The organism is Chitinophaga sp. W2I13, from assembly GCF_050434005.1.
Classification (GTDB): domain Bacteria; phylum Bacteroidota; class Bacteroidia; order Chitinophagales; family Chitinophagaceae; genus Chitinophaga.
In genome coordinates, this window is the sequence record NZ_JBNPWD010000001.1 from 1,959,606 (window position 1) to 2,017,276 (window position 57,671).

General features: G+C 46.5%; 46 protein-coding genes (1 of these 46 only partly in view). 23 read left to right on the forward strand and 23 right to left on the reverse strand.

Annotation, left to right across the window (positions count from 1 at the left end; genetic code table 11):
* Nucleotides 1-160 precede the first annotated feature (160 nt).
* The 6 genes from QFZ48_RS07840 to QFZ48_RS07865 all read left to right on the forward strand — a co-directional run bounded on the left by QFZ48_RS07840 (nt 161) and on the right by QFZ48_RS07865 (nt 7,606).
* Nucleotides 161-1,126 carry a phosphatidylinositol-specific phospholipase C gene (locus tag QFZ48_RS07840; protein ID WP_429061845.1) on the forward strand — a complete coding sequence of 322 codons (966 nt, stop codon included), beginning with the start codon at nt 161-163 and terminating at the stop codon, nt 1,124-1,126.
* A gap of 196 nt (nt 1,127-1,322) precedes the next feature.
* Nucleotides 1,323-2,075: a CHAP domain-containing protein gene (locus QFZ48_RS07845; RefSeq protein ID WP_429061847.1), complete on the forward strand. Its 753-nt coding sequence runs from the start codon at nt 1,323-1,325 to the stop codon at nt 2,073-2,075.
* 176 nt (nt 2,076-2,251) lie between these two features.
* A complete protein-coding gene (locus QFZ48_RS07850; protein WP_429061849.1) occupies nt 2,252-2,914 on the forward strand; it encodes a trypsin-like serine peptidase in 663 nt (220 codons plus the stop codon).
* Entirely contained in the window at nt 2,889-5,081 is a 2,193-nt protein-coding gene (locus tag QFZ48_RS07855; protein ID WP_429061851.1) for a S8 family serine peptidase, read from the forward strand. The genes QFZ48_RS07850 and QFZ48_RS07855 overlap by 26 nt, the downstream gene beginning before the upstream one ends.
* A gap of 8 nt (nt 5,082-5,089) precedes the next feature.
* Nucleotides 5,090-6,760: a hypothetical protein gene (locus tag QFZ48_RS07860; RefSeq protein WP_429044296.1), complete on the forward strand. Its 1,671-nt coding sequence runs from the start codon at nt 5,090-5,092 to the stop codon at nt 6,758-6,760.
* Nucleotides 6,761-6,949: 189 nt separating this feature from the next.
* Nucleotides 6,950-7,606, forward strand: a complete 657-nt coding sequence (locus tag QFZ48_RS07865; RefSeq protein WP_429061852.1) for a GIY-YIG nuclease family protein — start codon at nt 6,950-6,952, stop codon at nt 7,604-7,606.
* A 10-nt stretch (nt 7,607-7,616) separates the two neighbouring features.
* On the opposite strand, the gene QFZ48_RS07870 is transcribed toward QFZ48_RS07865, so the two are convergent.
* Nucleotides 7,617-9,254 (reverse strand): serine hydrolase, encoded by a 1,638-nt coding sequence (locus QFZ48_RS07870; protein WP_429061854.1) that lies wholly within the window; start codon nt 9,252-9,254, stop codon nt 7,617-7,619.
* A gap of 92 nt (nt 9,255-9,346) precedes the next feature.
* Nucleotides 9,347-9,688, reverse strand: a complete 342-nt coding sequence (locus tag QFZ48_RS07875) for a DUF6249 domain-containing protein (protein ID WP_370911065.1) — start codon at nt 9,686-9,688, stop codon at nt 9,347-9,349.
* 104 nt (nt 9,689-9,792) lie between these two features.
* Here QFZ48_RS07875 and QFZ48_RS07880 point away from each other — a divergent pair, with 104 nt between their 5' ends.
* The 4 genes from QFZ48_RS07880 (at nt 9,793) to QFZ48_RS07895 (ending at nt 12,152) form a co-directional block, all read left to right on the forward strand.
* Nucleotides 9,793-10,380, forward strand: coding sequence for an RNA polymerase sigma factor (locus QFZ48_RS07880; protein ID WP_429044289.1), 588 nt, complete (start codon nt 9,793-9,795; stop codon nt 10,378-10,380).
* A complete protein-coding gene (locus tag QFZ48_RS07885; RefSeq protein ID WP_429061855.1) occupies nt 10,377-10,697 on the forward strand; it encodes a hypothetical protein in 321 nt (106 codons plus the stop codon). Before QFZ48_RS07880 ends, QFZ48_RS07885 begins: the two co-directional genes overlap by 4 nt.
* 349 nt (nt 10,698-11,046) lie before the next feature.
* Nucleotides 11,047-11,919, forward strand: coding sequence for an alpha/beta fold hydrolase (locus QFZ48_RS07890; RefSeq protein WP_429061857.1), 873 nt, complete (start codon nt 11,047-11,049; stop codon nt 11,917-11,919).
* 17 nt (nt 11,920-11,936) lie between these two features.
* Complete coding sequence (locus QFZ48_RS07895) at nt 11,937-12,152, forward strand: hypothetical protein (RefSeq protein ID WP_429061859.1); 216 nt, start codon at nt 11,937-11,939, stop codon at nt 12,150-12,152.
* 187 nt (nt 12,153-12,339) lie between these two features.
* Here the strand turns inward: QFZ48_RS07895 and QFZ48_RS07900 are convergent, their stop codons facing one another.
* Nucleotides 12,340-17,802: an alpha-2-macroglobulin family protein gene (locus QFZ48_RS07900; RefSeq protein WP_429061861.1), complete on the reverse strand. Its 5,463-nt coding sequence runs from the start codon at nt 17,800-17,802 to the stop codon at nt 12,340-12,342.
* 271 nt (nt 17,803-18,073) lie between these two features.
* A complete protein-coding gene (locus QFZ48_RS07905; protein ID WP_429061863.1) occupies nt 18,074-19,564 on the reverse strand; it encodes an ATP-binding cassette domain-containing protein in 1,491 nt (496 codons plus the stop codon).
* Nucleotides 19,565-19,640: 76 nt separating this feature from the next.
* Here QFZ48_RS07905 and QFZ48_RS07910 point away from each other — a divergent pair, with 76 nt between their 5' ends.
* Entirely contained in the window at nt 19,641-20,102 is a 462-nt protein-coding gene (locus tag QFZ48_RS07910) for a GNAT family N-acetyltransferase (protein WP_429044275.1), read from the forward strand.
* Between the two features lie 214 nt (nt 20,103-20,316).
* On the opposite strand, the gene QFZ48_RS07915 is transcribed toward QFZ48_RS07910, so the two are convergent.
* The 5 genes from QFZ48_RS07915 to QFZ48_RS07935 form a co-directional block, all read right to left on the reverse strand.
* A complete protein-coding gene (locus QFZ48_RS07915) occupies nt 20,317-21,144 on the reverse strand; it encodes a DUF6048 family protein (RefSeq protein WP_429061865.1) in 828 nt (275 codons plus the stop codon).
* On the reverse strand, nt 21,107-21,583 hold the full coding sequence (locus QFZ48_RS07920) for a DUF6452 family protein (protein ID WP_429044269.1): 477 nt from the start codon (nt 21,581-21,583) through the stop codon (nt 21,107-21,109). Before QFZ48_RS07920 ends, QFZ48_RS07915 begins: the two co-directional genes overlap by 38 nt.
* A 24-nt stretch (nt 21,584-21,607) precedes the next feature.
* Nucleotides 21,608-24,487, reverse strand: a complete 2,880-nt coding sequence (gene uvrA / locus QFZ48_RS07925; RefSeq protein WP_429061867.1) for an excinuclease ABC subunit UvrA — start codon at nt 24,485-24,487, stop codon at nt 21,608-21,610.
* 382 nt (nt 24,488-24,869) lie between these two features.
* Nucleotides 24,870-26,132, reverse strand: coding sequence for a beta-ketoacyl-ACP synthase II (gene fabF, locus QFZ48_RS07930; RefSeq protein WP_429044265.1), 1,263 nt, complete (start codon nt 26,130-26,132; stop codon nt 24,870-24,872).
* A gap of 260 nt (nt 26,133-26,392) precedes the next feature.
* Nucleotides 26,393-27,466 carry a fatty acid desaturase gene (locus QFZ48_RS07935; RefSeq protein ID WP_429044262.1) on the reverse strand — a complete coding sequence of 358 codons (1,074 nt, stop codon included), beginning with the start codon at nt 27,464-27,466 and terminating at the stop codon, nt 26,393-26,395.
* A gap of 271 nt (nt 27,467-27,737) precedes the next feature.
* Here QFZ48_RS07935 and QFZ48_RS07940 point away from each other — a divergent pair, with 271 nt between their 5' ends.
* The 5 genes from QFZ48_RS07940 to QFZ48_RS07960 all read left to right on the forward strand — a co-directional run bounded on the left by QFZ48_RS07940 (nt 27,738) and on the right by QFZ48_RS07960 (nt 34,365).
* Nucleotides 27,738-28,754 carry a LacI family DNA-binding transcriptional regulator gene (locus QFZ48_RS07940; RefSeq protein ID WP_370911078.1) on the forward strand — a complete coding sequence of 339 codons (1,017 nt, stop codon included), beginning with the start codon at nt 27,738-27,740 and terminating at the stop codon, nt 28,752-28,754.
* 221 nt (nt 28,755-28,975) lie between these two features.
* The gene (locus QFZ48_RS07945; RefSeq protein WP_429061869.1) at nt 28,976-31,270 is read left to right on the forward strand and encodes a GH92 family glycosyl hydrolase; all 2,295 of its coding nucleotides are present in this window, start codon (nt 28,976-28,978) and stop codon (nt 31,268-31,270) included.
* 243 nt (nt 31,271-31,513) lie between these two features.
* Nucleotides 31,514-33,796 carry a GH92 family glycosyl hydrolase gene (locus QFZ48_RS07950; protein WP_429061871.1) on the forward strand — a complete coding sequence of 761 codons (2,283 nt, stop codon included), beginning with the start codon at nt 31,514-31,516 and terminating at the stop codon, nt 33,794-33,796.
* 96 nt (nt 33,797-33,892) lie between these two features.
* Complete coding sequence (locus QFZ48_RS07955) at nt 33,893-34,186, forward strand: hypothetical protein (protein WP_429061873.1); 294 nt, start codon at nt 33,893-33,895, stop codon at nt 34,184-34,186.
* Entirely contained in the window at nt 34,177-34,365 is a 189-nt protein-coding gene (locus QFZ48_RS07960; RefSeq protein WP_429061874.1) for a hypothetical protein, read from the forward strand. The genes QFZ48_RS07955 and QFZ48_RS07960 overlap by 10 nt, the downstream gene beginning before the upstream one ends.
* 68 nt (nt 34,366-34,433) lie before the next feature.
* Here the strand turns inward: QFZ48_RS07960 and QFZ48_RS07965 are convergent, their stop codons facing one another.
* The 8 genes from QFZ48_RS07965 to QFZ48_RS08000 all read right to left on the reverse strand — a co-directional run bounded on the left by QFZ48_RS07965 (nt 34,434) and on the right by QFZ48_RS08000 (nt 44,025).
* On the reverse strand, nt 34,434-37,847 hold the full coding sequence (locus QFZ48_RS07965; protein ID WP_429061876.1) for a ThuA domain-containing protein: 3,414 nt from the start codon (nt 37,845-37,847) through the stop codon (nt 34,434-34,436).
* A 9-nt stretch (nt 37,848-37,856) separates the two neighbouring features.
* Nucleotides 37,857-38,600, reverse strand: coding sequence for a ThuA domain-containing protein (locus QFZ48_RS07970; protein ID WP_429061878.1), 744 nt, complete (start codon nt 38,598-38,600; stop codon nt 37,857-37,859).
* A gap of 133 nt (nt 38,601-38,733) precedes the next feature.
* Nucleotides 38,734-39,456, reverse strand: coding sequence for a 3-keto-disaccharide hydrolase (locus tag QFZ48_RS07975; protein WP_429044246.1), 723 nt, complete (start codon nt 39,454-39,456; stop codon nt 38,734-38,736).
* 29 nt (nt 39,457-39,485) lie between these two features.
* Complete coding sequence (locus QFZ48_RS07980; protein ID WP_429061880.1) at nt 39,486-39,899, reverse strand: c-type cytochrome; 414 nt, start codon at nt 39,897-39,899, stop codon at nt 39,486-39,488.
* A gap of 54 nt (nt 39,900-39,953) precedes the next feature.
* Nucleotides 39,954-41,009 (reverse strand): sugar phosphate isomerase/epimerase family protein, encoded by a 1,056-nt coding sequence (locus tag QFZ48_RS07985; RefSeq protein WP_370911086.1) that lies wholly within the window; start codon nt 41,007-41,009, stop codon nt 39,954-39,956.
* 3 nt (nt 41,010-41,012) lie between these two features.
* Nucleotides 41,013-42,176, reverse strand: coding sequence for a Gfo/Idh/MocA family protein (locus QFZ48_RS07990; protein WP_429044241.1), 1,164 nt, complete (start codon nt 42,174-42,176; stop codon nt 41,013-41,015).
* A 23-nt stretch (nt 42,177-42,199) separates the two neighbouring features.
* On the reverse strand, nt 42,200-43,483 hold the full coding sequence (locus QFZ48_RS07995) for an MFS transporter (RefSeq protein WP_429044240.1): 1,284 nt from the start codon (nt 43,481-43,483) through the stop codon (nt 42,200-42,202).
* Between the two features lie 359 nt (nt 43,484-43,842).
* Nucleotides 43,843-44,025 (reverse strand): hypothetical protein, encoded by a 183-nt coding sequence (locus tag QFZ48_RS08000; RefSeq protein WP_429044238.1) that lies wholly within the window; start codon nt 44,023-44,025, stop codon nt 43,843-43,845.
* A gap of 66 nt (nt 44,026-44,091) precedes the next feature.
* On the opposite strand from QFZ48_RS08000, the gene QFZ48_RS08005 reads away from it, so the two are divergent.
* The 5 genes from QFZ48_RS08005 to QFZ48_RS08025 all read left to right on the forward strand — a co-directional run bounded on the left by QFZ48_RS08005 (nt 44,092) and on the right by QFZ48_RS08025 (nt 50,174).
* Nucleotides 44,092-44,289 carry a hypothetical protein gene (locus QFZ48_RS08005; RefSeq protein ID WP_429044235.1) on the forward strand — a complete coding sequence of 66 codons (198 nt, stop codon included), beginning with the start codon at nt 44,092-44,094 and terminating at the stop codon, nt 44,287-44,289.
* 179 nt (nt 44,290-44,468) lie between these two features.
* The gene (gene secA / locus QFZ48_RS08010) at nt 44,469-47,792 is read left to right on the forward strand and encodes a preprotein translocase subunit SecA (protein WP_429044233.1); all 3,324 of its coding nucleotides are present in this window, start codon (nt 44,469-44,471) and stop codon (nt 47,790-47,792) included.
* A gap of 86 nt (nt 47,793-47,878) precedes the next feature.
* Entirely contained in the window at nt 47,879-48,544 is a 666-nt protein-coding gene (gene deoC, locus QFZ48_RS08015) for a deoxyribose-phosphate aldolase (protein WP_370911090.1), read from the forward strand.
* A gap of 30 nt (nt 48,545-48,574) precedes the next feature.
* Nucleotides 48,575-49,015: an SPOR domain-containing protein gene (locus tag QFZ48_RS08020; RefSeq protein ID WP_370911091.1), complete on the forward strand. Its 441-nt coding sequence runs from the start codon at nt 48,575-48,577 to the stop codon at nt 49,013-49,015.
* On the forward strand, nt 48,999-50,174 hold the full coding sequence (locus QFZ48_RS08025) for a M20 metallopeptidase family protein (RefSeq protein WP_429044228.1): 1,176 nt from the start codon (nt 48,999-49,001) through the stop codon (nt 50,172-50,174). Before QFZ48_RS08020 ends, QFZ48_RS08025 begins: the two co-directional genes overlap by 17 nt.
* A 143-nt stretch (nt 50,175-50,317) precedes the next feature.
* On the opposite strand, the gene QFZ48_RS08030 is transcribed toward QFZ48_RS08025, so the two are convergent.
* The 5 genes from QFZ48_RS08030 to glyA all read right to left on the reverse strand — a co-directional run bounded on the left by QFZ48_RS08030 (nt 50,318) and on the right by glyA (nt 54,702).
* On the reverse strand, nt 50,318-50,977 hold the full coding sequence (locus QFZ48_RS08030; RefSeq protein WP_429061881.1) for a hypothetical protein: 660 nt from the start codon (nt 50,975-50,977) through the stop codon (nt 50,318-50,320).
* 1 nt (nt 50,978) lies between these two features.
* Entirely contained in the window at nt 50,979-51,350 is a 372-nt protein-coding gene (locus QFZ48_RS08035) for a GntR family transcriptional regulator (RefSeq protein ID WP_429044223.1), read from the reverse strand.
* Between the two features lie 12 nt (nt 51,351-51,362).
* The gene (locus QFZ48_RS08040) at nt 51,363-52,178 is read right to left on the reverse strand and encodes a hypothetical protein (RefSeq protein WP_429044220.1); all 816 of its coding nucleotides are present in this window, start codon (nt 52,176-52,178) and stop codon (nt 51,363-51,365) included.
* Nucleotides 52,179-52,185: 7 nt separating this feature from the next.
* On the reverse strand, nt 52,186-53,019 hold the full coding sequence (locus QFZ48_RS08045; RefSeq protein WP_429044218.1) for an ATP-binding cassette domain-containing protein: 834 nt from the start codon (nt 53,017-53,019) through the stop codon (nt 52,186-52,188).
* Nucleotides 53,020-53,424: 405 nt separating this feature from the next.
* Nucleotides 53,425-54,702, reverse strand: a complete 1,278-nt coding sequence (gene glyA, locus QFZ48_RS08050; RefSeq protein ID WP_429044216.1) for a serine hydroxymethyltransferase — start codon at nt 54,700-54,702, stop codon at nt 53,425-53,427.
* Nucleotides 54,703-54,840: 138 nt separating this feature from the next.
* Here glyA and QFZ48_RS08055 point away from each other — a divergent pair, with 138 nt between their 5' ends.
* Together QFZ48_RS08055 and QFZ48_RS08060 are read left to right on the forward strand one after the other, a co-directional pair.
* Nucleotides 54,841-55,833 carry a sugar phosphate nucleotidyltransferase gene (locus QFZ48_RS08055; protein WP_429061883.1) on the forward strand — a complete coding sequence of 331 codons (993 nt, stop codon included), beginning with the start codon at nt 54,841-54,843 and terminating at the stop codon, nt 55,831-55,833.
* 33 nt (nt 55,834-55,866) lie between these two features.
* Nucleotides 55,867-56,814 (forward strand): NAD(P)H-dependent flavin oxidoreductase, encoded by a 948-nt coding sequence (locus QFZ48_RS08060; RefSeq protein WP_429061884.1) that lies wholly within the window; start codon nt 55,867-55,869, stop codon nt 56,812-56,814.
* Nucleotides 56,815-56,859: 45 nt separating this feature from the next.
* Here QFZ48_RS08060 and QFZ48_RS08065 read toward each other — a convergent pair whose 3' ends face one another.
* Nucleotides 56,860-57,671, reverse strand: partial view of an ABC transporter permease gene (locus tag QFZ48_RS08065; protein WP_370911099.1) — the 3' portion only. It continues 484 nt past the right edge of the window; the window shows 812 of its 1,296 coding nt (coding positions 485-1,296); its start codon lies beyond the right edge, outside the window — the gene reads right to left on this strand; its stop codon occupies nt 56,860-56,862.

Genomic DNA, 57,671 nt, shown 5'->3' on the forward strand with positions numbered 1-57,671 from the left:
TAACGTAAAGGTATGCATTCCTGTGCTGATAAAAAATCACACCTTTCGACCACCTGCCGGAAATGTTAATTCCACATCAAGGATTGTTAACCAACAATTAATTTCCACTGCAATGAACCAAACAGTATTCTCCTGTATTTTTAATATAAATACTTCCATTATGAACCTGAAAACCCTTTTGGTGGCCCTGGCCATCCTTTCTCTTTTTGGCTGTAAAAAAGACCTGGCAATTCCTGATGCAGCAGCTGGCGGTGAAGCAATGACAAAAAACGCTGTAACCGGCGCTTTAAGCGTAACCCTTACCGGCTGGATGAGCGCCATTGCAGACAATACCAGTCTCACGGCCCTGTCTATTCCCGGCACACACGACAGCGGCGCCCGTGTGGAACCGGTTGGCGGCACCGCCAAATGTCAAAACCTCAGCATCCGCGAACAACTGGATGCCGGTACACGCTTCCTTGATATCCGTTGCCGGCACATCGGCGATGCTTTCGCCATTCACCACGGTTCTATTTACCAGAACCTCAATTTTACGGACGTACTTACCGCCTGTTATGATTTCCTGGCAGCAAATCCTTCAGAAACGATTGTAATGTGCGTAAAAGAAGAGTATGATCCCACCAACAACACCCGCTCCTTTGAGCAAACGTTCGACAGCTATACGCAGCTGCAACCTTCCAAATGGTATCTAAGCGATGCGGTTCCCAACCTCGGCCAGGTAAGGGGCAAAATTGTGCTGCTGAGGAGATTTGGCGCCACCAGTACCCCAAAAGGTATTGAAGCCACCAACTGGGCCGACAATACCACGTTTTCTATCAATAACACCAACTCCTCCCTGCGGGTGCAGGACCAGTATGTAGTACCCGATAATAACGCGAAATGGACAGGCATTACCAACCTGCTCACAGAGGCAAAGAACGGCAGCCAGTCGGTACTATATATCAATTTCACCTGTGGGTATAAATCCCTGATCTTTGGTATTCCCAGCATTACTACCGTTTCAAATGCCATTAATCCACAGATCAACACTTATTTTACCAGTAACACGCATGGCAGATATGGTATCATCCCGATGGATTTTGCAGCGGCCGACCGGAATACGCTGATCATTAATACCAATTTCTAAAGATATATGGTCAATAAATGAAAGGGAGGCCGCTTCATCGGGGATGAAGCGGCCTCCTTTTTCCCGGTTTTTAAAATGCCGGGAAGTTGTTATCTTTAGATAACTCCAAGAAAGATTCATCAGACAGCTATCCCATAACAGTATAAAACCATTGTGAAATAATATTCTTACCCCCAAATTTTAAAAATCAATTGTTATGAATTACCCCAACAAAGTAATTAAGGCTGGCGAAACAAACAGCCAGATTGTAAAAGCCATTCAACAAAGACTGATTGAACTCGGTATCGGTACTCTACAGGGCACAGGCACCTTTGGCCCTAAAACTGTGTCTGCCGTAAAACAATTCCAGGCGCTGCACCGCGACCGGTTTGGTAATCCGCTTATTGTGGATGGTGAAGTGGGCGCCATTACCTGGGAAGTATTGTTTGACGATGGTGTACCGGAAGAAACAAATGCGCCCAATACGCTACTTGCCAAAGCGATTGAAGTGGCCGAAAGCCAGATTGGCGTGATGGAAGTGCCTCCTGGCAGCAACCGGGGACCACAGGTAGAAGCCTATCTGGCCAGTACCAATACCCCTCCCGGCAACTACTGGTGCGCAGCCTTTGTGTACTGGTGCTTCAAAAAAGCCGCAGCAGACCTGGGTATTGCTAATCCCGTTGTTAAAACTGCCGGCTGCCTGGACCACTGGAACAAAACAAAAGCGCTGAAAATCACTACCGCAAAGGCTATCAACAACCCCTCCCTGATAGTTCCGGGCAGCATCTTCATTAAAAGCCATGGTGGCGGCTTCGGTCATACCGGTATTGTAACCGCTGTAAATGGTGGCTTTATTGAAACCATTGAAGGCAATAGCAACCCCAACGGCAGCAGTAACGGGATTGGCGTGTTCCGTATTAAATTCCGGAAGATAAATTCCATTGAAAAAGGGTTCATTATTTACGGATAAATCTCCTGCTTCCGGGCCGCCAACCTGTTGCCCGGAAGTATTACTTCATTACAAATGCCGCTCTTTTCATTTTATAATAAAAAAGATATTTCAAATGACCTTTTATTCCCTTCTTTTTTGATTAAATTCATTAGCGAAAACCTAAGTGTACTACCCCAAATAAATACCCTCAATAAATGATACCTCATTGGAAAGTTATCCAGGAAGTAGCAAATCGTTTTGGTGACCGTCAGCCACAGTTTGAAGCTGCCGAAAGAAAGCTGTATGCCTTACGGGAAGCCAATCAGCCTTTAGTACAACTGGAAGATAATCCCACACGGGTGCAATATCGTGTGGCCCGCGAAAACACGCCCCTGGTGGCAACTGCGCTGGAGCGGATTACAGGCACGGCCGACTTCCAGGACAAATATGTACTGGACAGGTTATCTGAAATGTCCAGGGCCGTGTGCCGTATCCTGAAAGGCGGGACGCCCATTGGCACCGGTTTCCTCGTAACAGAAGACATCCTGCTAACCAACCACCATGTGATTGAATCGGCTGATGATGCAGAAAACATGATTGCAGAATTCAACTATGAAGTGGACGCTACTACAAAAGCGCTGAAAAGAAGCGCTTCCTTCAAACTGGATGCCCGCAAGTTTTTTATGACATCGAGCCTGGAAGTAAGTAAAACTACGCTGAACAGCGGTCTCGATTTCACCCTGATAGGTGTAAGCCTGACCGGCACTTTCGGTGAATTACTGTCGCAGTTTCCCCCAATCCGTCTTGACGGCAACCTCGGCAAAATCATTAAAGGCGAATCCTGTGTAATTTGTGCAGCACCCCAACGGCCTGCCTAAAAAAGTGGTACTGAAAGATATCCGCTTCTTCTCTGAAACAGGTACCCGCCTGGTATATGAATCGGATACACTCCCCGGCAGCAGCGGCTCCCCGGTGTTCGGAATGGGTACCTGCGAGATCATTGCCCTCCATCACAGCGGGCTTTCCCGCACGGATGATCAAAACCGCGTACTTACCCGGAGTGGGCAACTGGCCACCCCTGAAACACCGGACGACGAGATTGACTGGATCGGCAATGAAGGCATTAAAGTGAGTGTAATTGTCAGCGCCGTGCGGGAAGCCACGTTAAGTCCGGATATGGAAAAGGGCCGCCGCGCTTTATTAAAAGATACCGACAATATTGCACCGCAGCTGAAGCAGGCCTTACCCGACCAGGCCAGCGTTCGTAGCGGTGTAAACAATGTAGTAACAGCTGCCGCTATGAGCAATAACAGCGCTCCATCCAATGTTCCCGATATTCCTTCATCTCCCAAAGAAAATACTATGGATGTTCCTTCATCTGCCAATATTAGTACTCCCACCGCATTTATAATCTCTGCATTGAATAAACCGGAAACGGTGTCGCAGATAGAAGCGGTATTATCTGTAAAATATCCGCCGGGCATTAAGCTGTCGTTGCTTACACCCGCCACCGCCGTTGCCGGCAAAGAAGAGTTGTTTACGTTTACCACCAACTTCAGTGGCAACGCGCATGAAGAAGCCGGAAAACTGGCACAGGTACCAGGCATCTTTTATGCAGAAGCAGATCTGCCTTTATACCTGAATGCCGATACCGTTAATATTATCAGGAAGGGTGGCGGTCCTGCCGAATCCGGCTTTCTGTTTGACGACGGCTATGGCACGCCCAACGAAGATGCTTTCCTGAAAAATTATACGGTAACGGCTGTGAGCAAATTTGTTGCCGGCCGGAAAGCAGAAGAATACCGGCGTTGGAACTGGTACGCCACCGGGTTCGATAAGATACTGCTGACACAACAAACACCTGCATCGCCTCATGAAAAAGGCATCCGTGTAGTACAGTTTGACACCGGTTATACCGACCATTCCAAAGTAGCCGGTGCATTTGACACCGACAACGATTATAACTTTCTCGATAATACCAATGACGCGTTGGACTTGCGCACCATTTCGCTGGGAAAGCAACCCGGTCATGGCACCCGTACCGGCAGCCTGTTAATTGGCCACGACTTTTCACCTGCCGCAGGTAACGGCAACTGCGGCTTACTGGCTCCCGATAATTACAAACTGGTTCCCTTTCGTATAGCCGAAACAGTGGTCATCATCAACAGGCAGCAGCAACTGGCAGCAGCATTGGATGCAGCTATTGCCCAGGGTTTTGATATCATTACCATGAGCATGGGCATTCCCCCTACGCTCACCACTGCACGGCTGGCAAAAAAGGCATATGAAAGTGGCGTTATCTGGTGCTGTGCAGCCGGTAACAGCGTGCAGGCGGTAGTAGCGCCCGCTGTGTTTCCCGGTACTATTGCGGTGGCAGCATCCAATCCGCTGGACAGGGAATGGACCGGATCTTCGAGAGGAGATACAGTAGATATTACTGCGCCGGGAGAAGATGTGCTGGTACCCATCTGGCAGGCGGCAGGCGACCACCTGGAAGGTTTTGCCTATGGCGATGGCACCAGCTACGCCACACCGCATGTTGCCGCCGCAGCAGCCTACTGGTTGGCAAAATACCAGGACCAGCTCAGGGCGCCGGAATATGCCGGCTGGAAAAGAGTAGAAGCTTTCCGTCAGGCGCTGAAAGACTCTGCCCGCAAAAGCGATCAACTACCCACGAAAGGTTTTGGAAGTGGTATTCTCAACGCAGAAAAACTTCTAAACACTCCCCCTAAACCTGCCGGCAAATTAAACAACCAATACAACGGCTGGAACGAAAGCGCTTTCCTGAACTCGCTGCAGGGCTATGGCGAAATAGTAAAAACTTACTGGAACAAACTTCACAATGCCATTTTTGGTACGAGAAGAGGCAACCAGGAATCGCTCACCGCTATTTCCACTCCAATGTCCGACAGCGCGCGGATGCTGGAAAGCGCCACCTTTGGAAAAAGCAGAAGCGCCTATGAAAGCACCACTCCTGCCACCTATCCGGATCTGCTTCAACGGTTTAACACCGTTCAGTCTATTATTGAAAATGCCGCTAAATAAGTGACCCCATGACAAACAAGATATTCGACTTTCATTTCCATCTGCTGTTTAAACATTATCTCAGCAATGGTACCCCTATAAATGAGCAAGTGAAAACCACCGGCCTGGCCAGTTTGCTGAACGATCTTTTCGGCGGACCGTTTAATAGCCAGTCGTCACCCGACCAGGTGAAAGACAGCCAGCTCTATCTGGGAGTGGCTTCTATTATCAGCCTGGAACATGCTTTTGCCCGTAGAATTTTGCATGTGCTCGGCATCGACTTCTCCCATATATTACCTTTAAACAAAGACATCGTAAATAAAACCAGGGACGGTAAAACCAGCTACTACGCCGAGTTTCAGCAACAGGTAAAAATGTACCTGGATAGTAAGGCCATCCTGGAACAGGCGCCCTATCATATAAAATATACGGGGAGGAAAGATTGGGAAGGCAAAACGCCGCAACAAATAGCAGATGTGCTGAAAGATGATAACACACAACGCTACCTCATTTTTTCTATAGAAGGAGGTCATAATTTATCCGATGTGCCTATCCGGGGCGCCGCGTTATCCAGGACGCCGGAGCTGAACCTGAAAGATATCCAGGATAACAGTGAACTGGATTTTATCAGCATTAATCTCTGTCACCTCAGCTATATCCCGGAGCAGCCGCTGGGCGGGTTTGCGCAGGGACTTAACAAGCAGGCGCAAATAGCTTTCAGCAGCGAGGACTTCATGCCTAAAGCTGGCCTCGGACTTACACAGCTGGGAAAAAAGGTAATACGCCAGGCGCTGCTGCATGAAAAGAGACCGGTGCTCATCGATCTGAAACATATGAGCGTATACACGCGGTTTCATTATTACCGTTACCGCGAATCGCTGATCAATGAATCGCCCGCCGTCAACAGGCTGCCGATCATCACCTCTCACACTGGTTTCACATTCACTTCATTGAATAACTATCTCGCTAAAAAACAATTCAGATCCACCACTGGTCAGCAGGATGGCGTATTGGTGAGTATAGTGGAATCTGAAAACCGGAAAATCGGAAAAACAAACGACAGCATTAATAGCGGTCTTTATGGCAATCCCTGGACTATCAATTTATTCGATGAAGAAATTATAGAGATCATGAGCTCGCGGGGAATGATCGGTATCAGTCTTGACCAGCGCATCCTGGGTGCAGAAAAAATGGTTGACAGTAACCGGCCTGAATATTTTGATCCCGAATACATTGCCCGGGAAGAATGGGAAAAGCTTTTCAGGGATGGTCAACTTCCAGGCGCAGAGAAATTATTTGATTTCCTGAGCATTCCTTCGAGGGCGGAGCGGCACCTGATGCTGTTGTGTCTTCACATTATTTATGCCGTGAGGATCGGGAATGCCGGCATGGGATGGGAGCCTGGTACTTCACCGTGGGATCATATCTGTATTGGCTCTGATTTCGATGGACTGATTAATCCTATCAACCGGATAGATAATATCCTGAAATTATCCGACCTGGCTGCCGGGTTAAAAAAATATTTACCCGTTGCCGATAAATATCTGAATACGGGAGATGGTAACAATGCGCGCTCACTTCGCTACAATCCTGCAGACGGATCACTGGATATGAATTACCTGGAGGAAGTGATTGGGAAGTTTATGTATACCAATGGGCTGAATTTTACCGCGAGGTACCTGAGTAACTGGCAGGAATAGCGCCGATTTCAAATATCTGTATCGTAGTATAAGATCATTGTTTAACAACCACACTGCGCACAGGTGATGCTCCTCTATGCGCCGCATACACTTCATATTATAATTTAAGATGATTATTCCATTTTGTATATAAGAATCATAGTCGTAAATTGATAACATAATTATCACCAGCAAGCGCGAAATCACCTCATGGAGCAAGTACAAATTGGTAAGTGTGTGTACATTCTGAACACAGGTAAAAACCTGTATAAGATCGGTAAAACGCAGGACCTGCATAAGCGTCTGGCGGCTTATCATACACACCTGCCCGTAATGTTCCGTGTTATCAGGCAGTATGCAGCGTTGAATATGACAGACCTGGAAGAGAGTCTGCATATTGTTTTTCAGCATAAACGTGTAAAAGGCGAATGGTTTGAGCTCAGCAAGAGCGACCTCATCATCTGCGATAATATTGCCCGGAACTATGCTCTGCAGGCCTTACAGAAGCAGCACCGGAAGTATACTGACATTGCTTTCAGCGATAATCCCCTGTTACAGGTAATGGAAGCCAATGAAAAATACCTGCAGGATTATTCCAGGATTGCTGATGACATTAAGCTGGGACTTAATAATGACGAGGTATTTGAGCTTCATGAAGGCACGGTGAATAAATCCATTATTGAAACGGTGAGGCGATTAATGCGGTACCGTACTCCCAATTCAGAATTCCTTGGCAAATGGCTGCGGGTAGTAAACGAGCTGAGTGATGGCGTTAGTGAAAGTACTATTCTCCAAAAATACGAAGGCCAGATCAGCCGTTCCACTATACAAATGATCAAAAGAATTTTACGTAATCAGTTGTATTGAGACCGGCGGCTCATTCCACTTTCTTTGCGACAGCTACACCATTTTGAATTTTTGTTAATCCGGTAACGGTTCCATTTTTATCCAGGATGAACACCAGCTGCGCATCTAAATTTCTTGCAAAAAACCCGCAGGTATCATAGGGAACTATTTCCTGCCTGATTTGCCTGCGACCGGGGCCTGTGCCATATAACCGGTTACCATCCCGGGTAATGGCAAGAATAAAGTTATCCGGAAACTGATATTTCCCAATATACCTTTTCAGCGCTTCAGGGGGAATATTTATCGCGTACAGGTTGTTCAGTTTAATACCTGTCCGGATGAATGTAACTGCTTTTCCCGCCGTTTCAGAAACGAGCCCGCCGATACTTCCGTCTTTCTTCTTCAAAAATTCTATGATGGCCAGGTTGTTCTCAAAATAAAATTTGTCATTCCCAAAAGGGATCAGCTGTTCTTTCGGTCCTCCTTTTACAAAGTACAGGAGTCGTCCATCTTCATAAGATACGGTTCTTTGTCCCTCTGTTGCTGATTCATAGATGGCTGCATATGATTTAAGTTGCGCTATGGGCAACCCGATTTCGTTGGTGTGATAAGGTTTACCGATAGCTATGCCCGCAATTTTTGATCCGATGACTTCAGGGTTATTGTTTTCACAGTTGGTAAAAACAGCCACAAATACGTTCTCCTGCGGAAGATAAACAGCGAATGTTGAGAATCCATTGATCAGGCCATCGTGTTTAATATCCAGGCTTCCCTGGATATTTCCCAGCCACCAACCGTATCCGTAACCAGTGGAATTTCCTTTGTTCAGTTGATGGGAGGTATGTGCTTTTTCCAGGCTTTTTTTACTAATAACTTTCCCATCCATCAAGGCTTTATTCCAGATGTACAGATCTTCAACGGTAGAAAGAATGGAACCTGCTGAATAGGGTTGGGTCATACTTAGGAAATCGGCATTTTTATATGCGTCGTTGTCTTTCTGATAGCCACTGATGCGGCGGGGGATTATAGATGCAGTATTGTCGTAGCCGGAATTTTTCATTCCTAAAGGTTTAAAGAAATTTTCACTGATATATGCTTCATAGGGCATACCCGAAATGCGTTCAATAATATAGCCCAACAGCACATATCCGTTATTATTATAGCGGAAACTTTCGCCGGGCAAAAAGTCTGACGGCTGGTATTTAAAGGAATCAATCAGCGCCTGCGGAGTAAAATCGCGCTTTCTTGTTTCAGCTGTCCATGCGCCTGCACTGGTATTTATTCCCGAAGTGTGCGTAAGTAGCTGTTCAATGGTAACATCCGGCACAGGATAATCACTGATAAATTTAGTGATCTCATCCTGCAACGATAATTTTCTTTCCTCTGCCAGCTTTAAAATTGCGCAGGCGGTAAATTGTTTGGTAATAGAACCTATCCGGAATACATGATCAGACTTCAATTGTACATTCAGCTCCAGATTAGCTTTCCCAAATGCTTTTTTGTAAACAATTTTATTTGCTTTAGCCACCAGCACGGCAGCTCCCGGGCCTGCGGATGGAAACGTCCGGGCTAACATGGCATCCAGCTCTTTTTCCAGGTGCTGACCAAAGGATATAAGTGGCAGATATATCAACATTGAATACAGCGCTATTATCAATAATTTTCTCATGGTGTTTATGTTTAATCCTTAAAAAAGAGCAAAGGCTTCCCATAGCGGGTTAAACCCGCCAGTTCTGGCTGCAATAAATGAAGCAGGAAGTATTACTTTTTCTTATCTATGCTCTTTAGTACAAAATAGGAGACTATCAAACTAATTCCCAAAAACAGGAATATGGTAGCCGGCAGTATAAAATCTCGTATTCCATCAATATTTAATGATCTCAAAAAAGTTCCGAGTACAACTCCCAGGGATATACCAATACTCACAATGCCAAGAAGCAATATAAATAACAGGTAGTTGGTACCTCCTTTAAAATAGTCAGGAGGGAGTCCTTTTTCAATAATGGTCATTCGCTCTTTATACCTTGTTGTGAAATAGTAATAACTTATCCCGAAAACGACAAGTGCAAGCGAAATGATTAAAGATGCGGACGTTATTTGCATGACTATATTTTTAGATATTTTTGAGTTCCTAATAATAAGACTGCTAAAAAGCCAAAGTGGTCACAATGTGACCACTTTGCTCCCCAGGTAGTCTAAATCATGAGATGGCAACCCACAGAGAAAATAAACAGGAAAATGAAATATGGAATAAAGCCATAAATGGCGATATAAATAGTATTGCCGAATTGGTAAATACCTATAAGGACTTTTCTTTTACAATTGCAAAATCTGTTGTTGCCAATAATGAAGACGCGGAAGAGGTAGTACAGGATGCTTTTATGAAGGCATTTGCAGCGCTGGGTAAGTTCAAACAGGCGTCCAGATTTTCTACCTGGCTATACCGTATTGTTTATAATACGGCGTTGACAAAACTTAAAAACAGGAAAACGCCTACTGTCAGTATAGACCAACAACCCGAAACCGAACAGGATGAGGCTACAGAAAATCATGGATGGAATCTGGTAAAGGACGCGGAAAGAAAAAGATACGTCACCTTAGCGCTTAACAGGCTATCGAAGGAAGACCGGCTGGTACTAATCCTCCACTATATCGAGGAAAAGAATATTGCTGAAATCTGTGAGATCCTTGGCGCCGGAAAGTCTGCCATAAAGATGCGTTTATTAAGAGGAAGGAAACAGCTGGAAGCCGAATTAGGGTTATTGTTAAACCATGAAATAAGAAATTTACTATGAAAAATAATAATACGTCAGAAGATAAGCTCAGGGCTATCCTGAAAGAAGACGGCATAGAAAAGCCGTCGGAATTCTTCTCCCATCGTTTAATGCAGGCCGTTGTACAGCAACAAAAGGAAAAAGCAGCTGCAATTTTTAAACCTGTCAATTGGATAGGAAAATTCATTTTGGGTATCCTCCTATCATTTAACCTCCTGTTACTTTATTATTTGAACCCCTTACGGGAGCAATCTGTACTATTCATTGCCATAGCTGCGTTCTTAGCGGGTACATGGGGCGTAATTGCGGTGATAAGGAGATTCTGGGTATCAAGTTAAACTATCTGTGTCTGATGAATTAAGGGATATGCGTACCGCAGCCCCTCCCTGGAGTTGATGGCTATGCAATCCCTGGCTGCTGGTTGATATCTGAGCCATGATTATTCGTGAAATTATCTGCGGAAGCCGGCGCGATCAGTTTAAAAAGTCAGATTACATTGTTTGCCCGTTTTTCTCTACTCAATTGTTTTATAAATATATTTTGTACCAATTGGTAAAGTATATATCTTTACGGCAGCAAATATACTTCTATATGACACACTTCACACAATAATCATAAACAAACACCCACCACAAACGATATTTTTTAACTAATAATGTACCAAATAGTACAAAAAACAACATTCAGATGCAAACACTCACTACTACCCCCGTTCTCCACAAAACAGTTACTGTCAATCATCTCAATATTTTCTACCGCGAAGCCGGTCCGGCAGACGCGCCCGTGATATTGCTGCTCCACGGCTTTCCATCCACCTCGCACATGTACCGTGATCTGATCCATGACCTGGCCGGCAGGTATCATGTAATAGCCCCGGATTACCCGGGATTTGGTCAAAGCAGTATTCCTCCGCAATCAGCATTCGATTATACCTTCGATAACCTGGCCCTGATAATAGAACAGTTTATCGACAAGCTGGGATTAACAAAATTCAGCTGGTACCTGCAGGACTATGGCGGCCCCGTTGCCTTCCGCATCATTAGTAAAAGACCAGAACTGGTGGAAGCACTGATCATACAAAACGCTAATGTATATAACGAAGGATTAGGCCCGGATGTACAGGAAATTGGCGCATTGCAGCAGGCCGGAGATGAGAAAGCATTACTGGCAGCCATTGTGTATAAATTAAGCCTGGAAAAAATCAAGGAAGAACATCTCCTGGGCGCGGCCAACCCCGAAAGCGTGAGCCCCGACAGTTATGAACTGGCACATGCCTATATGTCGAGGCCCGGCGTGGAAGCAGTACAGGTAGCCCTGTTTCAGAATTATGGCACCAACTTCCCCAGGTACCCTGAATGGCAGCAATACCTGCGTACGCATCAACCACGGTTGCTGGTAGTATGGGGCAAACACGACCGCATCTTTACCTGGCCCGGCGCAGAAGCTTATAAAAAAGACGTACCCAATGCAGAAGTTCACTTACTGGAAGGCAGCCACTTCGCACTGGAAGAATACCATGAGGAAATAGCTGCCCTGATACATGATTTCTTAAAAAGATAATTACTAAAAAATATTTTATGTCGCACACAAAAATTGCCATCAACGGATTTGGAAGAGTACACAGCGACATCATCGGCAGCCACTACGGCTTGCTCTTTGATGCCACTCAAACAAAAGTTTTATCTGCAGGGCAACAACAGATTGTAAGAGTGGTGAGCTGGTACGATAATGAGATGAGTTATGTATCACAGTTGGCTCGTACCGTCATCTATTTTGCCCGGTTAAAACAGTAGTAATTTGCTCATAAAAAAATGCGTCCCGGAAATCCCGGGACGCATTTTTTCTTTACATCTCTTTTTCTACTTCACTACCTCTACCCACTTGCCTGGTGCGAAAGCATGTATGGTATTATCATACATCGCCTCGCAAGAGGTTGCCGGCAGATAATACCTGCCGAGATAGGCAGCGTTCAGCAATACATTATAAGTACGTTTCTTGCTTTCTTCTATATTGAAATAAGTGTATACCCCGGTCGTCACGTATATCCATATACGTAGCTGGTGAAGAATGGAACGCGCTGTCGTTTTCCATCAAACGGGTGTTTATTATTTCCCAGCCGGAAGGGAAGACCTGCGACAGGGCCATTTGTTCATAGTACCCTCTTTTACCAGGGTTATTGACGGTAACGGTGGCCATAAAGTCGCTCCCCTGGCGCAATGTAGCCGGGTCTAGCGGTTTGCCATCGCGGGTACTGAAGCTTACCTGCATGCCCAATATATCCGGGTTATTGGTAGCCAGGGGTTCCTGACCAGCATCCGGCTGGCCCTGGAGGATAAGGCGCACGTACAACACATTTTGCCCGTTATTCTGGATGCTGATATTGCCCGCACTGCCGTTGACCGCAACAGGTATTTGCGTAACAAAAGATTGCCCGTTTACACTGCCTTTGGTACCGTTAATAGTATACGCAAAACTCATCTTGCTGCCGCCCTTGTTGTTGCCGCAATATTTGGCAACGGCAATCAGTGAATAAGCAGTTGTTTGTGTGCTGTACCACTGATCGTTTTGCGATAGTTGCGCAGCAATTTGTTTCACGAGTTCATTAGCGCGGTTACGTTGTCCCATGATGGTGAGCGTTTCCAGGATCATAGCTTTGTCGCGCAGATCAGAACCAAAGGTGCCGCCCAACTGTGTATACGCTTTCACCTCGGTGGTAAGTCCCTGGATAAGGGAATTGGCTACTTCCGGCTGACCGGAAAGCTTATAAGCCGCAGCAAGCCGCCATTTGGCCGGAACGGACAGATATTTGAATTCTTTTAACCGGTTCATTGCACCCAGCTCCGGTGATTTGGCCAGTGCCAGCAGGTACAGGCGGTACGACTGTGTAAGATCTCCACCATAGAAATTAAGGGTGCTGGGCGCCCAGGTACCGGCCTTATTACGCTGGTACTTCTTCCACTGATCCAATAATCCCGCTGGCAACGTATAACCTTGTGCCTGTGCTTCTATAAGGAAATGACCGCCATAGTTGGTACCCCACTCATCAGAGTTTCCTTCACCCGGCCAGTAGCTGAAACCACCGTCGGAAGTCTGGAAACTTTTCAGCCTGTTGATACCCGCTTTCACGTTACGGTCTACTTCTGCCCGCTGACTTTCTTTCAGATCCATCAATTGGTTCAGCACCAGTTGCGGGAATACGCCCGAAGTGGTTTGTTCAATACAGCCATGTGGATACTCTATCAGGAATCGCAGGCGTTTGCCCAGGTTGAGCGACGGAATGGTAGATACTTCCAACACACCGGAGTTGGTGCCTGTCATGCCCACCGGGCTGAAAGCAGATTGCCAGCTCTTATTTCCCTCCAGCGTATTTTCAATAATGTTGGTGATCACCGGGTTGGGATTACGAACATTCAGCTCAATGTTTTCTTCTGCCTTTTCTGCACCACTGGTGGCTGTTACTTTTATTTTAGCTACGCCCGTTTGCGGACGTACTTTTACGTCGAAGTATACAATTTGTTCCCCAGGTTGAGAGAAGGTCACCGTTTTAGTTTGTTCACCTACAACTTCCAGTAATGAGCTGGTAGATAAACTAACGTTCACGTTGCGGATATTAGGCTCCAGGCCAAACACGGTTACCGGTACCTGGATGGTTTCTGACGGACCAAGTACACGTGGTGCGGTGGTGAGCAGCATCAAAGGTTTCTTTACTGCTACCGCTTTCTCAGCAAAGCCATAGGCGCCGTCCTGTCCGGCTACCACCATTGCTTTTACCGATCCTATGTATGGCGGCAGCTTAAATTTATGTGTTTGTTTTTGTCCTGTTTTCAGGTAGAAGGGACCCATGTATTTTACCACGGGCTTAAAGCGGTTGGCTTTAGCGCCACCGGCATTTTTATCCAATCCTTCATCACCGCCTATACTCAGGATACGGTCCATATCCGCTCCCCAGGCGCCTATTACGTAGTCGAACAGATCCCAGGTTTTTACGCCGAGTGCTTCCCTTGCATAAAATGCATTATGAGGGTCTGGTGTTTTGAAACGGGTAAGATCGAGCAGGCCTTCATCTACAATAGCGATGGTATAGGTCATTGGTTTCCCATTACCTTCACTTACGGTGATGCTGGCTTCTGTTTCGGGTTTCAGCTTGTCGGCCATGGTGATTACCGGTTTCAGGACAGTGCCCGGATCCTCAATGGAAATCGGAATAGTCCCATACATACGGATTGGCAAATCGTTGAGGGTTTGCGCATGTGGTTGCAGCAAACTAACGTTCACGTATATATTGGGCGTCATCGATTTTTCTGCCTTGAATTTAAAAGTAGTTTGTCCCTGTTTGGTAGTGATCCAGTATGTTTTCAGCACTTTGCTGCCGGATTCAATGCTTACCAGTCCGCGGCCGCCTTCACTGCTTGGAATGGTGAGGTTAATATCATCGCCGGTTTTGTAGGTTTGTTTATCGGAGGTAAACACCAGCATGGAGGCCTCAGCAGGATTATCCTTCTGCATCCTTTCCGCCCAGCCGGGCCAGTCGATATACACCGCTTTACCTGCGGTATGACCGCTTTGCAGGTCTTTTACCCTGATCAGGTACCGGCCCCAGTCCGGCGAGTTTACGCGCAGTTCCCATTTACCTTTACCATTCTGCAGGGTAACGGTTTCTTTACTGAGTAACTGGTTATAGCTGTCTTGTGTGAAGTTGGAATAGTCGTCCTGTTCACCTTCATCCCACCACCATCTCCATTTGATCTTATATAGTTCTACCTGTACTTCACGGCTGCCGGTAGTGAGATTGCCATTGCCGTCTACATCTACCAGGTCGATCGAATGTGGGCGGTCGGTAAGCAGCATGCCGGTAGTCCGGTCGCCTGCAGGAATGCGTATGCCGGCGTAGGAAGTGAAAGGATTATAAGGCATGGAGAAGTGGTCGATACTGAAATCTCCTCCCGGTTCAAATACTTTTACTTCAAAGTTAGCTTTCAGCTGGCCTGGCGCTACCTTACCCAGTTGAATATCTGCGTTCACAGGAGCGCTGCCGCTTTCACTCAGCGGGCCTTCAAAGATAGTTTTGTTCTCTGCCTCAAAATGGGTTACCGGGTCATCGAAAGCATAGTCCCCGAATTTAGGGAAGCTGGTGCTTTGCTGTACCAGCGACACATCTACTTTGGCTTTCAGATGCTGTGCAGTGGCGCCAAACAGCCACATGGCAGATAAGTTGCCTGTAGCGCTGCCTTTCGACAAGGAAGTGATACTGCCGAAATCCATTTTTATTTTGAGGCGGTTAGGCTTCACCGTTTCAATGCGTACATTTTTCTGGAAGGTGGCGCCGCCTACTTTTACTTTTGCCACCCAGTTGCCGGTTGGATCATCCGGTGCAGTAGCGGTAGCAAAGCTGTAGAAGCCATTTAGTCCTTCATGTTGATTGATCCGCTTGTAGAGTTGTCCTTTAGGATTATATAATTCCAGCGAAACAGGATGGTCTGCCGGTAATTTCTCTCCTTTATCTTCCAAAATAAAAGTAAGATAAACGGAATCACCGGGACGCCATACGCCACGTTCGCCATAGAGGAAGCCTTTGATACCGTTTTGTACTTCTTCTCCTTTCACATCAAACCGGCTTAATGGAAGCGAGCCGCCATCGTCGAGTTTAAGGTAACCTCTCTCATTTTCTTTTTTGGCGATGAGCAGGTAGGGTTTGCGTTTCAGATCAAAGGAGGCAAGTCCTTCCCCATCACTTTTAGTTTTGAAGATGACCTGGTTTTGATAGTCAAGTAATTCCAGCTCCACTCCGATGAGCGGTTTGGTGTCGCGTATATCGGTTACAGCCACCAGCATGCTGTTATCGTTTCCTCTTTTGGCGATGAGACCGATGTTGGAAGCAATCACGTTGCGGGATGCCCATTTATCTTTGCTGTAGTAGGAGTTGGAGCAGGCATCATTGCGGCGGTCCCAGTTATAGCCATATGGATAGTAGCTGTCATACCGTTGCCAGAATGAGTCATCATCATCAATTTTTTCTCCGCCATAATATTCTTCTTCTCCTTCCTCATCGGAAGACGCATTGTCACCATCCTTGGTAGTATCTGCGGAGCAGGCAGTCATAGCGTATGATTTCCGGAAGCCGATAGTAATGCGGTAAATGGCGCCGGGTTCGGTGCGCAGCATTTTATCCAGGTCCAGGAAGAAGCGGTTTTTCTTATGCAGGTTTACAGATTTATCTCCATCGAGACGGATAGTTTTCTCTACTACGGGCTTGCCTACACGACGGAGCTCCTGGCTGCCGTCGAGGTCATTCCGCTGAAGATATTGCGGCACATTATTCTCGTAGATTTTTATAATGGAAACGTCCACGGCATTGAGGTTCACCGCTTCAAACGGCATCACCAGCTTATTACTTTCCGGGAGAATTACGCCTTTGCCGGGAATGCTCACGCTGGGTAAAGTATTTTCAAAGTTAACGTTGGCGCTGAAGGTTTTACCTAAGCGTTTATCCGTGATGTTTATAACGCCTTCATTTACGATGACGTTATAGCTTCCTTCCAGCCGCACCGGTGCATATACGCTTACTTCGCTGCCATCAATGGTGTAACGCAGGTCGCTTTGACCGCTGATGCCGATCAATCCTTCCAGGGTCTGGGCCATACTTACGGGGTCCGAAAACTGTACCAGGAGATGTTGCTCCGGATCTGAGAGCGCTTTTACATTCAATACTTTAAAGTCGCCGATAGCGGGAACTTCGATGGTATTTTTCCCGGTATTATCCACTTTCAACGATCCGCCGTTCCAGCTCAGTTCCATGTTACGGGCAATGTTAGCCCGTGCAATGTTGGCAATGGTGAAGCGGGAAGTACGTTCTGCGGCATTGTGTTGCCAGGTAATAGGTAAGCCTTTACCGGCGTATTGTGCGGTGAGTATTTTTTCAATCGCCTGCGGGTCTTCCACATCCGCTGTATAAATAGCGCCGGTGCAGGTCATGCGGTCGAGTGTATTATTAGTGCTGGCTTTCAGCCCGAAATTCTCAATAGAGAATGATGGCTTGATGATCTTGAATTCAAAATCAAACGATTTGAGTTCCTTGGGCACTTCCAGTATTTTGCCAAGTTTAAAGTTGGCTTCATACGTTTTACCGGGTTGCAGGTTTTCATCCGGTCTGAATTCGATAGTGGTGGCATCAATCCAGTAAGCCTTTCCTTTGATGGAAGGGGAAAACTCAAATACTTCCTTTTCCAGGGGTTCGTTCTGAGTATGGGTTACATTGGTTTGTGAGGTGAGGTGAACACGGATGGCGCTTTGTTTGGAAATGATCCCCGCGGTATATGCCTCAATGTACCGGGCAAATTCGGGGTTCATTTCTTTCTTCGCCGTACGGCAACCATTGATCACAAACAGGGCGGCCAGGAATAAAAACAATGCTGCTACAGCGGTAAGCCTTTTTGTTGGGTGCATCGGGAAAGCAGATTAGGTGATTAACTATTAGGTGCGAATGTCGGGAATTTTCTTTAAACGCGGATTTTGTCTTTCTCAGGATTACGCTGATTTTACTGATTAGCTGGATTTTTACTTTTGGATTTTTTTTGATTTCTTACTGATTAATATAACTAAGGGAGATAAGAGCGATATATCCGCTTCCATCTCCCTTAATCCTTTATAAAATCCAAAAGTAAAAATCCAGCTAATCAGTAAAATCAGCGTAATCCTGAGAAAGACAAAATCCGCACTACACCATTTCACCCTTGTTCAACCGGATGAACTTATCTACACACGAAGGCAGTTCATCTTCGTAGTGGGTAACGAAGATGAGTGTCACCGGCATGTGTTCACACAACTGTTCTATTACTTTTTTGAAATGTAGCTTTTGTTGGGTATCCAGTCCCTGGCAGGGTTCATCAAAGATCAGCAGGGGTGGATTTTTAACCAGGGCGCGTGCCAGCAGGGCTAAGCGCTGGGCGCTTTCAGGCACCTGTTTGAACGGTGCTTTTTCATGTTCCGCTATATTGAGAACGCTCATCCAGTCGCGGGCCACCTGTTGCTGTTCAGCGGTAGCTGGCCTGGTGCTGCCGATTACATCGGAGAAGCCGGAACATACTACCTGGAGGCAGTTGTCGCGGGAGGTAAAATACTGGTGTAATTCAGGGGAAACGAAGCCGATTTTTTTCTTGATATCCCAGATGCTTTCGCCGCTGCCCCGCTTCCGGTCGAACAACCAGAGCTTATTGGCATATGCCTGCGGATTATCCCCATTCACAAGACTCAGCAGCGTAGATTTGCCGGCGCCGTTGGGACCAAGCAGCGCCCATTTTTCGTTTGGTTTTACCGTCCAGTTGATGCCATTCAGGATGGTGTTTTCACCGTATTTAATATGGATGTCTTCCATCCGGACAATAGTGTCGAACTGTTGCTGCTGACTGTTTTGCACCAGCGCGGCTATTTTATGGGCTTCCATTTCCGGCAGCGCTATTGCTGTTGCTGCGGGCAGCGGCAGCTGTATAAATTCACTGCGTGTATACTTACCTGTTATACCGCCATTTTCCAGGGTAAGGACATGTGTAATATGCTCAGGAATTTCATGGGGAGCGGTGGCCAGCAATACAGTGGCGCCACCGGCAATGATTTCATTGATCATATTGCTGAAATCTTTCCTGGCCTGCACATCCAGTCCGATGTAGGGATTATCCAGCATAAGCAGTTGCGGCTGTTGGATGAGGGCACGTGCAATCATTACCCGGCGGGTTTCGCCATTGGATAATTTGATGAGCCGTTTTTCCAGCAGCGGCGCAATGCGGAGAGGCTGGAGTAATGCCGGTACTTCAGTGAGTTCCAGGTATTCCGTTACAGTAGGGGAATTATCAGCGTCCATACTATTGAAGCGTTGCTGATAATAAAAATCCGTGGTAGTATTGGAGAGATTCCGGAAAGTGTGATGATGCCCTACCAGGGCTACCAGGTTACGGTAATTAAACCAGGGATCTGTGACGGTATGTTGCCGGCACCACTCGTCGTAAAAGTGGTAATGGATACTGCCATTGATGATATTAAATTTACCAAGAATGGTATTCAGCAGGGCTGTTTTACCGGAACCGCTGGGTCCTGTAATGGCCCACTGCTCTCCTTTGCTGATCTGCCAGGTGAGGGTATTGAATAATGTTTTATCAAGATACCTCACCGTAATGTGTTCCAGCGAAAGGAACGGTGTTTGCTGTTCTGTCATAGTTTGAACGATTGGGCTCAATATTCTTCTATCGGATATAAAATTAATCCGATTATTGAAAGCTTCCAGTAAATTTATGGCAAAGTTTGAGGGTATGATCTGGAATACAAAATCATTTGAGGAGTTAACTACTGCCGAGCTCTATGCTATCCTGCATTTGCGCAGTGAAGTATTTGTGGTGGAGCAAAACTGCGCCTACCAGGACCTGGACTATTCCGACCAGAAAGGACTGCATTTAATGGGAACAGATGAAGAGGGCCGGTTGCTGGCATATACCCGTATTTTCCCACCGGGAATCAAATTTAAGGAGGCATCTATCGGCAGGGTAATTACATCCCCGCTGGCCCGCGGCAAAGGTGCGGGAAGGGAATTGATGGAGCGCTCTATTGCCACGTTGCAGAAGCATTATGGCATGATTCCTATCCGGATAGGGGCACAGCAATATTTGCAACGGTTTTATACTTCGCTGGGATTTGAGCAAACCAGCGATACTTATATGGAAGATGGGATTCCTCACATTGAGATGCTGCGGCGATAACGCGGATGTTGTCTTTCTCGCTGATTACGCTGATTTTGCTGATTAGTTTGATTTTTACTTTTGGATTTTATAAAGGATTAAGGGAGATAGAAGCGGATATATCGCTCTTATCTCCCTTAATTATATTAAATCTAAAAATCTAAAAAAAATCCAAAAGTAAAAATCAAACTAATCAGCAAAATCAGCGTAATCAGCGAGAAAGACAACCTCCGCGTTATCGCTTAGGTATTTTCTTCTTCTTCACGTCTTTATCGGGCGCGTGTTCTTTTATCCGGTAGAAGGGGATAGCGTATGAAATGGTGTATTGCACATCAAAAACTGATCTTTTAGAACCATTACCAAAACCGGGAATGACGAGTGGCGTCATGTTATCGGTTTTTACGTTGTTAACCAGGATGCGTTCCCGGATGTTCCAGCCCATGAAAAAGTTCTTGAGCACTTCTACTTTCAATCCTACCAGGAGCTCCACCCAATGGGCATTTACTGCGGTTTTGGGGACGCTGCCCGTGAGATTATCGCCCCAATAGGTATTTTTAATGGAGTAGGTGGGAACCGAATAATTAAAATGAGAGAATCCATAACGGAAGCCCACATAGAACATATTCTTTTCGGAAACATATTGTCTTTTCAGAAAATTATAATCAATGCCCAGGGTAACAAACATACCATTCCCTTTATAGGTATAATTGGTATCGCTGTACGGGGTATTGGCATATCCGGCTTCAAAGGCAGCGTAAAGATTACTGTTGATACGAGCATCTGCCACGGCAGTTACTTCTTTTCTGTAAGGATAATAGATAGCAGAAACGATACGGCTAAGATCCACTCCTATCCGCACTGCCCCCGGAATAAACCAGGAGCTGTCTTTATGCGCCAACACTGCCGCTTTTGCTGAATCAGCCAGCACTTTATGCGTGGTATCAGCTTTAACAGCTTTGGGCAGCGTATCCGTTTTAGCGGCGGCCGGCTTGTTTTGTGCCGTGGCAGCAACGCTGAGCAGGATACTAGTCAAAAAAGAAATACAAAGTAAGATGCGTGTCATTACTGCTAGTTACGGACTTATTATTAATTACGACAGAATCGATGGTATGCATGGTGGCGATAACAGTATCTATATTAAAATAGGTACCAAAACCACATCCGGGGGAAATAAAATGCTGTTGCCGCGTATACCTGATCTTTAAAGTATCAGGCACAAAGCTGGAATCCACTTTCACGTAAAAGAGGCTGCTGTCTGCTATCGGTGATAGCTGGAAGAACAGGTCGCCCAATGCCTGGCTCCTGTAAATGGTATCTCTGCCAAATGCATATGCGGTTACTTTCGGCATAACAGTGTCTGATAATCTGTCATTGAGTTTGCGCATAAGATGCGTATGGTAATCATTCCGTAAAGTCTGATCGCATACTTTCGTTTCATTTTCACAGGCAATGATGCCCGCGAAAATGAAACAGGTGAGTAATATCTGGTAGATGCTTTTCATTGCTTGTTTACAGTTGGCAAGATATTAAATTCCCAGCTCCTTTTTGAGGAATCTGGCGGTATGACTTTCTTTGCAGGTACTTACCTGTTCGGGAGTGCCGGTACATAAGATGGTGCCGCCGCCGCCGCCGCCTTCCGGCCCCAGGTCTACAATGTGGTCCGCCATTTTAATAACATCCAGGTTATGTTCAATGACCAGTACGGTGTTGCCCCTGTCGACCAATTTGTACAGTACTTTTAACAGCAGCTGTATGTCCTGGAAATGCAGTCCCGTTGTTGGTTCATCGAGTATATAAATAGTCTTGCCGGTATCTTTCTTGGATAGTTCGGTGGCCAGTTTTACCCGCTGCGCCTCGCCTCCGGAAAGGGTTACGGCAGATTGTCCGAGCGTAATGTATCCGAGTCCCACATCCTGCAGCGTCTTTATTTTGCGGTAGATCCATGGTACCGGCTGGAAAAACTCCACGGCTTCGTCTACAGTCATGTCCAGCACATCGGAAATGGATTTGCCTTTATAGCGGATTTCCAGCGTTTCACGGTTATACCGGCGACCGTTACATTTTTCGCAATGCACATATACATCCGGCAGGAAGTTCATTTCGATCACGCGCATGCCGCCGCCTTCACAAACATCACAGCGACCGGTTTTTACATTAAATGAGAAACGGCCGGCATTATATCCCCGGATCTTAGCCTCCGGCACGGAAGCAAAGAGGGTCCTGATGTCGGTGAAAAACCCGCAGTAGGTAGCCGGGTTGCTGCGCGGGGTACGGCCTATGGGCGACTGATCAATTTCAATCACCTTATCTATAAACTCCAGTCCCTTGATGCTTTTGTAAGGCATGGGCACCATCTTGGAGTCGTAAGCGTGTTTAGAAAGAATGGGATACAGCGTTTCATTGATCAGGGTAGATTTACCGCTGCCGGAAACGCCGGTAACACAAATGAAAGTGCCCAGGGGCAGTTTCAGGTTTACATTCTTCAGGTTATTGCCGGTAGCGCCTTTCAGCTCGAGGAAATTACCATTGCCTTTGCGGCGTTGTTCGGGTACTTCCGGGGTGGCGTTACCATTCAGGTATCCCGCGGTGGGTGTATTGAGTTTAAGTATTTGTTTAGGCGTACCCTGTGCAATGATCTGGCCACCGTGAACACCGGCGCCGGGACCAATATCTACCAGGTGATCCGCATGGAGCATAATGTCTTTGTCGTGTTCCACTACAATAACGGTATTGCCCATGTCTTTCAGGTTGCGAAGGGCATCTATCAGCTGCATGTTATCGCGCTGATGTAAACCGATACTGGGTTCATCCAGGATATAGGTGATGCCCATGAGCTGGGATCCTATCTGTGTGGCGAGGCGGATACGTTGCGATTCGCCGCCGCTGAGGCTCCGGGTGGGGCGGTTCAGCGTAAGGTAGTTTAATCCTACGTTCAGCAGGAACCCGAGCCTTTCACGGATCTCTTTCAGGATATCCTTCGCAATTGCATTTTGTTTTTTCTCAAGACGGGTTTCGATATTTCCAAACCAGGCCAGGAGCTTATCCAGGTCCATGTTACCGAGTTCGGAGATATTTTTTTCATCAATCTTGAAAAACAGGCTTTCCTTTTTGAGGCGGGCGCCGTTACATTCGGGGCAGGTGCTTAGCTTCATGAAACCTTCTGCCCAGCTGCGTACATGATCGGAGGAGGTGTCGTTAAAATAACGGCGAACCATGTTTACTACTCCTTCGTATTCAGTGGCGTATTCGGTGCTGCCATTGCTTTCTCCAAATTCCAGGTCTACTTCCAGTTTGCCGTTTTCATCACCAAACAACAATACGTTGAGAGCTTTTTGCGGGATGCTGGAAATAGGGGCTGTTAAGGAAAATTTATACTTTTTGGCGAGTTGTTGTACCTGTTTAAAGGTAAAGGTATCGCGTGCTTCACCTAATGGTTTTAGTCCGCCGTCGGTGATGGATATGTTGTAATCCGGGATTACTTCGTCCATATCTATCTGGTAGATGGTGCCAAGACCTTTACAGCGGGGGCAGGCGCCATAGGGGGAGTTAAAGGAGAAGGTGTTGGGGCTGGGTTCTTCGTAGGAAAGGCCGGTTTCCTCACACATCAGTTGTTTGCTGTACTGGCTCACTTTATTGGTATCGTGGTCCATGATAAATAGCAATCCTTTTCCCATGGTGAGCGCCTTTTGTACGCTCTGGCTGATACGGGTGCGCGCATCTTCCTGAACCTGGATACGGTCTATCACGAGTTCAATGTCGTGGATCTTGTAGCGGTCCACCTGCATTCTTTCTTTCAGGTCTTCTATTTCCCCGTCGATCCGCACTTTGAGGTAGCCTTGTTTACGTACCTGTTCAAACAGTTCCCGGTAGTGGCCTTTTCGTCCACGTACAAGCGGGGCGAGGATGGCAAGCTTTTTATTTTTATAATGTTTGAAAACATGCGCCAATATTTCCTCTTCTGAGAAGCGGGTCATGGGTTTGTTGGTATTGTAGGAGTAGGCGGTTCCGGCGCGTGCATAGAGCAGGCGGAGGAAATCGTAAATCTCCGTGATAGTACCAACGGTAGACCGTGGATTTTTATTGGTCGTTTTCTGTTCTATAGAAATAACGGGAGAAAGTCCGGTGATTTTATCCACATCGGGCCTTTCCATATCGCCGATAAACTGGCGGGCATAAGCGGAAAAGCTTTCCATGTAACGGCGTTGTCCTTCTGCATAGATGGTATCAAATGCCAGTGATGATTTCCCACTGCCACTGATGCCGGTGATTACTACCAGTTTATTTTTGGGCAACTGCAGGTCCAGGTTTTTCAGGTTATGCTCCCGGGCGCCAAAAATGGCTATTTGTTCATCTGCCGGGGCTTGCGCAACGGAAGTATCGGGTACATTCTCTTTTTTCTTTGCCATAATATTAAACTACTAAGCTACGGCATAATTGCGAATTTTCGGTTCTGTAATGCTAAGAATTTTAGCGAAGTGAGGGGAGGGCGCCTTCGGCGCCTGTAAATTGTCTTGGAGCACGATTTTGGGATTAACTGTGATGGCACTGATTTTACCACTTTTTGTTATTAATTTAATTAAGGGAGATGTAAGCGGATAATTACTAATTGTAATTACACGGATTTCCTGATTATTAACAAGGTCGTTAACAGATTCGGGGAGATAAAAGCGGATCTATCCGCTTTTATCTCCCCGAAATATTTACAACAAAAAATAGGAAAATCAGTGCCATCACAGTTAATCCCAAAATCCTGCTCAAGACAATTTAAAAAGGCGCCGAAGGCGCCGCCTACGCCTTATATTTTTTGAATATTACAATCGCGTTGTGTCCGCCAAAACCGAAAGTATTGCTCATGGCTACGTTCACCGTACGTTGCTGTGCCTTACCGAGGGTGAGGTTCAGGTTGGTAGGGATGCCTTCACCCAACACGGAAGTGTTGATGGTGGGTGGAATGATATCTTCCTGTGTGGCTTTGATACAAGCGATGGCTTCAATAGCGCCGGCCGCTCCGAGCAGGTGACCTGTCATGGATTTGGTAGCGCTGATATTAAGTTTTTGCACATGGTCACCAAAAGCGGTAACAATGGCTTTTAATTCGCTGAGATCTCCTACTGGTGTGGAGGTAGTGTGTGAGTTGATGTAATCCACATCGGTAGTCGCGATGTCGGCATCTTCCAGGGCCTGCTCCATACCTAAGCGTGCGCCCATGCCTTCCGGATGGGTGGCTGTGAGGTGGTAGGCATCGCAGGTCATGGCGCCGCCAATCATTTCTCCATAGATGGTAGCACCCCTAGCGATAGCGTGTTCATATTCTTCCAGGATAATAGCGCCTGCGCCTTCACCCATTACAAATCCGTCGCGTTCTATATCGAACGGGCGGGAAGCGTGGGCTGCATCTTCGTTGCGGGTGGATAAAGCTTTAAGGGCATTGAATCCGGCAATACCGGCGCGGGTTACAGGAGCTTCAGAGCCACCTGCCACAATTGCGTTGGCTTTACCCAGGCGGATGTAGTTAAAAGCATCTACCAGGGCGCTGGTAGAGGAAGCGCATGCAGAAACTGTACAGAAGTTGATCCCCATGAAACCGTATTTCATAGCTATCTGGCCTGCTGCAATGTCACATATCAATTTAGGGATAAAGAAAGGATTGAATTTAGGGACAAAGTTGGCCTGTGTAAATTCAACGATCTGTTCTTCGAACGTAAGCATCCCGCCATTGCCTGATGCCCAGATCACCCCAATTTTAGTTTTGTCGATGTTGGCATTATCGAGGCCGGCATCCTGTACTGCTTCCTGTGCAGCCGCCATAGCGTACTGGGTGAAGCAATCCATTTTGCGGGCTTCTTTCTTTTCCATATATTTTTCCACCTCAAACCCCTTGACTTCACAGGCGAATTTTGTTTTAAACTCTGTGGTGTCAAATTTAGTGATGGGGCCGGCGCCACTAACGCCTGCCTTCATATTGTTCCAAAAAGTATTTACATCATTCCCGATAGGTGTCAATGCTCCCAATCCGGTAACCACAACCCTTTTCAGTGTAACAGTACGCATATTTTTTACTTTAATAAAAAAAGTTAGAGCGCAAATTTAGTTACTTATTGTTATGATTAAGCATATTCATTAAGATAATATAATATAACTTTTTGGAATTTACGATGAAGCGCTGTGCAGACGCGGGTTCGTGCGCATGAGGGCGCAGGATCTGACAGTTCCCTTACTCTTTTCCCGGCATTTTTATCTTAAAAATGTGAGAATGCAAGGGAATTGTAACCTTATAAAAGAAAACCTCCCGTAAATAGACAGTAATATTATCAGGCTGCAGCCACAGCTGCCGGTACAGGCAGTGCGGTAATTTTACGGGTACGCTGCTTCAGAAAGCAAATGATTTCAGCATCTGTCTGGAAGCGGTCGCCGATATTCACAAAGTGTTTTGCCAGCAGGTCGTAACGTTTGCCCATAAGGAAAGCCCATACATGCAGGAAATGGATGCCATCAAATACGATAGCTTCGTTGCTGATGTATTCGTCCAGTGTTTTAGTGAAGTATACGGGATGCTCTGTCCAATGCATGTTTGGTTTTACGTGATGACTGATATGATAGCCATCGTTCCAGCATTTATGGTTATACTTTGTATTGATACAGGTGATGCTGTTTTTATAGGAATTATCCGGTTCTTCCGGGCAGATAAAAGCATGTTGCGCCCAGTTGCCCACCATCATGATTACGCGGGAAATCATAAACGGTAATATAAATACCACGAAAGTAGCAGGGAAGTTGATAAAGGATAAACCAACGCAGGCGCCGAGAAATAATACTTCTCCCCTTACCAGTTTTACCATCAGTTTACTTCTTTTTCTCTGTAAATGATAGCGGGCGGTATCATAAACACCGAAAGTGATAAAGCTTCCCAGGTAAGAAAGAAATCCACGGAGGGAGTCGCGCTGGTAGATCATGGTGCAGCTATCATCGTCGGGCATATTATTTTCCGGATGATGCATGCCAATATGATGAGAATAATAGCCTTCCGGCGTTTGGCCGAACAACGGACCGATGGCCCAGGGCAGATAATTATTCCAGAACTGGTATTTTTTTTCAAAGAAAGCACGGTGGCTGGTGCAATGCAGCATCAGGCCAAAAGGCCCTTTGAAAGTAAAGTTATTCAGGAACTGGTAAGCAATAGCAGCGCCCCACCAAACCCAGTTATTTATTCCGGGAATATACATGAGGATAGCCAGCGGCCAGAGGGTGAAAGTAATTTTCAGTGTCAGGTACACAAAGGGAAGGTCGCGTTCATCCCTGATCCAGCTTTTGAAAAGACGGTCAAGTGCAGTTTCATGTGTAGGCTTGATGTAAACCGGGTCAGTAAGTTGAGAAAGTTGCTTCATATGCTCAGTGTATTTTTTACTACAGTTGTAATAATGTTGGCCAGGAGCCGGTAGATTATTATAACGTTCCCACGGAAGATATATTATGCCGTACGGGGCTACTGAAGATAACCATTTTTTTCTTCCCTGGTAGTAATTACAGGTATTTTTGTAATTTCCGTTTCAATGTGTATCTGTCAGAGGGTAACATACCCTGTAATATGTAATAGATGGATGTGTGGGAATGTCCAGGTAATTCCATTTTCATATATGCCAAAACCAATCACTATACATGAAGCGATTAACCCTTAAGGATGTTGCAAAAATGGCCGGAGTAGCGCCTTCCACGGTATCTTTCGTTTTAAACGGAAAGGGGAAGCAAATGCGTATCCGCGACGAGGTAGCCACCAGGATCATGCAGGTGGCGGAAAAATCCGGGTATGAGCCTCACCGTATGGCGGTGAACCTCCGCACCGGGCAATCCAAGACCCTGGGTCTGATTGTGGAAAGTATTTCCGGAAGTTTTTTTGCAAGTCTTGCTAAAACAATTGAAACGGAAGCAGAGCGCAAAGGATACAATGTGGTGTATTGCAGCACCGAAAACAATGCGCAGAAAGGCGGGGAGTTAATCCGTATGCTTGGCCGGCAAATGGTAGACGGTTACCTGATTACGCCTGCACCAGGTATGGAAAAAGAAATCCAGCAACTGGTGCACCAGCATAAGCCGGTAGTGCTGATGGACAGCTATTTTCCATCTATCAAAACGCCCTATGTGCTGATCAATAACTTTGACGGTGTGCAGCAGGGGATGAAACACCTGATAGGCAAAGGCCTCACCAAAATAGGCTTTGTAATGGTGGACGTGAAACTGATACAACTGGAGGAGCGCCTGCGGGGCTACACCACGGCACTGAAAGAACATAAGATCCCCGTAAAGAAAAAACATATCCTGCAGTTGCAGTACCACCGGCAGCGGGAAGACTCGCTGAATGAGCTGCAGGCCTTTATAGAAGCCAACCCGGAGCTGGACGCCATCTTTTTCTCCACCAACTACCTGGGTATCCTGGGACTGGAAGTAATCGCCAGGATGGGATTGAAGATGCCCGATGATATTGCCGTGCTCTGTTTCGACGATCACGATATCTTCCGTTTATATCCTCCCGGTATATCGGTGATAGAACAGCCGATAGAAGGCATTGCCAAAACGGCCATAGACCTGCTTATGCATCAGCTGGACAAAAACAGCGGGCCAATGAAGAAAACGGCGATAGAATTGCCCGGAAAGTTCATCCTGCGGGGATCGGCTTAATTGCCGGTACCGCTCGTAAAAAAACCGTTAAATACTTGCAAATGATGGAAAAATATTTATACTTTTAGAACCGGCTATTGTCGTTTAAGAGAAAAGGATTCGATGAATCTTTTTTTTCTGTACCTGTGCTAAATCGATTTTGTAAAAATTTCACGGTATCTTCACACAACGGAGTGTGATATTGGCCTAAGGATCATTTTTGTTGTATATAATATCTAATCATGAAAAAAGTTGGACTGTTAGCAGCCGCTTTATTATGCCTGCATGGTGCACACAGCCAAACGGTAAATAAAGTTGCTGAGCCGGCGGACTGGGTAAATACCCTGATGGGCACTGATTCCAAAGTGAGCTTATCAAACGGGAACACCTATCCTGCCATTGCCCTGCCCTGGGGTATGAACTTCTGGATGCCACAAACCAATACCATGGGGAATGGCTGGGCATATCAATATACCGCTGATAAAATCAGGGGATTCAAGCAAACACACCAACCTTCACCCTGGATCAACGACTATGGCCAGTTTGCCATTATGCCCGTTACCGGCACCGTGAAGTTTGATCAAAACAAACGTGCGAGCTGGTTTTCTCATAAATCAGAAGTAGCGAAACCATACTATTACAGCGTATACCTGGCCGACCCGGATGTTACCACGGAAATTACGCCCACGGAAAGAGCCGCCCAGCTGCGTTTTACCTACCCCGCTACCGACAGCGCTTTTATCGTGGTAGACGCATTCGACAAAGGTTCCTATATTAAAATATTGCCGGACGAAAAGAAGATCATTGGATATACCACCAAAAACAGCGGTGGCGTACCTTCCAATTTCAAAAACTACTTCGTTATCAAATTTGATAAACCATTTACGGTAGCCGATATCTGGCATGACTCGGTACTGGTGAAAGGCCAGCTGGAACTGCAGGCAGATCATACCGGCGCCGTGGTTGGTTTTAAAACAAAGAAAGGAGAGAAGGTGGGAATTAAAACCGCGTCTTCCTTTATCAGTTTTGAACAGGCAGAATTAAACCTGCAACGCGAAATCGGCCAGGATAATTTTGACGCTACCTGTAAGAAAGCAAAAGACAGCTGGAACCAGGAACTCGGCAGATTGGCCATAGAAGGCGGTACCAGCGAACAGGTAAGCACCTTCTACTCTTCCCTGTACCGTACCATGCTCTTCCCGCGCAAGTTCTATGAAATCAACGCAAAGAACGAAATCGTACACTACAGCCCGTTCAATGGCCAGGTGTTACCAGGCTACATGTTCACCGATAACGGGTTCTGGGACACTTTCCGTGCAGTACATCCTTTCTTTACCCTGATGTATCCTACGCTTAGCTCGCATATCATGGAAGGACTATCCAACGCTTACAATGAAAGCGGCTGGTTACCTGAGTGGGCAAGTCCCGGTCACCGCGATTGCATGGTGGGTTCCAACTCCGCATCCCTGATCGCTGACGCTTATTTAAAAGGTATCCGCGGATACGACATCAATAACCTGTACAAAGCGATTCTGAAAAACACGGAAAACGAAGGTCCGCTCAGCTCTGTAGGCCGCCTGGGCGTTAAATATTACAACACACTCGGCTACGTGCCTTACGATGTGGAAGTAAACGAAAACGCTGCACGTACACTGGAATATGCATACGACGATTTCACCATCTATCAGCTGGCAAAAGCACTCAACCGTCCGAAGAACGAAATCGACCGTTTTGAAAAACGTTCCCAGAACTACCGTAATCTCTTTGATCCGGAAACAAAACTGATGCGTGGAAAAAACAAGGATGGCAAATTCCAGGCGCCGTTCAATCCATTCAAATGGGGAGATGCCTTTACAGAAGGAAACAGCTGGCACTATACCTGGTCTGTATTCCACGATGTGCAAGGCCTGGCCAAACTAATGGGCGGCCGTGAAATGTTTGCCAAAATGCTTGATTCCGTTTTCAATATGCCGCCGGTATTTGATGAAAGCTACTATGGCACCGTTATCCACGAAATACGCGAAATGCAGATCATGAACATGGGACAGTATGCACACGGCAACCAACCCATTCAGCACATGATCTATTTATATAATTATGCAGGCCAGCCCTGGAAAACACAATACTGGATCCGCCAGGTAATGAGCCGTTTGTACAAAGCCACCCCGGATGGATACTGTGGTGATGAAGACAACGGTCAAACCAGCGCCTGGTACGTGTTCTCCGCCATGGGCTTCTATCCTGTTTGTCCGGGTACTCAACAATATGTACTGGGTACGCCACTCTTCTCCAAACTGACCATGACTTTCGAAGATGGTAAGAAAATGGTGATCAATGCTCCGGGCAACAGCGACACGAACCTGTATGTGCAAAAGGCCTCCCTTAACGGGCAGCCTTATACGAAGAACTGGATCAGCCACCAGGACCTGCAGAAAGGCGGTACCCTGGAATTTAACATGGGCGCTACTCCTGAGAAATCAAGAGGAACCGATCCGGCGGCTTATCCTTATTCCTATTCAGCAACAGCGAATAAGTAATATATACCGCCTGTAAACGATTTTCATTGTTCACTGAAATATTTCATCCCGACTCTTCGGGATGTACCAAATTTCTTACACGAAGGTTGTCTTACTCAGGATTACGCTGATTTTGTTGATTTTTCTCTTTTGATTTTTTTTGATTTTAAAAGATTTTCTTTCAAATTATTTAAAAAAAATTCAGTGAAATCAACAAAATCAGCGTAATCCTGAATAAGACAACCTCCGCTAAAATCAACCGCTATGAGGAAACTACTTTTACCTTTACTCTTCTTTCCATCCCTGTGCGCAATGGCACAGGAGAATGTAATACAATATGTGAAGCCGATTACCGGCACACAGCGGATGGGCCACACCTATCCGGGTGCTACGGTGCCTTTTGGTATGGTGCAGCTTAGTCCTGAAACCGATACCATTCCTTACGAAATGAATGGGAAGTATAACCCCGATGTATATAAGTATTGCGCGGGTTATCAGTATGAAGATAAAACGATTGTTGGCTTCAGTCATACCCACTTCAGCGGTACCGGCCATTCCGACCTGGGTGATTTTCTCATCATGCCTACCGTGGGCGCACTGCAATTAAACCCCGGTACGGCAGATCATCCTGAAAGTGGCTACAGATCTAAATTTTCCCATAGCACGGAAATAGCGGAGCCTGCTTACTATAAAGTGAAACTGGAAGATGATAACATCCTCGCAGAACTTACCGCCAGCAACCGCGTGGGATTTCACCAGTATACTTTTCCCGGTACCGGCCAGGCGCATATCATCCTGGATATGATGTCCGGTATTTACAACTACGACAATAAAAACGTGTGGACCTTTATCCGGGTAGAAAATGATACCCTGATCACCGGGTTCCGCCAAACTAACGGTTGGGCACGTACGAGAATAGAATATTTTGCCATGACCTTCTCGAAACCCTTTGTTCAGTACGGGCATCAGAATTATGCCAAAGATGTGTACAAAGGCTTCTGGAGAAAGTTTGACCAGTCGAAGAACTTCCCGGAAATGGCAGGAAAACAGATCCGCGCCTATTTCGACTTTAAAACAACACCCGGTGAAAAGGTCAAAATTAAATTTGCTTTATCTCCGGTCAGTACCGAGGGCGCACTGAAAAACCTGCGGGCGGAAATTCCGGGTTGGGATTTCGACCAGGTAAAACGCGATGGACAGGCACTTTGGACCAAAGAGCTGAATAAAATTCATATTGAATCAAAAAGCCGGGAAGAGAAAGAAAACTTCTATACCGCCATGTACCATGCGTTCATCAACCCTACCACTTACATGGATGTGGACGGACAATACCGCGGACTGGATATGAACATTCATACCGCAAACGGGTATACGAACTATACTACCTTTTCACTCTGGGATACCTACCGGGCATTGCACCCACTGTTTAATGTGATCCAGCCGAAACGGAATGCCGATATGATCCAGTCGATGCTGAATCACTATGAACAAAGTGCACAACACATGCTGCCTATCTGGTCGCATTATGCCAATGAAAACTGGTGCATGATCGGCTATCACAGCGTGTCCGTTATTGCTGATGCCATCATGAAAGGCAACGCTCCGTTTGATGTGAACAAAGCACTGGATGCATGCGTAACGACGGCGCGTCACCGCACTTACGACGGATTGGAATATTATATCGACAGGGGTTATATACCGGAAGATAAAAACGGTTCTTCGGTTTCCAAAACCCTGGAGTATGCATATGACGATTGGTGTATTGCACAGGTAGCTAAGAAATTAGGGCGGACAGATCTCTATGAAGAATTTATTAAACGTTCGCTGAATTATAAGAATGTATACGATTCCAACACCGGTTTCATGCGTCCAAAACTGAACGACGGTACCTTTAAAGCTAACTTTGATGCCCTGCAAACGCACGACCAGGGCTTTATTGAGGGGAACGCCTGGAACTATAGTTTATATGTGCCTCACTACCCCGATGAAATGATTGCCATGATGGGTGGTAAGAAACAATTTACCATTCACCTCGATTCCCTGTTTACCATGGAATTGCCCGATAAATTTTTTGCTGAAACAGAAGATATCACCCGCGATGGCATTATCGGTAACTACGTTCATGGCAACGAGCCTTCGCATCATGTGGCTTACCTGTATAACTGGACCGGCTATCCGTGGAAAACACAGGAGCGTGTACGCATGATCCTGAAAAAGATGTACCACCCGGGACCTGATGGTCTTGGCGGTAATGACGACTGCGGACAAATGAGCGCCTGGTACATTTTCACCACGCTGGGCTTCTACCCGGTTTGCCCTGGTTCCGACCAGTATTCGCTGGGCAGCCCGGCTATTGATAAAGCAACGCTGCAGCTGGAAAACGGTAAAACCTTTGTGGTGGATGTAAAAAATCAGGGTGATAAAAATGTATATGTACAAAAGGTATTGCTCAACGGCACGCCGTTGAACCGTTTGTATATCACACATGCCGATATCATGAACGGCGGCACCATCACTTTTTATATGAGCGCCAAACCAAAGAAATAACAAGAGTGCCCAATCAGACAACTGGCTGTTTCCGGTTACGGAAGCAGCCTTTTTTATGCCGTCATATTCCTATCTTGGCGGTAATAAATAACAAAAATGATTGCTATTGTTAAAGCAAACATCAACAACCTGGTTGATGTATGGCGTATAGCCAGCACCCCTTTCAACGCCTGTGTAGAAACGCTGGATTTCAGCTGGTGCAGTGTGCCTGGCCTGGAATGGCCCAATAAACTGTGGTTTAACGGAGATATTACGGAAGAAGTAATGCGAAAGGCACTGGATAGTATTCCTTCCGGCAAAATGGTCATCCCTTATTGGAATGCTACGGGGGAAGAAATTATTATCGCGCAGGGAGGGATAAAGGGTTCTGAGCAGATGGGGTGGGCGTGATTCCGGAGGCGAGAAGAAAAGGATTTGCCAATGAAATTATGGCGTTTGTATTGAATGAATCCCTGGCGCTGAATGCACGCTATGCTACGCTGCAGGCCTCACAAATGGGGAAAGGCATATACCTGGACATGGGATTTGAAGAACAGTTTGTTATCAGGAATTATGCCGTGCATAAGTGAATTTGTCTTATAAAAAGAAAGGGGAACTCTTATACAGAGCTCCCCTTTCTTTTTATAAAAAACTAGTATTATGGATGCAGGGTAAATGACACGATACCCAACTGTACTTTTTGCGCCGCATCAATTGCTTTGTAGCGGAAATACAGGTTGTGTTTCTTGCCGTCTGTTACCGGGGTAAAGTTGAAGTTTACCTTGTTCGGAACTTTTGGTTGTGCACCCGGACCAATGGTCACTTCACCCAGGCGGGTGCCGTTGGCATCATCCAGGAATGCTTCTACTATAAAGCCGGATTGTGGTGTTTCCTGCACCAGGTAAGCGAGTTCGATACCGCTTACACCCGTCAGATCCAGGTTGTTGTAAGTGGCCCATCCTGCTGTGTTAGAAGGAATAAGGAACTTCGTACCATTTACAGCGAATACCGCCATGCCATCTGCTTTGCTGAAATCTGCCGCCGCCAGTTTGGGGCTGATCAGTTCTGCAGAAGCAGTGCCGGTGATAGGCTTAATGCCAGGACCACCCTTATCGGTATAGCTGGCCAACAGGTATAACACACCGTTGTCTTTTGGTTCGCCGCCCAATGTAGGGTTGACGCTGCCGGTTACGGGCAGGGATGGTACCTTAGGTGCATTGCCACCGATGGAATAAATATATTCCACCAGTTGTTTTGCTTCACCCACAGAGATGCCTGGATGTGCAGACATGGCTGTTTCGCCCCATACGCCGCCACCGCCGTTGATGATCTTTTTAGCGAGCATTTCAGGTGCGGCAGGATCGTCCTTATACTTTTCTGTTATTTGCTTAAAAGAAGGCCCGATAGATTTTTCGTCCGGCTTGTGACAGGTTTTACAATCGGATACTTCCATGATATTTTTACCGGCAATAGCACCGGTAATGATCTGGTGTCCCTGTGGTTGTGCAGCTTTGTCACGACCTTCTACATAGTCCGCCTTTACAAAAATGTTATTGGCGTCCAGTTTACCATCTGCAGAATTGCCATCTTCCTTATCCGAGATATTAACCGCATACTGGATGGGTTTACCGGGGAAGTAGAACATCTGGTTACCGGTAATATTGATCTTTACATCAGGTGTTTCATTACCGGCGTAGAGGTCAATGGATTTGCTCTTTGTTTTGGCGCCTTTATCATCTGCCACTTCCACAAATACAGGATATTCACCTGCAGCACTGTAGGTGTATTCTACACTCGGCTCAGTGGTTTCTTTCTTTGTGCCATTACCAAAATTCCAGAGGTAGGTGAGTTTATCGCCATCAGGATCTTTGGATCCTTCTGCGGTTAATTTCACTTTAAATGGTAAGCCGCCGGTGGTGCGCGTAGCGTGTATATTAGCTACAGGTGCGCGGTTGCCGCCATTGAAATCAATGCGGGAAAGACCTGCATCTGCATTTTTGCTGAACCATCCGTTACCATATTCGAGGATATACAGGCGGCCGTCCGGACCCATTTCCATATCGATGGGTGCGTTCAGCTTGGTGTTAGGCATAAACTTTTCCATTTTGGAGAAGTCGCCGTTCTTATCCATGGTTACGGCCATTATCCATCCGCGGATCCAGTCGTAGATAAACAGTTTATCGTTATAGTAATCCGGGAAACGGGTTTCTTTTGGATAAAATTCGCTGTGATAAATGGGGCCTGCCTCTGCGTTACGGCCACCACTACCTACAATCGGGAACTCATCTGATTTCGCATAAGGATACCAGATGAAGGCGGGAGTAGCCGGTGGCAACTCTCTCAGACCGGTATTGTTGCGGGAATCATTGATCGGTTTCAGCGGATCAAAATAAGGACCGCTTTCACCTGTTTCATAATTATATTGACGGTAAGGTTTATTGTTGGCAATAAACATCGGGTAACCGAAGAAGCCGGGCTTTTTCGCCTGGTTTACTTCATCGTATCCTCTCGGCCCTCGCAGGGAGTCGTCGTTATTGGCATCCGGCCCTACTTCTCCCCAGTATACATATCCTGTTTTCTGGTCTACCGACATCCGGTAAGGGTTACGGGTACCCATTGCATAAATTTCAGGACGTGTGCCTTTTGTACCTTTCGGGAACAGGTTACCGTCCGGAATAGTATAGGAGCCATCTGCTTCTACTTTGATACGGATGATTTTTCCGCGGAGATCGTTGGTGTTCGCAGAACCGCGGCGGTCATCATACTGCAGGTGACCGGGACGGTCATCGGTAGGACCATAACCTTTGCTCACATATTGCTGTCCGGGTTCGTCAAATGGCGTGGTGTTGTCGCCTGTGGATAAGTACAGCAGTCCGCCTGGCCCGAATGCAATAGAACCGCCGGTATGGCAGCAGATATCACGCTGGGAGTAGAATTGCAGGATTACTTTTTCAGAAGACATATCCAGTTTGTTGTTTTCAAATTTGAAACGGGACAAACGGTTTACGGAAGTATCTACCGGTGAATACATCGCATAGATGTAGTGATTGTTTTTAAAGTCGGGATCTGCGGCAAGGCCGAGGAATCCTTCTTCTGCATTTACCTTTGGTACATCGGTGTGGTGATATACTTTGAGGAAACCTACCTGTGAAAGTTTCTTTTCTGCTGCATTGTAGAGCATCAGTTCCCCGCGGCGTTGCGCCACCAGGATATCCAGGTTAGGGAGTATAGCCATTTCCGTTGGTTCGAAGAACTCACCGGATACCAGCACATTTTTGGTAAAGCGGTCTTCTTCCGGTACACGCAGCGTTTTAGCGGCGCTGTAGTCAAGTACCTGGTTTTTACCAATGGCGTATTTGATACCGCCGGCGAGGTGTTTCAGGAACAGGCTGTCGGTATAAGATTCTTCCGTATGACCAAGACCGGTATAAAAAGCGCGGCCGCCATCATAATCGTGATACCAGCTGATGGGGTGATTGCCGCCCATAGTACCACCCTGGTAGGACTTTTCGTCCAGTTTCAGCAATACAGTAGTGGTGGTATCTACATTTTTATAATTATACCACTCGTCGGTATGTTCCCATTTTTCGGGAAGTCCTTCTGTAGCGGGAAAAGACTTTTCAATTACATCAACTATAGCTTTATGAACGCCCGGAGGATGGCTCTGGAACCATGCACCGGCGAGGTGGTTATACCAGCCCCATTCGTATTCGGTGTCGGCTGCTGCGTGTACGCCTACGTAGCCACCACCTGCCTGGATATATCTTTCGAAATCGGCTTCCTGGTAGTTATTGAGCACATCACCGGTAGTGCTCAGGAAGATAACGGCGGCATATTGCGCCAGGGTATCTTCATTAAATTTAGCGGCATTTTCTGTAGTGTCTACATCAAATCCGTTTTCCAACCCCAGTTTCTGAATGGCTTTAATACCAACAGGGATGGAGCTGTGACGGAAGCCGCTGGTTTTGGTAAATACCAGTACCCTGGGTTTACCGGGGCGTGATTTTTTACAGGCTGCGAGACCAACAACAACGAGTGCCAGCAGCAGAAAAATTCTGAGAGTATGTTTCATTATTACGGATTATTTTTTGGGTTTCCAGTTGCCGATGGCGTATTCGATGCCACCCAGCAAATGTTTCAGATATACGGGGTCCTGGTAAGCTTCTTTCACATGGCCCATTTCGGTATAAAAGGCGCGGCCGCCTTCAAAGCTGTGATACCAGCACATTGGATGGTTATCACCATTTTTGCCACCGGTATAACTGGATTCATCAATTTTGATGAGCACATGTACGTCGGGGTTAAGATCTTTGAAATTGTACCATTCGTCTTTGCGGATCCATTCGTCTGGTAAATCTTTTGTAGCCGGATGATTATGGTCCACTACTTTGAGGGTAGCTGTTTGCTGGCTCGGATGACTCAGGAACCAGGCGCCTGCCAGTTTGTTATACCACGGCCAGCCGTACTCCGTATCTGTAGCTGCGTGGATACCCATCCATGCACCGCCTTTGTGGATATAATTCTGAAAAGCCACCTGTTGGGCGCTGTCTAGCACGTCGCCGGTGGTGCAGCTGAAAATGACAGCTGCATATTTTTTCAGGTTGTCGGCAGTAAAGGCACTGGCATCTTCAGTAGTGTCTACTTCAAAGCCATTTTCCTTTCCGAGTTGCATGATAGCTATTTTGGAAGCGGGAATGCAATCGTGCCGGAAGCCTTTTGTTTTTGAGAACACGAGCACCCTTTTGGTCTTGTGTTTATGCTTTGCCTGCACGGAAATGGAGCCGGCGAGGAGCAAGAGTGTAATAAACGCGGTTAATGCTTTCATCTTATTTTACGTGGGAATGGAAATAAAAAAAATCAGAGAAGTAAAAAGCAAAAAGCTACTGAAGTATTGAGATAAGCGAGCGCCCATCTCCGCTTCAGTAGCTTTTTGCTTAATGCCTTTGCGCTATCGGAAATTAAAGAACTCTTATTTTGATATTACGGTACCATACATCATCGCCATGATCCTGCAGGGCGATATGACCTTTCGCATGTTTGCCGAACTCTTTCCAGTCGTGGAATTTGCTTTTTGCTACCAGTGCATCCCATTCTGGTGTGCCCATGGTAGTTTCGGCAGTTTTCACGCCATTGAGCCAGAGGGTCAGGTGACCATCTTTCTTCGTTAATTTGGCGGAATTCCATTCACCAACCGGTTTGGCGGGCCTGGTAGAAGCTTTGATGAGATCGTATAATTCACCCGCATTGTGTTTTGGGTTTTTACCATCGGGATGGCCGGCATCATCAATCACCTGCATTTCAGGACCGGAGAGGTAAGTTTGGCTTAAAGAAGGATCTTCATGAACGCTGAAGATAAGACCGCTGTTGCCGCCGGGAGAAATTTTCCATTCGTAACTCAGCTCATAATTTTCGTATTCTGCGTCAGTAACGAGATCTCCGCCGGGTGCGCCATTCTTTTTGGCTTCCTGGTTCAGGCCAATCGCACCATCAGTTACGCCCCATGCGGGACTGGCTGTGGATTTCAGGTAAGTATGCCAGCCTTTGGTAGAAGTACCATCGAACAGGAGTACCCATCCTTGCTTCTTCTCCTTCGCTGACAGGGTATTTAATTTCTGGGCTTTTACTGCGGTGGTACCGAGAACGGCAGCTACCATCAGTGCACCCATGATTAATTTTTTCATTCCGGATGATTGAGTTTATGATAAATCAATTATTTGCCAATAGATAAGATATAGCTTACCATTTCTTTGGCATCTTCTTTTGAAATCTGTGGGTGTGGCAACATAGCTACTTCGCCCCAGTTACCTGAACCGCCTTTGATTACTTTATCGGCCAGTTTTTCCACATTCTCCGGTGTGTTAGGATACTTGCCTGCAATGTCTTTCAGGGCAGGTCCTACCACTTTCATTTCTTCTTTATGACATGTTTTACAATCGCTTTCAGCCATCAGTGTTTCGCCTTTGCTTACTGGTTTGTTGGCATTTGGTGAAACCATTGAATTATCTGCTGCTGGGCTTTCATGAGTGCTAACGGTGTCTGCGTTTTCTGCTTTTTTCTCACCACCTCCGCAAGCTGCAAAGAATAATACACTTAATACGAGCGGCGCCAGATATCTCTTTCTCATTTGTTGATTTTTTTATTTGGTTATTGTTTACTAACGATCGGTGGATTGGTTGGCTTACAAGCCTAATATTCTTTTATTGAAGGCATCATCTGTACCGCCTCCTGCAAAGTCATCAAATGCCTTTTCAGTGACACGGATAATATGATCCTTGATGAAGGGGGCGCCTTCTTTAGCGCCATCTTCCGGATGTTTAATACAACATTCCCACTCCATAACGGCCCAGCCGGCAAAATCGTATTGGGCCATTTTACTGAAGATGGATTTAAAGTCTACCTGGCCATCGCCCAGAGAGCGGAAACGGCCCGGACGATCGATCCATGCCTGGTATCCGCCGTAAACGCCGGAGCGGCCGGTGGCGTTGAACTCTGCATCTTTTACGTGAAAGGCTTTAATCCTTTCGTGGTAAATATCGATATATTCCAGATAATCGAGGCATTGCAGCAACAAGTGACTTGGATCGTACAGCAGGTTGGCGCGGGTATGGTTACCGGTGGCTTCCAGGAAGCGCTCAAAGGTGATACCATCGTGCAGGTCCTCTCCCGGGTGAATTTCATAGCAAACGTCTACGCCGTTGGCATCAAATTCATTGAGGATCGGGAGCCAGCGTTTTGCCAGTTCAGCAAAACCTGTTTCCACCAATCCTGCCGGACGTTGTGGCCACGGGTACATCGCCGGGGCCCACAATAGGGCGCCGCTGAATGTGGCGTGGGCATTGAGGCCCAGGTTACGGCTGGCTTTCGCAGCATACTTCAGCTGATTTACCGCCCACTCCGTGCGTGCCTGGATATTATTGTGATATTGTGCAGGCGCAAAGCCGTCGAACATCTCCGTAAAAGCAGGATTTACTGCTACCAACTGCCCCTGCAGGTGTGTGCTCAGTTCGGTGATTTCAAGCCCGGCTGCATTAACAATGCCCTTGATTTCATCTGCATAGGTTTTGCTTTCAGCAGCCTTTTGCAGGTCTATCAGGCGCGTTTCCCAGGTGGGGATCTGTACTCCTTTGAAACCAATGGAGGCGGCCCATTCACAGATAGATTTCAGATTATTGAACGGCGCTTCTTCTCCCATGAACTGCGCCAGAAAAATACCAGGTCCTTTTATCGTTTTCATATGCTATATCTCGAAGTTAGTCCATTTAGCATCGCTTTGTGAAGAGCGTACTACGTTGTCGATGAATGCCATACCACGTACGCCTTCTTCTGTACCCGGGAAATCCAGTGATTCCGGAGATGGCTGAACACCATCGATCTTTGCAGATAGCGTTTGGGCGAAGTTGCGGTACAGGTTACCGAATGCTTCCAGGTATCCTTCCGGATGGCCGCCCGGCGTGCGGGTGTTGTGGGTCATGTAAGACGACTGGAAATTGTATCCGCCGCCTGCGCGGTAAATTTCGGTTGGTTTATCCAGCCATTTTACCAGGAGGGTATTAGGCTCGTGCTGTGCCCATTCGAGGCCACCCTTTTCGCCGTATACACGGATCTTCAGGGCGTTCTCTTCACCGGCTGCCACCTGCGATGCCATTAATACGCCGGCAGCGCCGTTGTCGAAGCGGAGCAATACTGCGCCGTCGTCGTCCAGCGCGCGGCCTGGAACCATAATGTTGAGATCAGCGCACAATTTTTCAATTTTAGCGCCGGTGATATATTCTGCCAGGTTCGCTGCGTGGGTACCGATGTCGCCCATACAGCCGCTTTTACCTGATTTTTTTGGATCTGTTCTCCAGGCTGCCTGTGCGTTACCTTCTCTTTCACTGAGTTTGCTGAGCCATCCCTGCGGATATTCCACCCATACTTTACGGATTTTGCCCAGTGCGCCGTCTTTCACCATCTGCCTGGCTTGTTTTACCATAGGGTAGCCGGTGTAGGTATGTGTGAGTAAAAGCGTTAAGCCGGTAGCTTCTACTTTTGCTTTTAATTGTTTGGCTTCGTCGAGGGAAAACGTGATCGGTTTTTCGATAACTACGTTGAAACCCAGGTCCAGCGCCATCATGGCAGGTTCAAAATGGGCGAAGTTTGGCGTAACGATGGTTACGAAGTCCAGCCGTTTCTCTGCCGGCATTTTCGCTTCATTTTCCAGCATGGTTTTAAAATCGAGGTAGGTGCGTTCCGGATCGAGGAACAACATTTTACCTGATTCTACTGCTACGTCGTTATTAATGCTGAGGGCGCCGGCAGTCAGCTCAATCAGTCCGTCCATATTGGCTGCAATACGGTGAATTGCACCAATGAAGGCATCCTTACCGCCTCCTATCATTCCCATTCTAAGTTTCCGTGTCATATTTACAATTATCGTTTTATAATTTATACTATTTGAACGTGTGCTTTTTCTACTTTTTTGCGGCTGCGCATGTAAAAGAAAAGTCCTGTGAAAGCCACTATCAGGATAACGGGTATTATCAGGGTGGCGTTAATGATTTCCGGACCGGCTACTGCGGTGGCCTGACTGAAAGCGGTAGCTTCTGCAGAACCGGGGGCAGCGGAGCGGTAAGCATCCAGGGATGCACCGGCAGGCAGTTGTTTTACGATGATACTATCATAGAACCCGCCCATAAAATACATGTATACAGATACGGCAAACATACCGGCGCCGCCCATCAGGTTCATGCCCAGTGCACCTGATTCGGGGATATTTTCTGATATAAAGCCCAGCATGGTTGGCCAGAAATAAGTAACGCCCATACCAAAGATAAAGGCCGCCACAAATACCATGTTGCCAGATACATGAGAAAGTAAATATAAGCCCAAAGCGGATAAAATCGCAGAAATAAGTAAAACGCCGGTAGGAGAAATTTTATGCACCACAGGGCCGGCGATGCCTCTCCCAAGTACCTGTACACCTGCAGTTAATGCCAGTATGAGGATGGAATTTTCGGTTACATTTTTCAGTAATACCTCAATCCACTGTCCGGTGAAAAGCTCTGTGATGGCAGTGCCAAACATCAGGATAAACATCACAATAAACAGGGGGCTTAATACAGATTTGTACATCTGCGCAGAAGATACGCCGGATGCCACTCTTTCTGTAACAGGAAACTCAAGCTTCATAAAAAGATAACCATAGATCAGGGTGGGGATCACCATAGTGGCTACCTGCAGCTGCCAGCTGAGGCCAATTTTGGTAAGTAAAAATACCAGCAGGGTACCCACTACGATACCGCCGGGGAACCACAGGTGAAAGTGATTCAGTTTGGTGGTTTTGTTGTCGGGGAAAATAGTGGCCACGAGCGGATTACACGCCGCTTCCACGGTACCGTTGGCCATCCCGATAAACAGGGTGGAGATGAACAGCGACCAGAAGCCGTTCGCAAATACCGTTAGCACAATACCCAGCAGGTGCAGGATAAAAGCTGCCAGCAGTAACCGTTTCATGCCTATGGCATCTACAATGAATCCTCCTATAATCACTGCCAGCGGGAATCCCCAGAAAGCAGTTCCCGCAATGATGCTCAATTGTTTGGTATCCAGGTGGAACTCAACGCCTAAGCGGCTTAATATTCCGGCACGGATGCCAAAGGATAATGATGTTACCAGTAGCGCCATACAGCTTGCTACGAACAATTTTTGCGGCTGAATTGCATTTGCCATAAACGTGGATATTTGTGTAAATAAGTTAAAACGGCTATTAAACCTTTAAATTTATAAAAAGTATTTTCATATTTCCATCTTTTTATATGGGCGACGGGCATTTTTTTTGAAAATTTTCTTTTCTGACGCTGACCAGCAATCCCAGCGGGGAGCTGGTCGCAGATCCCCTGTTTGGCTGGTCATATTTTATGATAAGCGGTTTGCCGGGAAAGTGCCGGAATGCCCGGGGTAACACGATAATAAGGCTAACAGTGGCATCAGCCGCAATTTCGTACAGGCGTTGGCGAAAGATATAACGGGAACATCCGGTTAGAAAGCCAGGGCTTAATGCGTTGCAAAATATCCTGCCGGATCTTAGCTTACAGCCACGGATATCCATGCACCACGCCGTGTACTGGTATTTTGGCAGATATAAGCCTGAGCCCTCCCGGCAGCAATACTGCCAATTTGGGCGCTGCGCTATAAACAAATAACCGGCAGCTGGCTGATTGGCTGCTTTCCTGCGACAGTCCTATATTGTACGAAGCCATTTTCCAGGGCATTGCCGGCCGTGGTTTGTTGTATTACTTCCGGAAATTGGCTTGGTATGAGATTTACTGTCCTTAAAAATGGCAGGACTGGCTCGTAAAAAGAATACAGGGTATCCGGCCGGAGTGGCTATACCACTAACTTTTTCGGCTGATATGAAAGATATGTTAATTGATAATGGCAAAATGCAAAATCCCTTCAAAATCCCCCTTGAATCACCGAATTTATTCCTACTTTTACAGGCCTTGCCGGGACGGGCTGTAAAACTGACACCTTGACAGTTCGTCTTTAACAAGCACAATATTTGAGTAATCTGGATGCCGTCTATCCAACTGACGAAGCCCGCAGCCTTTGTGCCACAGGCTGGTGAAGCAGAAATCTATCAACTGATACACGCTGCCTGGATGGGATCAGGTTACAATAAATAGAAATCGTAATTCGTAATTAAACATTTAACATGTTAGGTTTTTTATCAAAGCTATTTGGAGGGAATAAATCAGAAAGGGATATTAAATCCATCTCTCCGGTGGTGCAGCAGATTAATGAGGAGTACGAAAAACTACAGTCCCTGCCTATCGATGACCTCCGCCATAAAACGCAGGAATTCCGCGCACGTATCGCTGAGCATCTTGCCACTATCGATAAAGAAATAGCGGAAAAACAAGCCAGCGCAGATGAAGAGGAAGATGTAACTGTAAAGGACACGATATACCAGGAAATAGATATTCTTAAAAAAGACCGTGACAAGCAACTGGAAGTAGTACTGAAAGAATTATTACCCGCCGCTTTTGCAGTAGTAAAAGAAACAGCCCGCCGCTTTACCAATAACACCACGTTGACTGCTACCGCTACAAACCTGGATCGTCAGCTCGCTGTGAGAAAGGATTATGTGACCATTGAAGGCGATAAAGCCATCTGGAAAAACAGCTGGAGCGCTGCCGGCAGCATGGTTACCTGGAACATGGTACATTATGATGTGCAGCTGATTGGTGGTACCGTACTGCACCAGGGTAAAATTGCCGAAATGGCAACAGGTGAAGGTAAAACCCTCGTATCCACACTCCCTGCTTATCTCAATGCGCTGGCAGGACAAGGCGTACATATCGTAACGGTGAATGATTACCTGGCACGTCGTGACTCCGAGTGGAACGGACCTCTTTTCGAATTCCTCGATATTACCGTAGACTGTATCGATAAGCATCAACCCAATACACCAGACCGCCGTAACGCTTACCTGGCGGACATTACGTATGGCACCAACAATGAATTCGGTTTTGACTACCTCCGTGATAACATGGTACACAACCCGGATGAAATGGTACAACGTAAACACCATTACGCCATGGTGGATGAGGTGGATAGCGTACTGGTGGATGATGCCCGTACTCCGCTGATCATTTCCGGCCCTATCCCCCGCGGTGAAGAGCAGGAATTCCATGCATTAAAACCACGTATCGAATACCTGGTGGAAATGCAGAAGAAAGCAACCAATCAATATCTGCAGGAAGCAAAGAAACTGATTGCAGAAGGTAAAGATGATCCTAAAACCGGTGGACTGGCCCTCATGCGCGCCTGGAGAGGCTTGCCAAAGAGCAGTGCACTGATCAAATATCTCAGCGAACCTGGTAACAGGGTATTATTACAAAAAGCTGAAAACTACTACCTGGCAGATCAGCAACGCGAAATGCCAAAAGTAGATGAAGGCCTGTTCTTCGCTATCGAAGAAAAACAAAACAGTGTAGATCTCACTGATAAAGGTATTCACCTGATCACCCAGGGCGGAGAAGATGCTAACTTCTTTATCCTCCCGGATGTGGGAACTGAACTGGCCGAAATTGAAAAGCTGCCGCTGACACCAGAAGAAAAACTGCAGCGTAAAGATGTACTGCTGCAGGACTTTGCCGCTAAATCAGACCGTATCCACTCCGTGCAGCAGCTGCTGAAAGCCTACACTTTATTTGATAAAGATGTGGAGTATGTGGTAATGGACGGTAAGGTAAAGATCGTGGATGAGCAAACCGGCCGTATCCTTGATGGACGCCGTTACTCAGACGGATTACACCAGGCAATTGAAGCAAAGGAAAATGTAAAAGTGGAAGCTGCCACCCAAACATTTGCCACCATCACCCTGCAGAACTTCTTCCGTATGTATCATAAGCTGGCCGGTATGACCGGTACAGCATCCACTGAAGCCGGTGAGCTCTGGGAGATCTACAAACTGGATGTGGTAACCATTCCTACCAACGTTCCTATTTCCCGTGTAGATGCGGAAGATCTTGTATACAAAACAAAGAGAGACAAATACAAAGCAGTTATCGAAGAAATCAAGCAGCTGCAGACAAAAGGACGTCCTGTACTGGTAGGTACTACCTCTGTGGAAGTGTCTGAATTGCTGAGCAAAATGCTCACCTTCGAAAAAGTGCCGCATAATGTACTGAATGCGAAGCAACACGCCCGTGAAGCACAAATCGTTGCGGAAGCAGGTTTGCCCGGAGCAGTGACCATCGCCACCAACATGGCGGGTCGTGGTACGGATATCAAGCTCGGACCTGGCGTGAAAGAAGCCGGCGGGTTAGCCATCATTGGTACAGAAAGACATGAAAGCCGTCGTGTTGACCGCCAGCTGCGTGGTCGTGCCGGTCGTCAGGGTGATCCGGGAACTTCACAGTTCTTCGTTTCCCTGGAAGATGACCTGATGCGTATGTTCGGTTCAGAACGTATTGCCGGCCTGATGGACCGTATGGGCTATAAAGAAGGAGAAGTGATCCAGCACAGCATGATCACCCGTTCCATTGAAAGAGCGCAGAAGAAAGTAGAAGAAAATAACTTCGGTATCCGTAAGCGTTTGCTGGAGTATGATGATGTAATGAATAAACAGCGTACGGTGATCTACGCAAAACGTAATCACGCCCTGTTTGGCGAACGACTGGCAATAGACATCGATAACGCTTTCTACGATGTAGCGGAAAATATGGTGTCTACCCACAAAGCCAGCGGAGATTATGAAGCATTCAAGATGGATGCGATCATGAACTTCTCCATCGATACAAAAATCACCAGTGAAGAACTGGCCAAGACAGATATTCCTAACCTGGCCAACAAGCTGTATTTCGAAGGAAAAGATAACTATACACGTAAGGTAAATGATCTTATCAGTAATACTTTACCGGTAATAGAACGTATCTACCAGGAACAGGGCCACCAGATCGAAAATATCTCTATACCATTTACAGATGGTAAAAAAGGTATCAACGTACTGGCCAACCTGCAAAAGGTAGTGGAAACAAAGGGACATGAAACCATGAGCGCCCTGGAACGCAGCATCACTCTGGCTTTGATTGATGAGTCGTGGAAAGAGCACCTGCGTGCAATGGATGACCTGAAACAATCCGTACAGAGTGCCGTATACGAACAGAAGGATCCTTTGCTGATCTACAAATTTGAAGCATTCAACCTGTTCAAGGCGATGGATGGTGAAACCAGCCGCGATATCGTTTCTTTCCTGACCAAATGCGGTATCCCCGTAAGCAACCAGGAACAGGAAGCTGCTCCGGAAATCCGGGAAGGCCGGGAAGAAAAAACCGATATGAGCCGCATGCGTGCTTCTCATGAGGAACTGGCGGAAAACGGCAGTCACCAGAACAGCGCCCCTGAAATTCAAACGGCTGAAGAAGTAAAAGCAGAGCCTATCCGCCACCAGGGTCCACAAATAGGTCGCAATGATCTTTGCCCATGTGGTAGCGGTAAAAAATACAAACAATGCCACGGTAAGAACGCCTAAGCGCACCTGCCTGGAAATGATATCAGAACGGATTACGGCAACGTAATCCGTTTTGCATTAATTTCGCCTTGTAATCAAGTAAATGAATGATGGAGATTAACCGCTATATAGACCATACTGTATTGAAGCCCACCACCACGCTGGAAGACGTTAAACAGTTGTGCATGCAGTGTGTGGAGTACGATTTTGCAGCGGCCTGTGTGCCCCCGTTATATGTGAAGCTCGCCAAACAATTCCTGGGCGCTACCAATACCAAAATAGCCACGGTGATCGGCTTCCCTTTCGGTTATTCCGCTATTGAAGCCAAAGTAGCCGAAACAGTACTGGCTATTGTAGACGGCGCCGATGAACTGGATGTGGTGATCAATATCTCTGCTATCAAAAATAAAGACTGGGAATACCTGGAAAAAGAGATCGCCAATATCATGTACCTGGTGCGGGAAAAGAATAAAGTCATTAAGATCATCATTGAAAGTGGCATATTATTGGAAGAAGAAATTGTGCAGTGCTGCCAGCTGTATGCGAAGTATGGCGTGGATTTCATGAAAACGTCTACAGGATATGCAGAAAGAGGCGCTACCGTAGAGGCAGTAAAGCTGATGCGGGCTAATTTGCCGGCTAACATACAAATAAAAGCTTCCGGAGGTATTCGTACCTTTGCTTTTGCGAAAGAGCTGATAGATGCCGGCGCTACCCGGATCGGGGCCAGTGCCAGTGTGAACATAGTAAAAGAAGGCAAGGAAGCCCAGTAACGATTATTCATAGTTAATTATACCGTATTCATGCAAAAGTTATTCATCCTGGTGTGCTGTCTGTTGGGGAGTGGTGTGGCCATGGCGCAGGACAATGCAACCGCCGGCAACGGAAATGTGAGAGTGGTGAAAGATAGTCGTTTGGACGCGCTGATTAAAAAACAGATCTACATTAACACCCTGGCCATCCGCAACCAGTCCGGTTTCCGGGTACAGGTAATTTCTACCAACAAACGCGGCGATGCCAATGAAGCCAAAGCAAAAGTAATGCAGCTTTTTGGCGACTACCGCACCTATCTCGATTACCAGGCCCCGTATTTTAAAGTGCGCGTAGGTGATTTTAAAACCCGTGAGGAAGCATCTGAATTACGGGACAAATTATCCGACCTGTTTGCAGGTGGTGTATTTGTAGTACCCGCCATTATTAACGTGTCACTGGATAAAGAACTATCGAATGAAGAACCGTATTAAAGAGCTGGCAAAAGCATATGCCCCTGAATTTACTGCCATCAGGAGGCATCTGCATTCCCACCCCGAATTGTCTTTCCAGGAATTTGAAACCACTGCTTATATACAACAGCAGTTAACCGCGTTCGGTGTTCCTTTTAAGGCTGGTATTGCCGGCACCGGCATCATCGCGCTGATAGAAGGAAAGAACCCCGCCTCCAAAACCATCGCGCTGCGTGCTGATATAGATGCATTGCCCATCACTGAAGCCAACGATGTGCCCTATAAATCCACCAACGTGGGCGTAATGCATGCCTGCGGGCATGATGTACATACTTCGGTGGTACTAGGCGCTACCAAAATATTGAATGAATTAAAAGAGGAGTTTGAAGGCACCATTAAAGTGCTGTTTCAGCCGGGTGAAGAGAAACATCCCGGCGGCGCCAGCATCATGATTGAAGAAGGCGCTCTTGAAAATCCCCGCCCGGATGCCATCCTCGGATTACACGTGCATCCTTCCATGGAAGCCGGTAAGCTTGGATTTCATGCCGGTAAGTATATGGCTAGTGCAGATGAAATTTATATAACCATCAAAGGAAAAGGCGGCCATGCCGCGCAGCCACATCTTACGGTAGATACCATCCTGGTAGCCTCTCAACTGGTAGTAAGCTTACAGCAGATTATCTCCCGTAACAACAATCCTTTCTCCCCCTCTGTATTATCAATCTGTGCTTTCAATGGCGGATTTACTACCAATGTGATTCCCAGCGAAGTAAAGCTGATGGGTACTTTCAGGGCTATGGATGAAACCTGGCGTTTCAAAGCGCATGAGCTGATACGCAAACAGGCCACCGGTATTGCCGAAGCGATGGGCGCCGGAATTGATATTGAAATATTGGTAGGCTATCCTACTTTATATAATAATGAAGAAGTAACCACGAAAGCCCGTGGCTTTGCTACGGATTACCTGGGCGCCGAAGCAGTGGGGGATACCGAAATCAGGATGGGTGCGGAAGATTTCGCCTTTTATTCACAAGTGGTACCGGCGTGCTTCTTCCGGCTGGGTACCGGCAATACAGCCCGTGGTATTACTTCCGGTGTACATACGCCCACTTTTGATGTAGATGAACATGCGATCGAGATAGGTATCGGAACGATGGCCTATCTGGCTACGCAGTTTTAAAGAGAGATAACAACTTTAAAAAGATATAACAGCAACGTCCCGATAGAAATCGGGACGTTCATTTTTAACACAAAAACTTGTTATGTAATTTAAAACCGGCTGAAAAACCGGTTTATGCATTGATAGAATTTATTGCTAAATCTTTAGTTAATCCGTTTTAAACTTTGTAAGGACCTGCCGGTTATATTCAGGTTGTCTAAACTATCCACGCTGAATTCTCCCGACTGATACGGTGCATAAAAATACAGTGAGCCATGTTTAGCCATCGTTACTTTCACCGAGTCCAAAATATTATCTTCATTTACTTCAAGCGTATTGTTTTCTCCTCCCGTAAAGGCAAAAGAATTGATTTTTGTATTGATCACAAAAGTCCGCAGACTTTTACCTGCATTGATTTCCAGCTTTGGCGATTTAACGTCCGAAATGGTTAGGCTGTAATCACTTTTGTTGTCGATATAGCCGATAACAGGAGCATACAAGGTGATGTCACGCGCCTTATTGATCGCTACGTAAAGTGTGTCGCCCGACATATCATAAGTAGCGTTCTTATAGAATTCGAGACTGTATTCCGGCGATTCACGCACATAGATAGTAACTCCACCATTTGCGGTGGTGTTCTTTAGCACCAGTGCTTTGAAGGCAGGCAGGGTCACTTTCGCATAATCCGGGTCTTGTTGTGGCTCATGATTCTTTATATTAGTGATGCCTTTATTGTAATTGGCTTTTAGTATAATGGCAGAAAACAGCATGAATAACACCATTACACCTGAAAAACCTAATAGTAATTTACTGCTGGTTTTCATGTTAGTTGAAATTTGATTTTTTGAATTTCTCAAAGTGAGGTTTCAGTTCATCGAGATCGAGATCGAGCAGGTACATACTGCGGAAGAAACTTGGCAATTCGTTCCGGATAAAAGCATCTTTTTTGAATTGCTTTATTTTCTTCACTGCATCTCCGCTGATAAAATAGCCGATCCCTCTTTTATTCTGAATAATTTCCTGTTGCTGCAGGAGCTCGCAGGTGCGCATCACTGTATTGGGATTTACTTCCAGCGAAACCGCCAGTTCCCTTACAGAAGGAATACGTTCTTCCGGCTGCCATTTGGTAAGCAATATCTGTTCGCAGATGTAATCCGCAATCTGTATGTATATTGCCTGTGTATCTTTGAATTCCATTTCGCTAAGTTTTTAAATTTCTTGATCCTTCAACCGGAAATAAGCAATGGTCCAGAGCACAGGTGCTATCACAAATTTTATCATAAACAGGTAAGTGTTTTGCAGCCATTCCGGGATCAGGTATACTTTGGTGTGCCATGAGGTAGGGCCGCCTTCCAGCTTGGAGACCAGCAGGAATGGCATCGATCTTTTCCAGAAGTCGTGCCCGAATCCGAAAATCAGGGTAACGATAACACAGTTAATAAGCCACAATGCAAATCCTAATACAAAAATCGATAACACTGTTTTGATAAAGCTGTACTTATGGAAGTAGGTGGCGCCGAGTAAAAATGCCGCGTGCAGAATAATATAGCCGTAATAGATATATACTTTTTCTTTGGGATCATCCAGGAACGCATAGTTGTTAACTATTCCCCTGCCAAATGCCGCCAGTTGTACGCTTTCAATAATTTTAAAGCTGAGGTAACAGCTGATATGATAAAACAACAGGTAGCCTATGCCGGTAACCAGGAACAATGTGATGAACTTTTCAAACTGCGAAGCAGGTAACATCAGGAAGTCTACGCCCTTTTCCTTGCTGCCCAGTTCATTAAAAGCCCTGCTGGTGAACAGCAATCCGCAAAAGAACATGCCGGCGTAATAAAAGCCTACAATGTCGCTCGTTTGGCGGAAAGGTTCGCGGGCCACCAGTATCGTTAAAAGCGCGATACCTGTCATCAGCCCGAATACGGCAAGCATGCCCATTCCGTAGAAGCGGTAATGATCGGTAAAGTGTTTTTGCAGGTATAACTGCATACGACGAACATTAAATACGTTGTTTGGTTGCATGTGTGGATCAGTTGAATATTTCCTGGATGGGTTTATGATTGGTGAGGATCGCGTTGAACAGCAGTTCCATATCTATTTTACTTTGTTCCTGGCCTGCGTTGCGGGTAATGATGGTATGTCCGCGCAGGTTGCTGTCGGCGAAGAGGACACCGGTTGTTTCCTCGATCCTGCTCACGGTTTTGAAGCTCAATTTGTCTGTCACTGTTTGTACATCTTCCCGGAAAATAATTTTGTGGTCATCAATGATCACGATGCTATCGATGAGATTATCCAGGTCGCGTACCTGGTGGGTGGAAATCACAATGCATTTTTCGTCGCTCACTGCGGCGGCAATCACTTTACGGAACTGGCTTTTGGAGGGGATATCCAGGCCATTGGTGGGTTCGTCCATGATCAGGGCTTTGGTGTTGGCGGCCAGGGCAAAACTGATCAGTACTTTTTTCTTTTGTCCGTACGACATTTCCGTCAGCTGCTGGTCTTTTGGAATTTCAAATTCCTTGAGATAGTTGTAAAACGCGGCCTCGTCGAAGTTGGGATAAAAAGGGGCGTAGGTGTTTACATATCTTTTCACACTTACTTTTGGGAGATAGAATTCTTCCGGCACCAGGAATATCTCCCGGAGGAAGGCGGGTTGTCTTTTGGCAGATGGATAGCCCATCACCTCACAGGTGCCGCTGTCGGGGAATAGTAAGCCGGCCATTTGTTTGAGGAGCGTGGATTTGCCCGCACCGTTTTTTCCAAGCAAACCATAAATATGTCCTGCTTCCAGCCGTAGCTGTAAGTTTTCAAACAGGGGTTTGTTTTTCCGGTAGCTGAATGTCAGGGATTGGATGTTAATCATATCTTGTGGTTTAGTGTACTACTTAACTAGTACACTATAAAGATAAGGGTATATTCCGGAAATCAAAATAAATGCAGCGATTTTTTTTGCGGGCCGCTTTCGCCTTCGGCGAAGCGGAAATTGTCTTGGCTCAGGATTATGTTGATTATACTGATTAGCTGGATTTTTACTTTTTTGGATTTTTGGATTTTATAAAGGATCAGGGGAGATAGAAGCGGATTTTGTGTTTCTCGCTGATTACGCTGATTTTTACTTTTGGATTTTTTTCTGATTTTTAGATGTAATAATAAAGGGAGATAAGAGCGAATATCCGCTTCTATCTCCCTTAATCCTTTATAAAATCCAAAAGTAAAAATCCAGCTAATCAGTATAATCAGCGTAATCCTGAGCCAAGACAAAATCCGCCTACAACTCGGGATACAGCGGGAACTGCTGCATAAACGTATTCACTTCGCCTCTTACCTTGAGGATCAGCCCTTCATTGTCTGCATCCAGCAGCAAGGCATCGATCCAGTCAACGATCTGCCCCATATGGCTTTCGTTCATACCACGGGTGGTGATAGCGGGAACGCCAATACGGATGCCGGAAGTAACAAAGGCAGATTTATCGTCGAAAGGCACCATGTTTTTATTGACGGTGATATCGGCCTTTACCAGTGTTTGTTCCGCTTTTTTACCAGAGATATTTTTATTACGGAGGTCAATCAGCATCAGGTGATTGTCGGTACCACCGGAAATGATTTCATATCCTTTGCCTACAAAGCTTTTAGCCATGGACTGCGCATTTTTCAGGATCTGATTGGCGTATACAGTGTACTCGTCAGACAGTATCTCGAAGAAAGAAACAGCTTTAGCGGCAATTACATGTTCCAGCGGACCGCCCTGGATACCAGGGAATACAGCGGTATCAATGAGAGAGCTCATCAGGCGGGTTTCGCCTTTTGGTGTTTTCAGACCGAACGGATTTTCGAAATCTGCGCCCATCATGATCATACCGCCGCGGGGACCACGGAGGGTTTTATGGGTAGTGGTAGTTACGAAATGGCAATGGGCAAACGGAGAGTTCAGTAAGCCTTTGGCAATCAAACCTGCCGGGTGCGCAATATCAGCCAGTACAAAAGCGCCTACCTGGTCAGCTATTTCGCGGATACGTTTGTAATCCCAGTCGCGGCTGTAAGCAGAAGCACCACAAACAATCAGTTTGGGCTTTTCGCGGTTGGCAATTTCTTCCATTTTATCATATTCTACCAGGCCTGTTTCTTTGTTAACACCGTAGAAATGAGGTTGGTAGAGCTTTCCGGAGTAGTTTACGGAAGAACCGTGGGTAAGATGGCCTCCCATGCTCAGATCCAGTCCGAGGATTTTATCGCCCGGTTGCAGAATAGCCAGCATAACAGCGGCATTGGCCTGTGCCCCTGAGTGAGGTTGTACGTTCACATAAGCAGCGCCAAATATTTCTTTAGCCCTGTCAATTGCCAGTTGTTCGCTCTGGTCCACAATTTCACAGCCCGCATAATATCTTCTGCCAGGATAACCTTCGGCGTATTTATTCGTCATCACATGTCCCATCGCCTGCATTACCTGTAAGCTGGTAAAGTTTTCAGATGCGATCAACTCAATGCCGTGGCGCTGACGCTCCAACTCCTGGCCGATTAAATCAAATATTTGCTGGTCTCTTTGCATGTTGCCTTAAATTTGGTGCAAAAATAAATTAAAGCCGGATCAATTGCAAGCGTAAAGGCTTCTGCTTTATGCTTTCCGCTTTTTATGTTAATTTCGCCGCATTCGAGCAGCAATAGCTAATCCTAACTACAACACTAAATGAAGGCAATAATACCAGTGGCAGGGGCAGGCACCAAGCTTCGTCCACATACATATACACAGCCTAAAGCATTAATACCTTTAGCCGGCAGAACCATTCTCAGTATCATTATTGATCAGTTGGTGGATGCGGGTATCACAGAATTTGTTTTTGTGGTAGGCTATCTTGGTGAAAAGATCCAGCATTACGTAGAAAAGAAGTATCCGCAGCTTACCTGTCACTTTGTGCAGCAAAACAGCCGCGAAGGTACCGGTCATGCTTTATCCCTTACCCGCGATGTGGTAGGTAGTGATGAAATACTGATTGTACTGGGCGATACCATCTGCGAATGCGATTTTAAAGAAGTGATCGCCTCCCCTTACTCTATGCTTGGCCTGAAAAAAGTAGACGACCCGCGTAACTTCGGTGTTGCCGAACTGGATGAACAGGGAAAGATTACCCGCGTAGTGGAAAAGCCGCAGATCCCTAAGTCGAACCTCGCACTGGTGGGACTTTACAAGATCAAGGAAACAGAGCAGCTGTACGACTGCCTCCAAAGCAATATTGATAACAGGATAAAGTCGCACGATGAGTTCCAGCTCACAGATGCACTGGAATGTATGATTGAGCACGGTGTGCAGTTCAATGGCTTCAAAGTATCCAACTGGTTCGATTGCGGCCGGAAAGATACGCTGCTGGAAACAAACGCTATCCTCCTGAAGAAATATAAACTGGCCAGCAATCCCGTATTACCATATGAAAATACGATCATCATCCCGCCGGTAAGCATAGGGGAAGGCTGTAACATTAAAAACGCCATTATCGGCCCTAATGTGGCCATTGGTGATAATACGGTGATCAACTACTCTATTGTAAAGGATTCTATTATCGGCTCTTTCAGTAACCTGTATGAAGTAGTATTGAAATCTTCCCTGATAGGCAGCGACGCCAATATCCGCGGATTGAGCCAGAGCCTGAACATAGGCGATAATACCGAAATAGACCTGGGATAATACCGGCAGCATCAAGCTATAGTATATTCGCTTATGAACAACCGTATCACTTCCTTATTCGATATTCAATATCCTGTTATCCAGGCTGGCATGATCTGGGCGAGCGGATGGCGTTTAGCCAGCGCCGTTAGTAATGCCGGCGGCCTGGGGCTCATCGGCGCCGGAAGCATGTATCCTGCCGTATTGCGGGAGCACATTCAAAAGTGTAAACAGGCAACTGATAAGCCTTTCGGAGTGAATGTGCCGTTATTATACCCGGATATTGACCAGCTGATAAATATTATCCTGGAAGAAGGGGTACAAATAGTGTTCACTTCTGCCGGGAATCCAAAAACATGGACACCGGTATTGAAAGCCGCAGGTATCAAGGTAGTGCATGTGGTATCCAGCGCAGCCTTTGCATTAAAAAGCGAGGCCGCCGGAGTAGATGCAGTAGTAGCAGAAGGATTTGAAGCCGGCGGGCATAACGGCCGCGAAGAAACTACCACCATGGTATTGATCCCGGCAGTATGCGAACAGGTAAAAATACCGGTTATTGCAGCCGGGGGCATAGGCTCCGGGAAAGCCATGGCAGCAGCATTTGCCTTAGGCGCATCCGGTGTGCAGGTAGGCAGCCGTTTTGTAGCAACCCCCGAAGCATCTTCCCATATAAATTTTAAACAGGCGGTGGTAAATGCCAAAGAAGGCGATACCATGTTAAGTTTAAAGAAGCTGGCGCCCGTTCGCCTCATCAAAAATAATTTTTACCAGGCGGTGCGGCAGGCAGAAGATAACGGCGCAGATATAGATGCCCTGAAAACCTTGCTGGGACGCGCCCGCGCCAAATCAGGCATGTTTGAAGGTAACCTCGAAGAAGGGGAACTGGAAATAGGCCAGGTAAGTGCTTTGATACATGATATAAAGCCCGCAGCAGCTGTATTGGCGGGAATATGGACGGAGTTCAGGGATACCATCCGCCATTTAAATAGCTTCGATATTTGATTGGTTACCGGAACCACCGCCCCGGTAACCATCTCAAAAAATTTTTTATGGTTTTCTTACTACCCACTTCATCGCTTCTTTCAGTGTAATTTTCTTTCCATACATCAGGATCCCTGTGCGGTATATTCTGCCGGCTAACCAGGTAGTGCCCAAAAAGCCACCAATAAGACAAACAAACGACAATATCAGCTGCCAGTAAGGTACTGTGCCGGGAACCCCATAGGGCAGCCGCGCCATCATTACCATCGGCGATGTGAATGGAATAATACTGCCCCATACCGCGAGCGGACTACCAGGGTCCTGTACTGCCTTCATCATAATCATGATACCAATGATGATGGGCACTGTTACGGGAATGGTGAGCTGCTGTACATCGGAGGCATCTTCGTTGACCAAACTGCCAATGGCGGCATACAAGGCAGAGTAAAAGAGATAACCTCCCAGGAAGTACAACACAAAGCAAGGTACCAGTAAGCTCCAGTTGATACTGCCTATCACTTCCCGCATTCTGTGCACCATTTCAGCCGTTTGCGCCGGGTTGCCCTGGGCGGCAGCTGCCTGCATGCTTTCAGGAGAAAAGAACAGCGGTATCAGGGAGTATATGGCTGTAATGAAGATACCCCATATAAAAAACTGCAGCAGGCCCACGGCGGCTATGCCTACAATTTTTCCCATCATCAGCTGAAAAGGCTTCACGCTGGAGATCATTACTTCTGCAATGCGGCTCACTTTTTCTTCCATCACACCCCGCATAACGGAGGTACCAAACAGTAACAGCACAAAGTAGATAATGAACCCGCTGGCGTAGCCTACTCCATAAGACACCCAGGAGCTGCCTTTCTTTTCGTCCTTACCAT

Excerpts from the sequence above, each read along its gene's own strand:
- QFZ48_RS07840 (WP_429061845.1), top strand. The coding sequence starts at position 161 with ATGAACCTGAAAACCCTTTTGGTGGCCCTGGCCATCCTTTCTCTTTTT.
- QFZ48_RS07845 (WP_429061847.1), top strand. The coding sequence starts at position 1,323 with ATGAATTACCCCAACAAAGTAATTAAGGCTGGCGAAACAAACAGCCAG.
- QFZ48_RS07850 (WP_429061849.1), top strand. The coding sequence starts at position 2,252 with ATGATACCTCATTGGAAAGTTATCCAGGAAGTAGCAAATCGTTTTGGT.
- QFZ48_RS07860 (WP_429044296.1), top strand. The coding sequence starts at position 5,090 with ATGACAAACAAGATATTCGACTTTCATTTCCATCTGCTGTTTAAACAT.
- QFZ48_RS07865 (WP_429061852.1), top strand. The coding sequence starts at position 6,950 with ATGGAGCAAGTACAAATTGGTAAGTGTGTGTACATTCTGAACACAGGT.
- QFZ48_RS07870 (WP_429061854.1), bottom strand. The coding sequence starts at position 9,254 with ATGAGAAAATTATTGATAATAGCGCTGTATTCAATGTTGATATATCTG.
- QFZ48_RS07875 (WP_370911065.1), bottom strand. The coding sequence starts at position 9,688 with ATGCAAATAACGTCCGCATCTTTAATCATTTCGCTTGCACTTGTCGTT.
- QFZ48_RS07880 (WP_429044289.1), top strand. The coding sequence starts at position 9,793 with ATGGCAACCCACAGAGAAAATAAACAGGAAAATGAAATATGGAATAAA.
- QFZ48_RS07885 (WP_429061855.1), top strand. The coding sequence starts at position 10,377 with ATGAAAAATAATAATACGTCAGAAGATAAGCTCAGGGCTATCCTGAAA.
- QFZ48_RS07890 (WP_429061857.1), top strand. The coding sequence starts at position 11,047 with ATGCAAACACTCACTACTACCCCCGTTCTCCACAAAACAGTTACTGTC.
- QFZ48_RS07895 (WP_429061859.1), top strand. The coding sequence starts at position 11,937 with ATGTCGCACACAAAAATTGCCATCAACGGATTTGGAAGAGTACACAGC.
- QFZ48_RS07900 (WP_429061861.1), bottom strand. The coding sequence starts at position 17,802 with ATGCACCCAACAAAAAGGCTTACCGCTGTAGCAGCATTGTTTTTATTC.
- QFZ48_RS07905 (WP_429061863.1), bottom strand. The coding sequence starts at position 19,564 with ATGACAGAACAGCAAACACCGTTCCTTTCGCTGGAACACATTACGGTG.
- QFZ48_RS07910 (WP_429044275.1), top strand. The coding sequence starts at position 19,641 with ATGGCAAAGTTTGAGGGTATGATCTGGAATACAAAATCATTTGAGGAG.
- QFZ48_RS07915 (WP_429061865.1), bottom strand. The coding sequence starts at position 21,144 with ATGACACGCATCTTACTTTGTATTTCTTTTTTGACTAGTATCCTGCTC.
- QFZ48_RS07920 (WP_429044269.1), bottom strand. The coding sequence starts at position 21,583 with ATGAAAAGCATCTACCAGATATTACTCACCTGTTTCATTTTCGCGGGC.
- uvrA (WP_429061867.1), bottom strand. The coding sequence starts at position 24,487 with ATGGCAAAGAAAAAAGAGAATGTACCCGATACTTCCGTTGCGCAAGCC.
- fabF (WP_429044265.1), bottom strand. The coding sequence starts at position 26,132 with ATGCGTACTGTTACACTGAAAAGGGTTGTGGTTACCGGATTGGGAGCA.
- QFZ48_RS07935 (WP_429044262.1), bottom strand. The coding sequence starts at position 27,466 with ATGAAGCAACTTTCTCAACTTACTGACCCGGTTTACATCAAGCCTACA.
- QFZ48_RS07940 (WP_370911078.1), top strand. The coding sequence starts at position 27,738 with ATGAAGCGATTAACCCTTAAGGATGTTGCAAAAATGGCCGGAGTAGCG.
- QFZ48_RS07945 (WP_429061869.1), top strand. The coding sequence starts at position 28,976 with ATGAAAAAAGTTGGACTGTTAGCAGCCGCTTTATTATGCCTGCATGGT.
- QFZ48_RS07950 (WP_429061871.1), top strand. The coding sequence starts at position 31,514 with ATGAGGAAACTACTTTTACCTTTACTCTTCTTTCCATCCCTGTGCGCA.
- QFZ48_RS07955 (WP_429061873.1), top strand. The coding sequence starts at position 33,893 with ATGATTGCTATTGTTAAAGCAAACATCAACAACCTGGTTGATGTATGG.
- QFZ48_RS07965 (WP_429061876.1), bottom strand. The coding sequence starts at position 37,847 with ATGAAACATACTCTCAGAATTTTTCTGCTGCTGGCACTCGTTGTTGTT.
- QFZ48_RS07970 (WP_429061878.1), bottom strand. The coding sequence starts at position 38,600 with ATGAAAGCATTAACCGCGTTTATTACACTCTTGCTCCTCGCCGGCTCC.
- QFZ48_RS07975 (WP_429044246.1), bottom strand. The coding sequence starts at position 39,456 with ATGAAAAAATTAATCATGGGTGCACTGATGGTAGCTGCCGTTCTCGGT.
- QFZ48_RS07980 (WP_429061880.1), bottom strand. The coding sequence starts at position 39,899 with ATGAGAAAGAGATATCTGGCGCCGCTCGTATTAAGTGTATTATTCTTT.
- QFZ48_RS07985 (WP_370911086.1), bottom strand. The coding sequence starts at position 41,009 with ATGAAAACGATAAAAGGACCTGGTATTTTTCTGGCGCAGTTCATGGGA.
- QFZ48_RS07990 (WP_429044241.1), bottom strand. The coding sequence starts at position 42,176 with ATGACACGGAAACTTAGAATGGGAATGATAGGAGGCGGTAAGGATGCC.
- QFZ48_RS07995 (WP_429044240.1), bottom strand. The coding sequence starts at position 43,483 with ATGGCAAATGCAATTCAGCCGCAAAAATTGTTCGTAGCAAGCTGTATG.
- QFZ48_RS08000 (WP_429044238.1), bottom strand. The coding sequence starts at position 44,025 with ATGCCCTGGAAAATGGCTTCGTACAATATAGGACTGTCGCAGGAAAGC.
- QFZ48_RS08005 (WP_429044235.1), top strand. The coding sequence starts at position 44,092 with ATGGCAGGACTGGCTCGTAAAAAGAATACAGGGTATCCGGCCGGAGTG.
- secA (WP_429044233.1), top strand. The coding sequence starts at position 44,469 with ATGTTAGGTTTTTTATCAAAGCTATTTGGAGGGAATAAATCAGAAAGG.
- deoC (WP_370911090.1), top strand. The coding sequence starts at position 47,879 with ATGATGGAGATTAACCGCTATATAGACCATACTGTATTGAAGCCCACC.
- QFZ48_RS08020 (WP_370911091.1), top strand. The coding sequence starts at position 48,575 with ATGCAAAAGTTATTCATCCTGGTGTGCTGTCTGTTGGGGAGTGGTGTG.
- QFZ48_RS08025 (WP_429044228.1), top strand. The coding sequence starts at position 48,999 with ATGAAGAACCGTATTAAAGAGCTGGCAAAAGCATATGCCCCTGAATTT.
- QFZ48_RS08030 (WP_429061881.1), bottom strand. The coding sequence starts at position 50,977 with ATGAAAACCAGCAGTAAATTACTATTAGGTTTTTCAGGTGTAATGGTG.
- QFZ48_RS08035 (WP_429044223.1), bottom strand. The coding sequence starts at position 51,350 with ATGGAATTCAAAGATACACAGGCAATATACATACAGATTGCGGATTAC.
- QFZ48_RS08040 (WP_429044220.1), bottom strand. The coding sequence starts at position 52,178 with ATGCAACCAAACAACGTATTTAATGTTCGTCGTATGCAGTTATACCTG.
- QFZ48_RS08045 (WP_429044218.1), bottom strand. The coding sequence starts at position 53,019 with ATGATTAACATCCAATCCCTGACATTCAGCTACCGGAAAAACAAACCC.
- glyA (WP_429044216.1), bottom strand. The coding sequence starts at position 54,702 with ATGCAAAGAGACCAGCAAATATTTGATTTAATCGGCCAGGAGTTGGAG.
- QFZ48_RS08055 (WP_429061883.1), top strand. The coding sequence starts at position 54,841 with ATGAAGGCAATAATACCAGTGGCAGGGGCAGGCACCAAGCTTCGTCCA.
- QFZ48_RS08060 (WP_429061884.1), top strand. The coding sequence starts at position 55,867 with ATGAACAACCGTATCACTTCCTTATTCGATATTCAATATCCTGTTATC.